Origin of the sequence: Embleya sp. NPDC020630 (genome assembly GCF_044334985.1) — a bacterium.
GTDB lineage: Bacteria > Actinomycetota > Actinomycetes > Streptomycetales > Streptomycetaceae > Embleya.
Window position 1 is genome coordinate 78935 of record NZ_JBIRUB010000010.1, and the last position, 57671, is coordinate 136605.

General features: G+C 70.9%; 41 protein-coding genes and 1 pseudogene (2 of these 42 running past the window's edge). 26 read left to right on the forward strand and 16 right to left on the reverse strand.

Annotation, left to right across the window (positions count from 1 at the left end):
• From ACH4XV_RS30080 to ACH4XV_RS30090, 3 genes are all read right to left on the reverse strand, one after another.
• Window positions 1-919: the beginning of a hypothetical protein gene (locus tag ACH4XV_RS30080; RefSeq protein ID WP_395795222.1), read on the reverse strand. It extends 2999 nt beyond the left edge of the window; the window shows 919 of its 3918 coding nt (coding positions 1-919); the start codon lies at window positions 917-919; its stop codon lies off the left edge, out of view.
• A 63-nt stretch (window positions 920-982) separates the two neighbouring features.
• Window positions 983-3793: a hypothetical protein gene (locus ACH4XV_RS30085; RefSeq protein WP_395795224.1), complete on the reverse strand. Its 2811-nt coding sequence runs from the start codon at window positions 3791-3793 to the stop codon at window positions 983-985.
• Between the two features lie 252 nt (window positions 3794-4045).
• Window positions 4046-5050: a DUF2278 family protein gene (locus ACH4XV_RS30090; protein WP_395795226.1), complete on the reverse strand. Its 1005-nt coding sequence runs from the start codon at window positions 5048-5050 to the stop codon at window positions 4046-4048.
• 287 nt (window positions 5051-5337) lie between these two features.
• Between ACH4XV_RS30090 and ACH4XV_RS30095 the strand changes: the two genes are divergently transcribed.
• The 3 genes from ACH4XV_RS30095 to ACH4XV_RS30105 all read left to right on the forward strand — a co-directional run bounded on the left by ACH4XV_RS30095 (window position 5338) and on the right by ACH4XV_RS30105 (window position 9767).
• Window positions 5338-7098, forward strand: coding sequence for a S8 family serine peptidase (locus ACH4XV_RS30095; protein WP_395795228.1), 1761 nt, complete (start codon window positions 5338-5340; stop codon window positions 7096-7098).
• A gap of 139 nt (window positions 7099-7237) precedes the next feature.
• Window positions 7238-8278 carry a hypothetical protein gene (locus ACH4XV_RS30100; RefSeq protein WP_395795230.1) on the forward strand — a complete coding sequence of 347 codons (1041 nt, stop codon included), beginning with the start codon at window positions 7238-7240 and terminating at the stop codon, window positions 8276-8278.
• Window positions 8279-8471: 193 nt separating this feature from the next.
• Entirely contained in the window at window positions 8472-9767 is a 1296-nt protein-coding gene (locus ACH4XV_RS30105; protein ID WP_395795232.1) for an MFS transporter, read from the forward strand.
• 54 nt (window positions 9768-9821) lie between these two features.
• Here the strand turns inward: ACH4XV_RS30105 and ACH4XV_RS30110 are convergent, their stop codons facing one another.
• The 6 genes from ACH4XV_RS30110 to ACH4XV_RS30135 are packed head-to-tail and all read right to left on the reverse strand — an operon-like array spanning window position 9822 to window position 15864.
• On the reverse strand, window positions 9822-11618 hold the full coding sequence (locus tag ACH4XV_RS30110) for a gamma-glutamyltransferase family protein (RefSeq protein WP_395795234.1): 1797 nt from the start codon (window positions 11616-11618) through the stop codon (window positions 9822-9824).
• Between the two features lie 23 nt (window positions 11619-11641).
• A complete protein-coding gene (locus tag ACH4XV_RS30115) occupies window positions 11642-12520 on the reverse strand; it encodes a PhzF family phenazine biosynthesis protein (protein WP_395795236.1) in 879 nt (292 codons plus the stop codon).
• Window positions 12517-13410 (reverse strand): LLM class flavin-dependent oxidoreductase, encoded by an 894-nt coding sequence (locus ACH4XV_RS30120; RefSeq protein WP_395795616.1) that lies wholly within the window; start codon window positions 13408-13410, stop codon window positions 12517-12519. Before ACH4XV_RS30120 ends, ACH4XV_RS30115 begins: the two co-directional genes overlap by 4 nt.
• Before the next feature lie 5 nt (window positions 13411-13415).
• A complete protein-coding gene (locus tag ACH4XV_RS30125) occupies window positions 13416-14381 on the reverse strand; it encodes a hypothetical protein (protein WP_395795238.1) in 966 nt (321 codons plus the stop codon).
• A complete protein-coding gene (locus ACH4XV_RS30130; RefSeq protein ID WP_395795240.1) occupies window positions 14378-14857 on the reverse strand; it encodes a VOC family protein in 480 nt (159 codons plus the stop codon). The genes ACH4XV_RS30125 and ACH4XV_RS30130 overlap by 4 nt, the downstream gene beginning before the upstream one ends.
• 59 nt (window positions 14858-14916) lie before the next feature.
• Complete coding sequence (locus ACH4XV_RS30135; protein ID WP_395795242.1) at window positions 14917-15864, reverse strand: methyltransferase domain-containing protein; 948 nt, start codon at window positions 15862-15864, stop codon at window positions 14917-14919.
• Between the two features lie 428 nt (window positions 15865-16292).
• Here ACH4XV_RS30135 and ACH4XV_RS30140 point away from each other — a divergent pair, with 428 nt between their 5' ends.
• The 10 genes and pseudogenes from ACH4XV_RS30140 (at window position 16293) to ACH4XV_RS30185 (ending at window position 36523) form a co-directional block, all read left to right on the forward strand.
• Complete coding sequence (locus ACH4XV_RS30140; RefSeq protein WP_395795244.1) at window positions 16293-17318, forward strand: amidinotransferase; 1026 nt, start codon at window positions 16293-16295, stop codon at window positions 17316-17318.
• A 50-nt stretch (window positions 17319-17368) separates the two neighbouring features.
• Window positions 17369-23788: an amino acid adenylation domain-containing protein gene (locus ACH4XV_RS30145; RefSeq protein ID WP_395795246.1), complete on the forward strand. Its 6420-nt coding sequence runs from the start codon at window positions 17369-17371 to the stop codon at window positions 23786-23788.
• Between the two features lie 34 nt (window positions 23789-23822).
• A complete protein-coding gene (locus tag ACH4XV_RS30150) occupies window positions 23823-27704 on the forward strand; it encodes an amino acid adenylation domain-containing protein (RefSeq protein ID WP_395795248.1) in 3882 nt (1293 codons plus the stop codon).
• Window position 27705: 1 nt separating this feature from the next.
• Entirely contained in the window at window positions 27706-29565 is a 1860-nt protein-coding gene (gene asnB / locus ACH4XV_RS30155) for an asparagine synthase (glutamine-hydrolyzing) (protein WP_395795250.1), read from the forward strand.
• Window positions 29566-29591: 26 nt separating this feature from the next.
• A pseudogene (locus ACH4XV_RS30160) lies at window positions 29592-31082 on the forward strand (amino acid adenylation domain-containing protein); the annotation flags it as partial.
• 39 nt (window positions 31083-31121) lie between these two features.
• On the forward strand, window positions 31122-31424 hold the full coding sequence (locus ACH4XV_RS30165; RefSeq protein ID WP_395795618.1) for a phosphopantetheine-binding protein: 303 nt from the start codon (window positions 31122-31124) through the stop codon (window positions 31422-31424).
• A gap of 1 nt (window position 31425) precedes the next feature.
• Window positions 31426-33885 carry a condensation domain-containing protein gene (locus ACH4XV_RS30170; protein ID WP_395795252.1) on the forward strand — a complete coding sequence of 820 codons (2460 nt, stop codon included), beginning with the start codon at window positions 31426-31428 and terminating at the stop codon, window positions 33883-33885.
• A 1-nt stretch (window position 33886) separates the two neighbouring features.
• Window positions 33887-34678 carry an aspartate/glutamate racemase family protein gene (locus tag ACH4XV_RS30175; RefSeq protein WP_395795254.1) on the forward strand — a complete coding sequence of 264 codons (792 nt, stop codon included), beginning with the start codon at window positions 33887-33889 and terminating at the stop codon, window positions 34676-34678.
• The gene (locus tag ACH4XV_RS30180; RefSeq protein WP_395795256.1) at window positions 34675-35829 is read left to right on the forward strand and encodes an acyl-CoA dehydrogenase family protein; all 1155 of its coding nucleotides are present in this window, start codon (window positions 34675-34677) and stop codon (window positions 35827-35829) included. Before ACH4XV_RS30175 ends, ACH4XV_RS30180 begins: the two co-directional genes overlap by 4 nt.
• 220 nt (window positions 35830-36049) lie before the next feature.
• Window positions 36050-36523: an ATP-binding protein gene (locus tag ACH4XV_RS30185; RefSeq protein WP_395795258.1), complete on the forward strand. Its 474-nt coding sequence runs from the start codon at window positions 36050-36052 to the stop codon at window positions 36521-36523.
• Window positions 36524-36594: 71 nt separating this feature from the next.
• On the opposite strand, the gene ACH4XV_RS30190 is transcribed toward ACH4XV_RS30185, so the two are convergent.
• From ACH4XV_RS30190 to ACH4XV_RS30205, 4 genes are all read right to left on the reverse strand, one after another.
• Window positions 36595-37392 (reverse strand): alpha/beta fold hydrolase, encoded by a 798-nt coding sequence (locus ACH4XV_RS30190; protein ID WP_395795260.1) that lies wholly within the window; start codon window positions 37390-37392, stop codon window positions 36595-36597.
• Window positions 37393-37518: 126 nt separating this feature from the next.
• Entirely contained in the window at window positions 37519-39231 is a 1713-nt protein-coding gene (locus ACH4XV_RS30195; protein ID WP_395795262.1) for an FAD-binding oxidoreductase, read from the reverse strand.
• Window positions 39232-39499: 268 nt separating this feature from the next.
• Window positions 39500-40672 carry a hypothetical protein gene (locus ACH4XV_RS30200; protein ID WP_395795264.1) on the reverse strand — a complete coding sequence of 391 codons (1173 nt, stop codon included), beginning with the start codon at window positions 40670-40672 and terminating at the stop codon, window positions 39500-39502.
• A gap of 399 nt (window positions 40673-41071) precedes the next feature.
• Window positions 41072-41635: a TetR/AcrR family transcriptional regulator gene (locus ACH4XV_RS30205; RefSeq protein ID WP_395795266.1), complete on the reverse strand. Its 564-nt coding sequence runs from the start codon at window positions 41633-41635 to the stop codon at window positions 41072-41074.
• 106 nt (window positions 41636-41741) lie between these two features.
• Between ACH4XV_RS30205 and ACH4XV_RS30210 the strand changes: the two genes are divergently transcribed.
• Window positions 41742-42647: an NmrA family NAD(P)-binding protein gene (locus tag ACH4XV_RS30210; protein ID WP_395795268.1), complete on the forward strand. Its 906-nt coding sequence runs from the start codon at window positions 41742-41744 to the stop codon at window positions 42645-42647.
• 230 nt (window positions 42648-42877) lie between these two features.
• Window positions 42878-43864, forward strand: a complete 987-nt coding sequence (locus ACH4XV_RS30215; protein WP_395795270.1) for an L-threonylcarbamoyladenylate synthase — start codon at window positions 42878-42880, stop codon at window positions 43862-43864.
• Between the two features lie 162 nt (window positions 43865-44026).
• Here ACH4XV_RS30215 and ACH4XV_RS30220 read toward each other — a convergent pair whose 3' ends face one another.
• Window positions 44027-44674 carry a carbonic anhydrase gene (locus ACH4XV_RS30220; RefSeq protein WP_395795272.1) on the reverse strand — a complete coding sequence of 216 codons (648 nt, stop codon included), beginning with the start codon at window positions 44672-44674 and terminating at the stop codon, window positions 44027-44029.
• 409 nt (window positions 44675-45083) lie between these two features.
• On the opposite strand from ACH4XV_RS30220, the gene ACH4XV_RS30225 reads away from it, so the two are divergent.
• From ACH4XV_RS30225 to ACH4XV_RS30270, 10 genes are all read left to right on the forward strand, one after another.
• On the forward strand, window positions 45084-46355 hold the full coding sequence (locus ACH4XV_RS30225; RefSeq protein ID WP_395795274.1) for an NAD(P)/FAD-dependent oxidoreductase: 1272 nt from the start codon (window positions 45084-45086) through the stop codon (window positions 46353-46355).
• Window positions 46352-47134: a DUF1365 domain-containing protein gene (locus tag ACH4XV_RS30230; protein ID WP_395795276.1), complete on the forward strand. Its 783-nt coding sequence runs from the start codon at window positions 46352-46354 to the stop codon at window positions 47132-47134. Before ACH4XV_RS30225 ends, ACH4XV_RS30230 begins: the two co-directional genes overlap by 4 nt.
• Complete coding sequence (locus ACH4XV_RS30235; RefSeq protein ID WP_395795278.1) at window positions 47131-48405, forward strand: class I SAM-dependent methyltransferase; 1275 nt, start codon at window positions 47131-47133, stop codon at window positions 48403-48405. Before ACH4XV_RS30230 ends, ACH4XV_RS30235 begins: the two co-directional genes overlap by 4 nt.
• Window positions 48406-48508: 103 nt before the next feature.
• Entirely contained in the window at window positions 48509-49342 is an 834-nt protein-coding gene (locus ACH4XV_RS30240) for a DUF1295 domain-containing protein (RefSeq protein ID WP_395795280.1), read from the forward strand.
• Between the two features lie 144 nt (window positions 49343-49486).
• Entirely contained in the window at window positions 49487-50371 is an 885-nt protein-coding gene (locus tag ACH4XV_RS30245; RefSeq protein ID WP_395795282.1) for an STAS domain-containing protein, read from the forward strand.
• Complete coding sequence (locus tag ACH4XV_RS30250; RefSeq protein ID WP_395795284.1) at window positions 50368-50766, forward strand: STAS domain-containing protein; 399 nt, start codon at window positions 50368-50370, stop codon at window positions 50764-50766. Before ACH4XV_RS30245 ends, ACH4XV_RS30250 begins: the two co-directional genes overlap by 4 nt.
• Window positions 50763-51197, forward strand: a complete 435-nt coding sequence (locus tag ACH4XV_RS30255; RefSeq protein WP_395795286.1) for an anti-sigma regulatory factor — start codon at window positions 50763-50765, stop codon at window positions 51195-51197. The genes ACH4XV_RS30250 and ACH4XV_RS30255 overlap by 4 nt, the downstream gene beginning before the upstream one ends.
• The gene (locus ACH4XV_RS30260; RefSeq protein WP_395795288.1) at window positions 51194-52264 is read left to right on the forward strand and encodes an ATP-binding protein; all 1071 of its coding nucleotides are present in this window, start codon (window positions 51194-51196) and stop codon (window positions 52262-52264) included. Before ACH4XV_RS30255 ends, ACH4XV_RS30260 begins: the two co-directional genes overlap by 4 nt.
• A gap of 2 nt (window positions 52265-52266) precedes the next feature.
• Window positions 52267-54042, forward strand: coding sequence for an ATP-binding protein (locus ACH4XV_RS30265; RefSeq protein ID WP_395795620.1), 1776 nt, complete (start codon window positions 52267-52269; stop codon window positions 54040-54042).
• Complete coding sequence (locus ACH4XV_RS30270; protein ID WP_395795290.1) at window positions 54042-55688, forward strand: SpoIIE family protein phosphatase; 1647 nt, start codon at window positions 54042-54044, stop codon at window positions 55686-55688. The genes ACH4XV_RS30265 and ACH4XV_RS30270 overlap by 1 nt, the downstream gene beginning before the upstream one ends.
• Window positions 55689-55787: 99 nt before the next feature.
• On the opposite strand, the gene ACH4XV_RS30275 is transcribed toward ACH4XV_RS30270, so the two are convergent.
• Entirely contained in the window at window positions 55788-56150 is a 363-nt protein-coding gene (locus ACH4XV_RS30275; RefSeq protein ID WP_395795292.1) for a hypothetical protein, read from the reverse strand.
• Window positions 56151-56831: 681 nt separating this feature from the next.
• The gene (locus ACH4XV_RS30280) at window positions 56832-57005 is read right to left on the reverse strand and encodes a CsbD family protein (RefSeq protein WP_380005935.1); all 174 of its coding nucleotides are present in this window, start codon (window positions 57003-57005) and stop codon (window positions 56832-56834) included.
• Between the two features lie 232 nt (window positions 57006-57237).
• Here ACH4XV_RS30280 and ACH4XV_RS30285 point away from each other — a divergent pair, with 232 nt between their 5' ends.
• Window positions 57238-57671 carry the beginning of a VWA domain-containing protein gene (locus ACH4XV_RS30285; protein ID WP_395795294.1) on the forward strand. The gene runs 943 nt beyond the window's last position, so the window shows 434 of its 1377 coding nt (coding positions 1-434); its start codon is at window positions 57238-57240; the stop codon falls past the right edge of the window.

The following is a 57671-nucleotide window of genomic DNA, read 5'->3' on the forward strand; positions in this document are numbered from 1 at the left end:
CCGCGGCGGCGCAGAAGCCCTGGCCCGGAGCGAGGGCGTAGCGCGTCGCGGCGGGGTGGTCGTGCGACGCGTCCCGGCCCAGCAGCGGCTCCCAGGTGGGCACCAGGACGATGGTCCGCTCCCCGCTCGCGCCCGGCAGCTTGTCGACCGGAAGCACGAAGTCCAGCACCAGCCCCAGGCGTCGGAGCAGCTTGGGGTGGTCGCCGAGCGAGGACAACAACTGGTGGAAGTCGACCCGCGGCACCTCCGGTGGCGGTGCGATGTGCGGGCCGCCGTCCGCGACCAGGCCGGCGACCTGCGGTTGCGGTTCGTGGAAGGCGAGGAACGCCTCCTGCGGGCTCAGTTCGGGCCGGACCAGTTCGCCCGGCCGGTCGGCGACGCGTGCGTCGGCGGCGGCGAGTTGCGCGACGATGTTCTCGCGCATGCCCTGCATGGTGCCCTGCATGTCGGTGGCCGCGGCGAACCCGGCGAGGGTGCTCATGGCCTGGCTCGGGGGCATGTTGTCGGGTGACTCGGCCGCGGTGCTCGCGAAGGATTGGCGGGTGGTGTCGGCGAGGTCGCGGGCCGGGTAGCTCACCATGGTGTTCTGCCGGTGGTCGTCGAACTCGAACACCTCCACCGGGGTGCCCTCGGGGAAGAACAGCTGCCACAGCGCGGAATCGCTCGGCTGCCCGGTGCGGGTCAGCGGCACGACCGCGGCTCCGCCGTCGAGGACACCGGACTCGTTCCCGAGGGCGAGTGCGAACGTCGCGCCGGCCACCCGGGCCGGCCAGTCCCGGAAGTCCGGGAACGCCGCGAGGGTGCCGGGGCCGTCGCTCGTCAGTCGAGGTGCCACGAACACGGACAGGCGCGCCTGCGTCCCGTCGGGGGACAGACCGGCCGGCAGGGCGATCCACTGGATGTTCTGTGCGGTCGTCATGGGCGTGCCTTCCAGGCGGGGTCACCCGGGATGGGCCTCGGATCGGGGTGGCCGTGGCGCGGTTCACTCGGCGAAGTCCCGGCAGTATTCGTGCCAGTGCTCGAGTTTCATGGTGTCCGTCAACGACGGGTCGGCTGCCGAGCCGGTGAACCGGCGCTCCAGCGCGAGGGTCACGGATTTGCTGAAGAAGGCGACGCGGACGCTGACGGTGACGCTGCCCTGGCCGATCACCTCGGAGATGCCGTTGTCCTTGTGGTAGGTGAGGGCCAGGTAGAACTCGACGGTGATGCCGACGATGCCCAGCACGGACAGGTAGCCGCCGCAGCGCAGGTATCCGGTCAGCGTGACCGAGTCGCCGGCCATCTGGAACGCGATGCCCGCCATCAGGTGCACGCCGCCGCTGGCCACGCCCAGGTCGAGCGATGCGTTGCCGCCGAACTCCAAGGATCCTTCGATCTGTTCGATGCCGCGGGTGCTCACTTCGAGAGCGAAGAAGCCACCGCCGCCGAACAGCGACACGCTGACGCAGAACGGGTTATGCCGTTCGGAGACGGCGAAACGGAACCGTGCCGGCTTGTCGTCGAAGGGGATGGTCAGGCGCGCGGCCAGGGCGACGTTGCTCAGGTTGAACATGCCCAGGGAGAGCGTCGGCAGGGTCAGCGAGTAGCCGGCGGTGATCCCGGAGGTGTTCACGTCGACGAACGAGCCGGGTCCGAACACGTCCGAGGGCAGTGCCTCGCGGAGCTGGTTGACGAACTCGAGGCTCTCCTCGAAGGTGAGCGCGACACCCGCGGCGCTGACGTCCGGTGCGCTGCCGGGGCGCGCGGTGAACGTCAGGCGTTCGAAGTCGACCCGCACGATGTCCGCGAACACGAATGCGAAGTGCTTGAGTTCGCCGCGCACGCTGGACTTGCTCAGGGCGTCCGGCGAGCGCACGGTGGTCGCTTCGAGGACGAGGGCGGCGCCGTCCAGATCCAGCAGCGGCAGGTCGTTCTTCAGCGCGGGCTTCCACACATACCGCAGTTCGGAGCCGGATCCGTCCAGGAGATCGCCGATCCGCATCAGTGGTACCGGCAGCAGCTCCCGGGAGACACCGTCGAGCCGGCGGCGGATCTCGTCCTCGCCGAGGTCGCGCAACTCCGCGACGGATGTCGCCGGGACGTCCGCGAGCAGGTCGGCCAGATCGATGGGACCCAGCAGTTTCGTACCGCCGAAGATCTGCGCCAGCGACGCGGAGTCGACACCCACCGCGTCGCCCGCCGCGCCGAGGAACTTCGGTGCGAGCAACCCCGCTCGGGTGGTGACGGCCTGGACGGCCATGCTGGGTTTGGCCAGGCCGCCCGCCTTCTCGGCGGACAGGTTCATCGGCAGCGCGTCGACCAGATGCAAGAACGCGCCGGTGGGTTGGCCGTCCAAGCCCTGTTCGAGGTAGGCGTCGTGCAGCCGTACGGCGGTTTCGGTGGCCAGTCCGGTGAGTTGTTCGACCGCGGGCACCCGCGCCACCGCGTCGACCATGGCGGGAAGCACCCCGGCCGGGTTCCCGGAGGCCGGTGCCAGAGTGAAGCGCGCCGAGGTCACCGGCATGCCGGTGCTGCCGTCCCCGCTCGGGTTCTCGGCCAGGGCGACGGTCTGTCCGCCCAGCCCCACGTTCGCGCGGTCGGCGGTGGCGGGGTCGTTGTAGACCGCCGCCATGCGGTCGAGGGCGTCCGAGGAGGCGAACACGAGCGGCAGGTCCAGGCTGACGTGCCGGCCCTCGGCATCGGTCGCGGTGGCGTGGAACCGGTACGGCTCGCCGCCCACCGTCACCCAGAACGCGCCCTCCCCGGGATCGATCACGGGGGTGACCAGGTCGGTGAGCCGCAGCGATCGAAACGGTATCTGCCGTCCCTGATGCCGGTCGTAGCCCGCGTTCGCACCGTAGGCGACCTCGGCCTGGTCCACCACGATGTGCCTTTCCTTGTGCAGGTAGGCGACCGAGGTGAGGTCGCCCGGGTCGTCGTAGGTCCGCCTGGTGATGTCCACGAGGGACGCCCGATGGCCGCTGCTGAGGAAGCCCTGGCGCACGGTGTGCACGAACTCGTCGCGCCCGAGCGACGCGATGTGCTCGTAGCCGGTCAGGCTCAGCCCGAGGAAGTCGGGCGCGGTGGGCCAGGAGCCGCTGATGCGCACTGTCGCGCCCAGGGGCGTGAGCATGAACCGGTCGGCCAGTAGCGGCCGTCGCAGCGAAGTCCCGTCCACGTCGATGAACTGGTCGAGGCTGGTGCGGGCGAGCAGCTCGCCGGGCACGAACCGGTCCAGCGGCATTCCGGTGCGCTCGGGGCCGGCCTTGACGGAGAACACCTTCAGGTGCACGGGCGCGCCGTTCTCGCCCGACAGTTCGGCGTGCCACAGTTCGGCCCGACCGTCGAGCACGACTGGTTCGGCCAGGTGCGCCGACCACTCGAACGCCGAACCGTCGTGGTCGTGGCCCAGCAGCACGCGGGTGGGGAACTCGATGGCGGTGCGCGGGAGTCCGCCGACTACGGTCGGTTCGTCCGGGTCGTCCAGTGGCTGGTTGGCCGGGGCGATCGTGGGAGTCAGTCCGTTCCAGTCCATCAGCGCGTCGACGGTCAGGTCGATGCCGTCCTGCCCGTCCGGGAGCAGGAACACCAGCGTGCTCGACCCCGCCGCGAAGGCGGGTACGGTCTCCGGGAACTGCCCGCCGGGCAGCACGCTTTCGTTCACGTGTTGGGAGGGCAGCTGGAGCAGCACCAGCGCCGGTGCGGCGGGATCCTCCCGAACCAGACGCGCCCCCTCGCGTCGGAGGTTGACCACCTCGACGCGCAGGAAGAGCATGTCCTCGACGCGGAGGATGCTGAACGGGTCGGCAGTCATGGCTGCCCGCCTTCCGATCGACCGGCCGCGGGGCGCACCTCGCCGACCGTCGGGCCACGGCGGGGCACGCGACCTGTCTCCAGCGTGACAAACGCGGCCCCGGCACGCACCTTTTGGCCGGACGGCCGGCGGTGTCCGCCGGGACCGCGGCGGAGGGGCGACGCGCATCGCGCCACCCCTCCGCACGTGCCGATCGCATCCGCACGTGCATCCGCGCGTACGGATCACCCGTACCTCCAAGACGCGTACCGCTCAGAAGACGATCGTCCAACCCTCGCGACGCCCCTGGTCCGCGGTGTACGTGACACCGTGCACCTTGAGCCCGGCCGGGTCGAGCAGGGTGATCGCGCCGCCGCGGTTCCCGAGTTGGAACGAGGGGCTTCCGGGCACCTGCAGGACGGCGCCGGGCGCCAGCGTCGTCGCGGGGAGCAGCAGCGCGGTCTTGTTGCGGTCCACAAGCCGCCAGCCGTCGAGCACGATCGGTGCGGGGGAGGCGTTGAGCAGGGTGACGGTCTCCGCCTCGGGTGCCGGTCCGGGCGGGTTGACCAGCGCCCCGACGATCCGCATTCGCTCCTCGCCGGTGCCCGGCAGGGGCGGCGCGGTGTCGAGGGCGTGACCGGTGGTGTCGTCGGTGTGCCAGGACTGGGACTGGAAGGCCAGGAAGACGGCCACCCAGCGGCCGTCCGGCAGGCGGATGAGCAGGCCGCCGTCCTGCCAGACCCCGTCGTCCCGGCGGAAATCCTCGCTGTTGCCCTGGTTCATGTGCACGTCGTGCACGCCGTTGCCGGGCAGGAAGCCGAACACCTTGTCCGGCTTGTCGGGTTCGGGGCCGAAGCGCTCGCCGAACACGTAGACCGCGGCCGCCGCGTCGCCGATCGCGCGCTGTACGTAGTGGTCGAGCAGATCGGCCAGGTCGTTGTCCTCCCCGGGCAGGTCCGGGGGCAGCGGCCGTACGGTCGTCGGGTCGAACAGGTTGGCACGGATGTAGTCGAGCGCGGCGTGGCCGGGCTGCGACGCGAGCGGCGTCCACCCGCTGCCCGCGGCGGGCAGCGAGTCGGTCAGCGGGTGGCGGAAGTCCTCCACCACCACGAACAGCAGCTCGGACGGCGCTTCCTTGGACAGCACGTTGATCGCCGCACGGTACGCGGTGCCCGCGTCGTCGGCCAGATGGATCTGGTAGTGCGGCGTGCCGGAGGCGCCTTCGCGTACGCGCGCCACCGCCCGCGCGGCCAGAACTCCGTAGCTCCTCAGCGGCATGGCATCCCTTCCCACCGGGCCCGGACCCGCGCCGGGCGGACCTGGCCATCGTGGCGGGCGTACCCCCCGGTATCGGGCGCGACACACCGGGCGACGGCGACCCGCATCCGATCGCCGGGCCGAAATCCCTCGACGGTGCACGACAGTTGCCGGCAGCGGGCCGGCGGCGGGCCGGCGCCGACCGGTCCGACGCGACCGCGCCGGCACCCTGGCCTAGGCTGGAAGAGCGGCACCCCGTCCCAGGGTCGAGCGCGGGGATCCGCTCACGCATTCATTCTGGAGGGGCCATGTCGCCCATCGACGAAAAACACGATTCCCTCATCTCCGCCGGCATCCTGAACCTGGGCGATCCGGTCGGGGAAGAGGAAGAGCTCTACGACGGCGGCTCCTGCCGGGCCTATACATTCGGACGCATCTACTTCCATCCGCGCGTGGGCGAGGCGTTCGAGCTGCACGGACTGATCATGGACACCTATCTCGGGATGGGCGCGGAGACCGGCGGACTGGGCTATCCGATCACCGACGAGGTGGACAACCCGGACGTCCTCGGCGGGCGGATGAACCGCTTCGAACTCGGCGACATCACCTTCGACCCGGCCTTCGGCATCAACGTGCGGACGACCGATCCCGAGATCGCCCCGCAGGTGATCGTCAAGATCGCCGACAGTGTCTTCGTACCACTCGGCCAGGGCGGCAGTCTCGACCTGGACCGGTTCGCCGCCGATGTCCTGGGCCCGGGCAGCGAGTTCGCCGTCGAGGCGGTGCGCGCGCTGCTGCCCGACCTCACGTTGCACCGCGTCTTCGACGGACTGTCCGCAGAGCAGATCCAGGTGCTGGTCGATCAGGCCGCCGAGGAGGAACCCGACTACGAGCGGACGAACTTCGAGAACTACCTCGAGATCGACTGCCCCGCCGGATTCGACACCGAGGCGCTCGCGGCCTCCATGGCCGCGTTCGGGGGGTCCGTGGAATTCGCCTACAGCATGCCGCTCGCCTCGGATCCGGTGGTCGGCACCGGCAACGCGCTGTTCTTCCGACAGGGTTACCTGGACCCGGCACTGGACGGCATCGGCGCGCAAGCGGCGTGGGCCAAGGGCGCGGGCGGCGACGGCACCCAGTTCATCGACCTCGAACAGGGCTGGTTCGTCGGCCACGAAGACCTTCCCCCGGGGCTGCGCCTGATCGACGGCGTCAACACCCCGCTGAGCTTCGCGCACGGCACCGCCGTCGTGGGCTCGATCGTCGGTATCGACAACACCCGGGGCATCTGTGGCATCGCACCGAACGCGTCGGCACGGATGATCTCCTACTTCCACGCGACGCAGGTCTTCAACTCGCCGGCGGACCGGCAACGTGTCGCCAACGCCATCATGCGGGCGCAGTCGGAGCTCTCCGCCGGCGACGTGCTGCTGCTGGAAGTCCAGTTCGCGGCGCAGTTCAACGGCGTGCCGCGCTTCGTGCCGGTGGAGACCGACCCGGGCTGTTTCGCCGCGATCGCGCTGGCCACCGCCCGCGGCGTGATCGTCGTGGAGGCGGCGGGGAACAAGAATGCCAACCTCGACGAATTCCGCGACCCCGTCACGAATCGGCGCGTGCTCAACCGCAACGAGCCGGGCGAGTTCCGTGAGTCGGGGGCCATCATGGTGGGGTCCGGCACGTCCGCGCAGCCGCACGGCCGGATCGCGGTGGAGAACCTGGCCACCGGCTCCTCGCAGAGCAGCTTCGGCAGTCGCGTCGACTGCTTCGCGTGGGGCGAGAACATCGTCACCACCGGCAACCCGAACACGCCCACGAAAGCCGACGCCTACTGGACCGGCCCGTTCTTCGGCGGCACCTCGGGCGCGGCCGCGATCATCGCCGGCGTGTGCCTGCTGGTGCAGGACCTGTTCACCAGGCTGAACCCGGGCGTCGGTGCCCCGGGCAAACTGAGCCCGAAGCGTATGCGCACGGTGTTGACCACCCCCGGCAACAGCACGGCAGGCGCTCCCGGCGCGTCCATCGGGGTGATGCCGGACCTGAAGAAGCTGATCGCGCGGGAATTCGTCTGACTCGTCGTTCATAGTCGAATACATGGAGTCAAAGTCGACACCCTCGGAGCCACCCCCGCCGCCGCCCGCCGACAACTCCCGTCGAAAAGCGCGTTCGCAGGCTCGGAACCTTCGACGGCACGAACGCGGACAGTGGGAGTTGCGCGAAGGACTGCGCTCTCGCGTCGTCGAACTCGAGGCACTCCTCAAGAGCAAGACCGCGCCGGGCCCGCTCACCGCGTGCGATCAGGTCCTGGCCGACCAGGCCCTCGAGTCGCTCGACGAGGCGAAGGAGGCCCTGGGGCACGAACACGGCCGACCGGCCGCGCACATCGCGGTCGCCCAGACGCAACTGGACGTCGCCTACATCTTCCTGCTCCGGCTACTGACGCTGGAGGACATGACCGCACACCTGCCCGGCATCGTGGCCTTCATCAAGGAGCACCTGCCGCTCGGCGACGAACGCCGCGCCCACGTGGACGAAATCGCGCTGTCCGTCCGCGCCGGTGACACGCTGACCGAAAACCAGCGCGAAGTCCTGGTCGACGCCTCGACGGTGGCACACCAGGTGCACCTGAAGGAGAAGCTCAGGGTCCGCAGCTTCGCGCACATCGTCTTCGGCGTCACCGCGGCGCTCGCGATCATCGCAGCCCTGATCGCCATGGCCGGCGCCGCCTCGCCCGGGACGGTGCCGTTGTGCTTCAACCCCACGGGTATCGGCATCGTCTGTGCCACGGCCACCGCCCCCGCCCCCGCCGGTGCCGCGGCGAACGGCGAGCGGGTCGACGGGCGAAGCCTGGACCAGATGTACGCCGACGTCGCCACCCAGTGGGACTACCCGGTGGTCGAACTGGTCGGCCTGGTCGCCGCCGCCGTGGCCGCCGCCGCGTCGCTGCGCCGGATCCACGGCACCTCGACGCCGTACAACGTGCCCGTGGCGCTGGCCCTGCTCAAGCTCCCCACCGGCGCGCTCACCGCACTCCTGGGGCTGTTGCTCATGCGCGGCGACTTCATTCCCGGCCTGAGCGCGCTCGACTCGTCCGCGCAGATCATCGCCTGGGCGGTGATCTTCGGCTACGCGCAGCAGTTGTTCACCCGCTTCGTGGACAACCAGGCCCAGCTGGTCCTCAACTCCGTGGGCGGCCCGACGACGCGCAACCCCGGCAAGACGATGCGCGGTTCACCGGCCCAACCGAGCTGAGCCCGCCGAGGATTCCCGCAGTCGGGCCCAGCGGGTGTGCACCTCGCCCACGGGCAACGTCCTCGCCCGGATCCGGGTGCTCACCACGAAGCGGGCGGACGGGTCGCATGCACCGCCGACGTGTTGGTGCCTGCCGGGCGCCATCCCTCTCGTCTCCCGGTCGTCGGGGCCGGCCGGCTGCCAGACTGGGGCGGTGACTACGGCGAAATCGGCGGCATCGCAGGGGCTTTTGGCGTCGGGGCTGGGCAGGAAGTTCACGCTGCTGTGGTCGGCCTCGTCGATCTCCGCCGTGGGTGACGGCATGCGGGATGCGGCCCTGCCCCTGTTGGTCGCCACGGTGTCATCGTCACCGAGGGCCGTGGCGTTGGTGACGGTGGCCGGAACACTGCCCTGGCTGGTGATGTCCTTGGTGGGGGGCGTCCTGGCCGACCGGTTCGACCGGCGGCGCCTGATGTGGCAGGTCGACCTGGTGCGCGCCGTGGTGGTCCTGGGCTTCGCCGCGTGGGTGCTGGTCGCAAGCCCGCCGTTGCTGGTGCCGGCCCTGCTGGCCTTCGTGCTCGGATGCGGCGAGACGGTCTTCGTCAACGCGTCCACGTCCGCCCTGCCGGATGTGGTGCGGCCCGAGCAACTCGAGGCCGCCAACGGTCGTCTGGAGGGCGGTCTCATCGTCGGCGGACACTTCGTCGGCCCGCTGCTGGGCTCCGCCCTGTTCGTTGTCGGCGCGGGGTACCCGTTCGCCGTGGACGGCGTCTCCTTCGTCCTGGCCGCCGCCCTGGTGGTCGCGTTGGGTCGGTCGAGCGCGAGCACGCCGTCACCTCGTCGCCCGGTGGCGGCGGACATCCGCGAGGGCGTTCGCTGGACCTGGACGCACCGCGGGATCCGGCTGCTGGCCATCGTGGCAGCGGTGGCGTCGATGGCTTTCTACCTGGCGGTCACCATGCTGGTGCTGCTGTTGACGAAGACCCTGGGAGCGTCGCCCGTGGCGTACGGCATGGTGTTGGCCTCGGGTGCCGTCGGCGGAGCGTTGGCCGGCGTCACCTCGGGCCGGCTGCGCAACCGCCTCGGCCTGACGTCCAGAATCGGTCTGTCCTTCTTCCTGATGGGAGCCTCACTGCTGGGTCTGGGGGTCGGCTCCTCCGTGGCCTTGGCGGCCGTCCTGTATGCCGTGGCCAGTTTCGGTGTGGTGACCTGGAACGTGCAGGTGGTCTCCCTCAGGCAACGGGTCGTACCGCGTCGGCTTCTCGGTCGGGTCAACAGCTGCTACCTGTTGCTGAGCCGTCTGGGGATCCTGGTCGGCGCCGGGCTCAGCGGCTGGCTCGGTTCCGCGTTCTCCGTGCGCGCCCCCGCCGTTCTCGGCGGTGTCGTCCTGCTCGCGTCCCTCGTCGTGGTCCCCAGGTTGGCGAGTCTCGAAAGCGTTCGAAGCCGACCCGCCGGACTCGACGGCGCAGCCGATCCGGATCCGGTCGACGATCCGACGCTCCCCCGGTGACCGGGCACCGCTTTCCGCAGGGCCGGGCGCGGCTCCCACCGCGCCCGTCCACGGTCACCGAACGACCGCGTACGCCTGTTGCCCACGCGGACTCGCCGCCGCCAGCACGCCGCCGTGCGAGTCCGGGCCCGTGGCACACACCTTGCCCAGGGTCATCGGCGCGGCCGTCTGCACCTCGTGGCCGCGCCGGCGAAGCTCGGTCAGGACGGCCGGATCGAACCCGTCCTGCTCCACGACCGCGGCCAGTGGCCGCGCTCGGCGGGGCGTGAACGAGCTCGGTACGTGATCGGTATGGAAGGTCGCCGCTTCCACCGCCTGCTGGGGGCTCATGCCGAAGTCGACGTGGTTGACGAAGAAGTTCAGGGTCCACTGGTCCTGTTGGTCGCCCCCGGGCGTACCGAAGGCCAGGTAGGGCGCGCCGTCCCGGAGCGCCAAGGTCGGACTGAGCGTCGTACGGGGCCGTTTGCCGGGAGCGACGGAGTTGTTGTGTCCCTCGTCCAACCAGGCCATCTGGCCTCGGGTGCCCAGCGGAAATCCGAGACCGGGGACCACCGGCGAGCTCTTGAGCCACCCTCCGCTGGGGGTGGCGACCACCATGTTGCCGTCGCGATCGGTCGCACTCACGCAGCACGTGTCGCCCTTCGCCGCCGTCCGCTGCAGGACGGTCGGGATGCCGTCGGCCAACTGCCGCAGCCAGTCCGGGTCGCCGGAGGAGGCGGACACGTCCAGTACCGGGGGAATCCACGGCTTTCGACCGTCGGGGAAGCCGGGGCGCAGGACATCGGACGCCTCGGATCCGATCAGCGTCCGGCGGGCTGCCGCGTAGGCGGGGTCGAGGAGGCCGGCCAGCGGCACGTCGGCGTGCTCGGGGTCGCCGTACCACGCCTCCCGGTCCGCGAAGGCCAACTTGGCGGACTCGATCACGGTGTGCACGTGGTCCGCGCTCCCGAAGCCCATCGCGTTGATGTCGAAGCCCTCCAGCAGGGCCAGTTGCTGGAGGAAGACCGGGCCTTGGGACCAGGGACCCGCCTTGTGCACGCTGTGACCGCGGTAGTCGAGGGCCGCGGTGGCCTCGACGGGTACCCGCCAGCCGGCCAGGTCGTCACCGGTGAGCAAGCCGCCGTTGTGCCGGCCGGTGGAGTCGATCGGCTCCTCGGTCGCCATGAACCGGTCGACGGCCTCGGCGACGAATCCCTCGTAGAAGGCCGAGATCGCGGCGTCCGCCTGTGCCTCGCGCGTTCGTCCGCCCGCCGTGGCCTCGGCGAGGATGCGGCGATACGTCCGGGCCAGCGCCGGATTGCGCATCCGGGCGCCGGGCGCGGGAGCCGCGCCGTGGTGCAGGTAGGTACGGCCGGACTCGGTCCACTCGTCGCGGAAGAGCGGCGCCATCACCTCGATCATCGCGGCGGTTTTGGGCAGCAGCGGATATCCGTCCTCGGCGTAGCCGATCGCGGGCTCCAGCACGTCCTGTACCGTCAGCCGGCCGAAGTCGCGCAGCAGGCGCATCCAGGCGCCGAAGGCCCCGGGCACGGTGGCCGCCAGCAGTCCGGAGCCGGGTATCACCGCCAGCCCGCGCCGGCGAAACGCCTCGGGCGTCGCCTGCCGCGGCATCGGACCCTGTCCGCAGACGACCTGGGTGGACCCGGTCGCCGCGTCGTAGACCATGATCGGCACGTCTCCGCCGGGGCCGTTGAGGTGCGGCTCCACCACCTGGATGACCAGGGCCGCGGCGGTGGCGGCGTCGAACGCGTTCCCGCCGCGGTCGAACATCGCCACGCCCGCCGCCGAAGCGAGCCAGTGCGTGGAGGAGACCGCGCACGCGGTGCCGTGCAGTTCCGGACGATGCAGCACGAGACGTCCTTCCGGGGGGTCGGTCAAGGGGATTCGACGGGGTCCGCGAGGTGTCCGGAGGCGACCGGTGTCACCCGGCCGGTCACGCTGCCTCGCACCACGAGGCCGTTCTCGACCGTCACCGTGCACTCGAGCAGGGCGGGGCGGCCCGCCTCGGCTCCCTGGCGGACCGTGTATCCGTGCTCGCCGTTCGTGGCGGGCAGTCGGCCGGCGACGATCAGCCACCCGCCCAGGGCCATGGCCACCGGTCCGCAGGCGGGGTCCTCGGGGATGCCGAAGCCGGGGGCGAACAGCCGGGCCCGGGCGAGGCGATCGGCCGGATCCCAGGTGAACAGGCACAGAGCCGGCAGAGCGATGTCGCGCATGTGCGCGTAGTCGGGTCGGGCCCGGGCGATCGCGCCGGCGCGGACCGGGAGCACCGCGAAGCCCCCGCCGAAGCCCGCCAGTCGCGGCCCGCCGTCGCCGTCCGCATCGGCGAGGTCTGCCTCGGTCAGCCCCACCGCGTCGAGCAGTGGTTGCCGATCCAGCGGCTCGCCGCGCACCGGCCCGGTCGCGTGCAGGGTGGCGCGGTCGGCCCGCGCCGCGAGCACTTGGCGTCCGGCGCCACATTCCTGCACCAGCCGGCCGGTGGGAACGCGGCCCAACCGAGCCAGCGTGGCGGCGGTCCCCACGCCGGAATGCGCGCCGTGCGGTGATTCGGCGTCCGGACCGAAGACGCGCACCCGGTACGACGCGTGGGGCGAGGTCGCGGGGAGGACGAAGGCGGTTTCCGCGGCGCCGAGTTCCGCCGCGACGCACTGCATCACGGCGGACGACAGTCCCGTCGCGTCGGGGACCACGGCCAGGGCACTGCCCGTGAAGGGACGGTCGGTGAACATGTTGACGAGCTCGTAGCCGATCATCGTGTGCCCGTCGACGTGAAGAGCTTGCCGGCGATCCGCTCCACGACCTCGGGGCTGCCCTGGTAGGGGAAGTCGGCTCGGGGCCAGTGGACGACCAGGTCGGTGAAGCCGACGTCCGCGAACAGTCCGCAGGCGTCCTCGTAGGCGTCCACCGAATCGATCACGCCGGTGATCATCGCGCCGGTGACGACCAGTCGGCGCACCGTCGAGGGGTCGCGGCCGATGTCCGCGCACGCCGCGTCGAGGGCGTGCGCCTGTGCGCGAAGCTTCGCGATCGCCGGTGCGTAGCCGCTCGGTTCACCCCAGCCGGGGTCGCCGGCCGTCACCCAGATGTCGGCGTGGCGAGCCGCCAGCCGGATGCCTCGGGGGCCGGTCGCGGCGATGGCCAGGGGCAGGCGCGGGCGCTGGACGCAGCCCGGCACCATGAAGGCGCCGTGGGCCTCGAACCAGGCGCCCCGGTGGTCGGTCACCCGTCGGCGCAGCAGCAGGTCGGTCATTTCGACGAACTCCGCGAAACGGTCGTGGCGTTCGGCCGGGGACGGCGGTGTGTGGCCCAGCACCCGGTCGTCGTGGCCTCCGGCGCCGGCGCCGAGTCCGCAGATCATCCGGCCGTCCGAGATGTCGTCGAGGGTCATCAATTCCTTGGCGAAGGTCACCGGGTGCCGGTAGGACGCGCCGGCGACCATCGTCCCGAGTCCGATCCGGGATGTGGCCTCGGCCGCGGCCGCCAGCGTCGGGACGGCGCCGAACCAAGGCTTTTCGCGCAACCATCGCCACATCAGGTGGTCGTAGGTCCACGCGTGGTCGAAGCCGAGTTCCTCGGCGCGCGTCCACAGTCGCCGCGCGTGCGACCAGCGCTGCTCGGGCAGCAGGATCACCCCGTGCCGCATGGCGCTCACGAGGCGGTCATCTCCTTGGCCACCCGGGCCGCGGAGAAGCCGGCGGCCAGACCGGCGACGCGAAAGAGCGAGGGAGTCAGATCCTCCTCGCACTCCACGATGTCGGGGTGTCGCATCTCCGCCAATGTCTCGTCCCGGCTCTCCGGCGACCCCGGGTACAGGCCGTTCGTGGCGAGGTCCATCACGATGGCCTTGTTGCGCCGCAACAATTGCGCCAGGATCTCCTGCCGCGTGGTCGGCGCCCGCAGGGTCAGGAAGTAGCAGTCGAAGATCCCCTCCCACATGCGGGGCTGGTTGGCGTCGCGTTGCGCGACCGACTGCTGGAGCAGCGACCTGCCGCCCTCCACCAGCTTGGCCGCGACCCCCAGGTGGATGCGGTGGCTCAACTCGACCTGTCGGACCAGCCGTTCCCGCTCGGAGTCGACCACGGGCGGCAGTTTCCGGCCTCGGAACAGGCTTCGTACCGGCGGGTAGTCCGGCGCCCAGGTACCGCTGAAGGTGCTGTGCAGCCGATGCATGCTCGGTCGGATGTCCGCGTTGTAGATGGCGCTGTTGCACGAGCCCGTGTACAGCAGCATCCCGCAGTACGCCCGCACGTATTCCGTCACGGCGACCGAGGCGGCCTCGCGGTCCTTCGGGTTCGAGGACAGCCGCGACAGTTCGTCCGCCAGCAGGCGCCAGATCACGAAGGAGACGTGATGGCCGATGATCCAGCGGAACCAGAACAGTTGCCCCAGGCGGCTGTCGTCGACGGGCGCGGTGATCCCGAAACCCTCCTCGGCCCGGGCCAGAAAGCCCAGGCACGCGTCGTCGAGGTCGGCTTCGTCGCGACCGCCGCCGTCGGGCGCGGCGTTGTTCGGCGCCGGCATCGTCAGCGGTTCCAGGCCGTAGGGGTAGTCGCCGAAGTCCCAGCCGTTGGTGCCGGGCAGGGAGAGTGCGGCGACGGCCGACGGGCGCCTCATGCGTTTTCCCCCACTGCTCCCGCGATGCAGGTGAACTCGAATTCCAGGCCGTTCACGTCGAGACAGTAGAAGCTTTGGGTGCCCTGCGCGTCGGTCACGATCTCGGTGGGTTGCTCCGGGTCGGCGAACGTGTAGCGGTGCGAACCGGAGAGTTCCAACCAACGGCTGCGCCAGGTACGCAGTTCGGCGGGCGTTTCGACGCTCAGGCACACGTGTTGGAAACGAGGTGCGTCCGGCGCGGCCCGGCCCTCGGCGGGAGTGCCGCGTTCGAAGAGATGGAAGTGCGCGGTCCCGACGGCCAGTTCGGCCATCCGCACGACGCCGGGCAGGCGGGAGACGGTCAGGTCCGAGAATATGTCCGTCGCCCAGGTCAGCCGGCCGCCGAAGAAGTCCTCGTACCATGAAATCGAGTTGTCGAGGTTGTCCGTCTGCACCGCGATGTGGTGCAGGACGGGCACCGATTCGAGATCGGGCATACGAATCCTCTCCGGTGGCCGGCGGCCTGCGTCGGCCCGTCTCCGACATCCTGCGGGGCTCAGAGCCTTTCGAGTTCGAAGATGACCTCACCGACGGCGATGTCGATCGAATTCTTACTCCTGAGCCGCCAACCGCCTTCCTCGAAAACGGATTCCCAGTCCCGCACGGTCGGAAGGAAGGTGCCCATCATGTCGTGCGCGACCTCGAATCCCAGCGCGAAGATCGGCAGGTCACGGTCGGCGACCCCCTCGCTGCGGGTGGCGTCACCCAGCAGGAATCTGCGCGCCCGCGGGAACAGGGTGCGCAGCCGCCGAAGGTTCTCGATGCACCTTTGCCGGGGCCAGAAGTCGTGCCCCATCATGAAACAGGTCAGGAGTTCGACCTCTTCGAACGCCGGAACCGGGGCCATCGTCAGCACGTCGGCCTGCACGAACGTCGTCCGGTCGGCAAGGCCGGCCGCGGCCGCCGCGGCGGTTGCCATGCGTACGGCCGGCTGGGCGATGTCGATGCCCACGGCCCGGGTACCGGGATGGCGGTCGAGGAGTTGCATGAGCCGCTCGCCGCTGCCGCAGCCCAGGTCGGCGACGACGTGAAAGTCGAAGTCCAGTCCCTGCACCGTCTGCCAGAACCAGGGGTCGTAGCAGAACGTGCTGATCTCCCGGCACGCGAAGGCGATGGCGGCGCTGTCGCGCGGGCAGAAATTTCCCACCCGGTTCTCGGTGCGCACGACCTCGGGCGCCCGCCGGAACAGATCGGCACTCCCCCTGGTGAGCCAGTGAAAGAACGATTTGTTTCGGTATGCCTCGGGGAAGTGGACGCCCGGTAATATCTTGAAATCTTCGCGCTCGACGATCTCGACCGCCGCCAGTGCCCGAAAGAGGGCGAGAACGGAAACGGTGTCGAGTCCTCGTTCGGCCGCGAAACTCTGCACGTCGAGCATTCCCTGCGTGTGTAACTCGTCAAACATACCGAGTTCCCAGGCGGCACCGATCGCCGAAGCCGCCACCGCAGAATTGTATATGTGGATTATCGCTCTTTCGCTGTCCCCCGGCGTCACATCCACCCCTCTCACGCAAAATGGTGAGAAACAAAAATTTACGACAGGCGACATTTAATATCCATGATCACGATCGGATAACGCAAGTGACGTGCGTCACATCGGCGCCGTGTTGACAGGGCGACCGCACCGACGGCAGGTTCACCATGACCCACCTGGACGACCAGGGCCGCCGACCACTCGGCACGCCGGGACGGCGGCTTGAACTCATGTCACCCCGCGTGCCTTGCGGCCTCCCTGGATAGGGCTTGGCGCGACCGTCGGACCGGAATGCGGCAGAGTGACTGGAGTTCACGTTGTCCGATTCGTCAACAGACATACCCTTATCGCGAAATTCTTCCGTCTCGTCATATACCGAGTGGGATCCACTCGAAGAAGTGATTGTCGGGATAGTTGACGACGCCACGTTTCCCCCGTGGCACGCATCACTGGAACCGGTCATTCCGGCGCACCAGCACGAGACCTTCCGCCGCCGCGGCGGGCAACCGTTTCCCGCCGAGTTGATCGCCGCGGCCCGCAAGGAACTCGACGAGTTCGTGCACATCCTCGAAGCCGAGGGGGTGACGGTCCGACGCCCCGAGCCGGTCGCGCAGCGCACGCCCTACGCCACGCGCGACTGGACCAGCACCGGTCTGTACGCGGCCATGCCGCGCGACTGCCTCCTGGTGGTGGGCGAGGACGTCATCGAGTGCCCGATGGCCTGGCGCTCCCGGTACTACGAAACCCTCGCCTACCGGCCGCTCCTGAAGGAGTACTTCCGGTCCGGCGCCCGGTGGAGCGCCGGACCCAAGCCCGAACTCACCGACGAACAATACGACTTGACCTGGACCGAGCCGGCCGAGGGGATGCCGACCCGGCTGATCGTGACCGAGTTCGAGCCGACCTTCGACGCGGCCGACTTCCTGCGGCTCGGGCGCGACATCGTCGCTCAGAAGAGCAACGTCACGAACGAGTTCGGCATCGACTGGCTGCGCCGCCATCTCGGTGATCGATACCGGATCCACGTCCTCGAGTTCGACGACACGCACCCCATGCACATCGACGCCACGCTGGCCCCGCTGGCTCCCGGGAAGCTGCTCGTGCACCCCGAGCGAGTCTCGAGGGTACCCGCGATCTTCAAGGGCTGGGACGTGATGCGCGCCCCCCGGCCGGTGATTCCCGACAGTCACCCGCTCTACCTGACCAGCAAGTGGATCAACATGAACGTCCTGATGCTGGACGAGAACCGCGTCGTGGTCGAACGCGACGACGAACCGATGATCTCCGCGATGAAGGAGTGGGGCTTCACCCCCATTCCGTGCAGCTTCCGCAACTTCAACAGTTTCGGTGGCTCCTTCCACTGCGCCACCCTCGACGTGCGACGCAGCGGCGGACTCGACTCCTATCTCGACCACCCCGGCTGACCCACCGCAGGGAGCACCTCGCCAAGCGTCGTCTCGATCTGGAGTGTGAGATGTCGGACCGCAGCGCCGGACGTATCGAGCTCATGGCAGGGCAGCGGGGCCTGTGGTACGCCCATCGATTCGACCCCGAGAGCCCGATCCTCAACGAGGGCGAGTATCTCGACATCGACGGCACCCTCGACATCGGCCTGTTCGAGGAGGCGTTGCGGCAGACCGTGTCCGAGGCGGAGACCCTGCGGCTGAGATTCATCGAGGACGAGGACGGGCTCCGCCAGGAGGTCGACCCGGACCTCGAACATCGCCTGCACGTCGTCGACGTGAGCGCGGACCGGGACCCGCACCGGTCCGCGCTGGAGTGGATGAACGCCGATCTGGCCCGCCCGCGCGACCTCGAACGCGGGCCGCTCGTCACGTTCGCGCTCTTCAAGCTGCACGATCGGCGTTTCCACTGGTACCAGGGCTGCCACCACATCGTGAACGACGGATTCGGCTTTCCCCTGGTGGTCGCCCGCGTAGCCGAGCTCTACACCGCCCTGTTCGAGGGCGGCTCGGCCGACGGCGAACCCTTCGAGTCCGTGCAGGCCCTCGTCGACGCCGATGCGGCGTACCGCGCCTCCCCCGCGTTCGACGAGGACCGGCGGTACTGGCTCGACCTGCTGGCGGACCGGCCCCGCCCGGTGTCCCTGGCCGGCGGGGCGGTGCGGGGACCGGCCCGCGCGCGCCGGCGCGAGACGAGGAACCTGGACCCCGCGGCGGCCGACCGACTCCGGTCCGCCTGCCGCGGCTTCGGAACCAACCTGGCCGGCCTCGCGGTCGCGGCCACCGCGCTGTTCGCCGCGCGGGCCACGGGCGAGACGGACGTGGTCATCGGCTTCGCCGTACCCGGCCGCGGCCCCGGCATCGAGCGGACGATTCCCGGCGTCGTGGCCAACGTGGTCCCCATCCGCCTGTCGGTGCGTCCCGAGACGACCCTGGCGGACCTGGTCGACCGAAGCGTCGTCCAGGTCCTGGAGGCGATGCGCCACCAGCGATACCGCTACGAGGACATCCGCCACGACCTCGGCCTCGCCCCGGGGGAGGTGCCCTGGGCGGTCTCCCTGAACGTCATGCCGTTCGACTACCGAGTCACCCTCGCCGGCCGGCCCTTCGTCGCCCACAACCTCGCCACCGGTCCCTTCGAGGAGATCTCCCTGAACCTGTGGGACATCTCGCGCGACGGCAGCCTGCAACTGGCCGTCGACACCGACCCCGACCGGTTCGACGAGCGCACGCACGCGGGCTGCGCGCGCCTGCTCGACGAAGCGCTCGACCGCGTCCTCGACACGCCGGGCAACACCCCGATGGGCCGAATCGACGTGCTGCCGGCCGCCGTTCGACGGCTGCTCCTGACCCGGTGGAACCCGCCGTCCGCACCGCTCCCCCCGCGCACCCTGTCCGAGCTGCTCGCCGAGCAGGTCCTGCGCACCCCGGAGCGGACCGCGCTGGTGTACGGGGAAACCTCCTTGACGTATGCCGAACTCCGGGCCCGGGCGAGGCGGCTGGCCCGCGTGCTCACCGAGCGGAGCATCGGACCCGAGCGGTTCGTGGCCGTACTGCTGCCCCGCTCCCCCGCGGGCGTGGTGGCCTTCCTGGCCACGCTCACCGCCGGCGGCGCCTACGTGCCGATCGATCCCGGGTACCCGCCGGAGCGCATCGCGTACATGCTCGACGACGCGCGACCGGCTCTGGTGGTGACGACGGCGGACCTGGCGCGGGGACTTCCACCCGGCTGGACCGGGCCACGGTGTCTGGTGGTGGACGAGGTCACCGGCGCCGCCGACCGGACGCCCCTCGCCGAGTCCCGCGACGCACCCGCCCCCGACCTCCTCCCGGCTCATCCGGCGTACGTGATCTACACCTCGGGGTCGACCGGACGTCCCAAGGGGGTGGTGATCGAACACCGGTCGATCGCCCGGTACGTGGCGCACGCCGTCCAGGCGTACGGCGTGGGCGAGCAGGACCGTGTCCTGGCGGCGTACGCCTTCACCTTCGACGGTTCCATGCTCGAACTGTGGGTCTCCCTGGCCGCCGGGGCACAGATCGTGCTGGCCGACGACGACCAACGGCTCGACGCCGAAGCCCTGCAACGGCTGATGGCCGCCCACCGGGTCACCGTCGCGCATCTGTCCCCGGCCCTGATGCATCTGCTGCGGCCCGACGAACTGCCCGCGCTGCGTACGGTATCCGCCGGTGGCGAGCGCGTGCCGGCAACGCTCGTGGACCAGTGGGCCGCGGACGGACGAGAGTTCTGGAACGGATACGGACCCACCGAGACCACCGTCGACGCCGCGCAGAAACTGTGTGTCGCGCCCTCCGACGGCCGATCGCCGCCGATCGGCCCACCGGTCACCCACGCCACGGCGTACGTGCTGGACGCCGGTCTGCACCTGCTGCCCCCGGGCGCCGTCGGCGAGCTCTACGTCGCCGGACCCGGCCTGGCCCGGGGCTATCTGCGGCGCCCCGGCCTCACCGCCGAGCGCTTCGTCCCGAACCCCTTCGGTGCGCCCGGATCGCGGATGTACCGTACCGGGGACCTGGTGCGCTGGACGTGGGACGGCGATCTGGACTTCGTCGGACGGGCGGACCACCAGGTCAAGATCCGCGGCTTCCGGATCGAGCCGGGCGAGGTGCAGGCCGCCCTGGCCCGGTGCGCCGGCGTCGCCGCCGCGATCGCCGTGGTGCGCGAGGACCCCGGCACCGACAAGCGCCTGGTCGGCTACCTGGTGCCCGCGGCGGGAGCGCGGCCGGACATCGCCGCGATCCGTGCGCAGGTGGCCGGCTTCCTGCCCGACTACATGGTGCCCGCCGCCTTCGTCGTGCTGGACGCGCTGCCGTTGACCACCGCGGGGAAGGTGGACGAGCGCGCCCTGCCCGCACCTTCCCGCCAGGCCCCGAGCGGCGGACGCGAGCCCGGGACACCCGCGGAGAAGGCGCTGTGCGCGATCTTCGCCGAGGTGCTGGGCCTGACCTCGATCGGCGTCGACGACAGCTTCTTCGCGCTGGGCGGCCACTCCCTGTCGGCGACGCGCCTGCTCACCCGGATCCGGACCGTGCTGGGCCGGGAGACGGGTATTCGGACCGTGTACGAGGCACCGACCGTCGCGGCGCTGGCCGTCCGGCTCGGCACGGCCGGCCCCGCCCGGCCCGCACTGGTCCCGGCGGTGCGGCCCGACCGGATCCCGCTGTCGTTCGCCCAGTCCCGACTGTGGTTCCTTCGACAATTCCAGGGGCCGATCGCCACGTACAACGAGGGCATGGGGCTGCGTCTGCTCGGTGCCTTGGACGTCGCCGTCCTGCGCGCCGCGCTGCGCGACCTGGTAGGCCGGCACGAGGTACTGCGCACCGTGTTCCCGGCCGACGACGGCCATCCGTATCAGCGCGTGCTCCCCGCCGACTCGGTCGACCTCGACCTGCCCGTGGTGCCGGTCGACCCGGCCGACCTGGCACAGGACCTGGCCCGGGCCACCCGGCGGGCGTTCGACCTGGAGTCGGAGATCCCGCTGCGCGCGCGGTTGGTCGCCCTGTCGCCCAGGGAACACGTCCTGTTGCTGGTGATGCACCACATCGCCGGCGACGCCTGGTCGTTGCGTCCGCTGTTGGCCGATCTGGGCCGGGCATACACCGAGCGCGCCGCCGGACGGGAACCCGGCTGGGCGCCGCTCCCGGTCCAGTACGCCGACTACACCCTGTGGCAGCGGGACCGGCTCGGCTCGGCGGCGGATCCGGACAGTGTCCACGCCGAACAACTGGCCTACTGGCGGCGGGCCCTGGCCGAGCTGCCGCAGGAGATCAGTCTCCCGTCGGACCGGCCCAGGCCCGCCCTGCCCTCCTACGCGGGCGACTCGGTTCCGCTGGAGATCCCGGCGCACGTGCACCTGGGGCTGGTGAACCTGGCCCGGGCGCACGACGCGAGCACGTTCATGGTGCTCCAGGCCGTGCTGGCCGTGCTGCTGTCCAAGCTCGGAGCCGGCGACGACGTCCCCATCGGTGCGCCGGTGGCCGGACGCCTGGACGACGCGCTGGAGGAACTGGTGGGGTTCTTCACCAACACCCTCGTGGTGCGTACGGACCTGTCGGGAGATCCGACCTTCACCGAGTTGCTCGCCCGGGTGCGGGAAACCTGCCTGGACGCCTATGCCCACCAGGACGTCCCCTTCGAACTGCTGGTCGGCGACCTGGCGGTGGAGCGTTCCCTGGCCCGGCATCCCCTGTTCCAGGTGGCGCTCGTGCTGCGCAACACCCGCCCGGGCGAACTGGTGCTGCCCGGCATCGAGGTGCACCCCGAGTCGGTATGGACCGGTATGTCACCGTTCGACCTGGTGGTGGAGTTCGACGACGAGTCCGCCGGGTCGCAGGGCCCCACCGGACTGAGCGGCGCCCTGCTCTTCGGCACCGACCTGTTCGACCGGAGCACGGCGTTGTCCATCGCGGACCGGCTGCGGCGCCTGCTCGCGCAGGTGGTGAGCGAGCCCACGCGCCGGATCGGCGCGTTCGAACTGTGGGCGCCCGGCGAGCGCGAGCGGGTGGTGCGGGACTGGAACGACACGGATCACCCGGTCGTCGAGACCACGCTGCCGGCCCTGTTCGAGTCCCGGGTCGCGCAGGGCCCCGAGCGCACGGCGGTCACCGCGCCCGACGGGAGCATGACGTACCGCGAGTTCAACGCCCGGGTGAACCGGCTGGCGAGGCTGTTGGTGGCCGCCGGGGTGGGGCCCGAATCCGTGGTCGCCCTGGCCGTGCCGCGCTCACTCGACCTGGTGGCGGCGGTGTGGGCGGTGCTCAAGGCGGGTGCGGCGTACCTGCCGCTGGATCCGCAGTATCCGCCCGAGCGGATCGCCTTCCTCCTCGACGACGTCCGGCCGGCCCTGCTGCTGACCACCGTGCGCACGAGTGCGGAACTGCCGCCCGGTGTCCCGCGCCTGCTCCTGGACGAGCCGCGGACCGGCGCCGCGGCGGCCGCCGAGTCGGCCGACGACCTGCGCGACGACGAACGGACCGGGCCGTTGTCGGCGCTGCACCCGGCGTATGTGATCCACACGTCCGGCTCGACCGGCAGGCCCAAGGGCGTCACCATGGGTACGGGCGCGATGGTGAACCTGGTGCAGGCGCACGCCCGGTGGGTCCGGCGGGAGCGGACGGGCATCGGCGGCCCGGTGGCGCAGTTCGCGGCGATCAGCTTCGACGTCTCGGCCTGGGAGATCATCGAGACCCTCACCTCCGGCAGGCACCTGGTCGTCCCCGACGACGAGGTCCGGCGCGACCCGGCGGCGTTCACCAGATGGCTGGACAAGCACGAGGTGGAGCAGTTCTGCGCGCCGAACGTGATGGTGGAGGCGGTGTGCGAGGCGGCCCTGGCCCAGGGGTTGGCGCTGCCGGCACTGCGCGACATCGGACAGGGCGGCGAGGTGCTGCGACTGACCCCCGGGGTCCGGGAGTTCCTGTCCGCGCGGCCGAAGGTGCGGCTGCACAATCTCTACGGCCCCACCGAGACGCATCTGGTGACCGCCTTCTCGCTGCCGGCGGACCTGACGCACTGGCAGTCCTCGACCGCGCCGTTGGGCACGCCGATCTGGAACGCCCGGATGTACGTGCTGGATCGGACCCTGCGGCCGGTTCCGCCGGGGGTGACCGGTGAGTTGTACATCGCCGGCGCGGCCCTGGCCCGCGGCTACTGGAATCGTCCCGGCCTGACCGCCGACCGGTTCGTGCCGAACCCCTTCGACGGCCCCGGCGAGCGCATGTACCGCACCGGCGATCTGGTGCGCTGGTCCGGCGACGGCCGGTTGGACTATGTGGGCCGCGTCGACGATCAGGTCAAGGTGCGCGGGTTTCGGATCGAGCCCGGAGAGGTGGAGGTGGTGCTCGCCCGGCACCCGGACGTCGACCGGGTCGCGGTCGTCGTGCGCGAGGACCAGGCGGGAGAGAAGCGGCTGGTCGCCTACGTCGTGCCGGCCGCGGGCACCCGTCCGGACCCGGTCGCGCTGCGCCGCTTCGTGGCCGAGTCGGTGCCGGACTTCCTGGTGCCCACCGCGGTGCTGATCCTGGCCGACCTGCCACTGACCGTGAGCGGCAAGGTCCATCGCCGGGCGCTGCCCGCCCCGGACTTCGCGCAGTTCGCCTCGACCCGGGCACCGGCTACGCCGGAAGAGGAGGCCCTGTGTGCGCTGTTCGCGGACGTACTGCGACTGGAGCGGGTCGGACCGGACGACTCCTTCTTCGACTTCGGCGGTCATTCGCTCCTGGCCACCCGACTGACGAGCCGGATCAGGACCGTGCTGGGCGTCGACGTCGAGGTGGGCGCGGTGTTCGAGGCCCCGACGCCGGCGGCGCTGGCCGCCCGGATCAAGGGCACGAAACGTTCGCGCCGGCCGGCGTTGCGGCGGATGCCCCGCCCGGGGCCCGCGGCCGAAGCACGGAGCGACGGCTCGTGATCCACTCGGACCGCACCCACCTGGGGTACCGCTGATGATTCCGCTGTCGTACGCGCAACACCGGATCTGGTTCCTCAACAAGCTGGACGACGGGACGGGCTACCGCATCCCGTTGGTGTACCGACTCGTCGGGGAGCCGGACGTGGCGGCGCTGCGGGCCGCGTTCACCGATGTCCTGGCCAGACACGAGAGCCTGCGCACGGTCTTTCCCGAGTCCGACGGCACCCCCCGCCAGGTGGTCCTGGAGGACTCCGCGGCCTGGCCCGTCCTGGCGGTCGAACGAATTCGGCCGCCGGAACTGCCCGCGGTCCTTCGAGCCGCGGGAGCGCACGTCTTCGACCTCACCACCGAAGCGCCCGTGCGGTTCACCCTGTTCTCGCTCGGACCGGACGAGCACGTCCTGCTGATCCTCCTGCACCACATAGCGGCGGACGGCTGGTCACGAGAACCACTCCTGCGCGACCTGGCGACCGCCTATGGGGCGCGGTGCGCGGGGCGGGCGCCGGGCTGGGATCCGCTGCCTGTCCAGTACATCGACTACACCCTGTGGCAGCGTGAACTGCTCGGCGACGAGGCTGATCCGAACAGTCTGATCAGCGAGCAACTGGCCTACTGGCGCGGCGCCTTGGCCGGCATCCCGGAGAATCTGTCGCTGCCCGTGGACCGGCCGCGGCCGGCCGCGGCCTCCCATCGCGGCGAGACGATCCCGATGCTGATCGCACCGCGAACGCACCTGGCCCTGATCGAGCTGGCCAAAAAGGAGCGGGTCAGTCTCTTCATGGTGTTGCAGGCCGGGCTCGCCGCCCTGTTGACCCGGCTGGGCGCCGGCACCGACATCCCCATCGGCTCGGCCGTCGCCGGCCGGTCCGACGAGGCGATGGACGATCTGGTGGGGATGTGCGTCAACACGCTGGTGCTGCGCACCGACACCGGCGGTAATCCGTCCTTCCGGCAACTCCTGGCCCGGGTACGGGAGACGGACCTGGCGGCGTACGCACATCAGGACGTGCCGTTCGAACGGCTCGTCGACGTGCTCGCCCCCTCCCGTTCGGCGGCGTGGAACCCGCTGTTCCAGGTCATGCTCGTCCTGGAGGACCGCACCACGAACCTCCCCTACCTCCCGGGCCTGCCGGCCACCGAGGAAGAGATCGACAACCCGGACTCGAAAGTCGACCTGTCGCTCCATCTCCGGGAGCGACAGACCGACGACGGCAGCCCCGACGGCCTGGAAGGCGGCCTGGAGTTCGCCCGCGATCTGTTCGACTCGATCACCGCCGAACACATGGTCGAACGGCTGGAGTCGGTGCTCGCGGCCATGGCCGCGGACCCGGACCGCTCCATCGGCGACGTGGAGATTCTCCGGCCCGGTGAGCGCGGCGCCCTCCTCGGCGCGTGCCGCCCGGCCCCGGCTCGAACCCGGGAGCAGTTGCTCCCCGGGCTCTTCGAGGCGCAGGTGGCGCGTACTCCGGAGGCGACGGCACTGATTGCCGGACAGGCACGCACGACCTACCGGGAACTGAACGCGCGGGCCGACCGGCTGGCCCGATGGCTGACCGGCCGGGGTATCGGCGCCGAGGACATCGTGGCGCTGCTGCTGCCCCGCTCCATCGACGCGGTCGTCGCCATGCTCGGCGTGCTCAAGGCCGGCGCCGCGTACCTGCCCGTGGATCCGGATTACCCGGCCGCCCGGATCGCCTTCATGCTCACGGACTCGGCGCCCGCGCTGCTCGTCACCACGGGGAGCACGGCCGGCCCCGCCGGGGCGGGCGCCGTCCCCGTTCTGGACATCGCCGCCTGGCAGCACGAGGCGGCGGACATGCCGCGGGAAACGGGACCGACCCGCAGTGCGCGGGCCGATGTGCCGCACGAGGCGAACGCCGCCTATGTGATCTACACCTCCGGTTCCACCGGCCGCCCCAAAGGGGTGGTGGTGGAACACCGTTCCCTGGCCGCCTATCTGGAACAGGCACGGGCGGCGTATCCGGGCGCGGCCGGGTCGAGCCTGGTCCATACCTCGCTGTCCTTCGACCTGACGGTGACCGCCCTGTACACCCCGCTGGTGAGCGGCGGGCACGCGCGGTTGGACGAGTTGGCCGGGTCCCACACCGGCCCGCTCCGCCATTCCCTCTTGGACGTCACGCCGAGCCATCTCGACCTGATGGCGGCGATGCCGGTGGATCCGTCGCCGACCCGATGCCTGCTGATCGGCGGTGAGGCGTTGCGCGGGGAGTCGCTGGCCGGGTGGCGGGAGCAACACCCGGACGTCGTGGTCCACAACCTCTACGGCCCCACCGAGGCGACCGTGGACTGTGCCCGGTTCCGGCTCGACCCGGGCGAGCCCACACCGCCCGGACCGGTTCCCATCGGCCGCCCCCACGACGGCCTGGGCATGTACGTCCTGGACGAGCGGCTGCGCCCGGTGCCGAGCGGCGTCGCGGGCGAACTGTACGTGGCGGGTCCGGCCCTCGCGCGAGGCTATCTGGGCCGGTTCACGCTGACGGCCGAGCGTTTCGTGGCGGATCCGTTCGGCCGGGCCGGTACCCGGATGTATCGCACCGGTGACCTGGTCCGCCTGCGCTCCGACGGCGAACTCGAATACGTCGGGCGGGCGGACCATCAGATCAAATTGCGCGGCCACCGCATCGAGCCGGGCGAAGTGGAGGCCGCGCTGCTGGCCCTGCCCGGGATCTCCCGGTGCGCGGTCGTGGTCCACGAGCGTTCTTCCGACGACAGACGCCTGATCGGGTATGTCGTCCCGACCGGTCCGGTGGCGAGCGTGAGCCCGGCAGCCGTCCGGGCGGCCCTCGCCGACGCACTGCCCGCGCCGATGATCCCCTCGGCCGTCGTGGTCCTTGCCCAACTGCCGCTCACGCCACACGGCAAGCTCGACCGCGCCGCTCTTCCGCCGCCGCAGACCGACGCACCGGTCGGTGACCGGCGAGCGCCGCGCACCCCGGCGGAGGCGTCGCTGTGCCAGGTGTTCGCCGAGGTGATCGGCGTCGACACGGTCGGCATCGACGACGGATTCTTCGAGTTGGGCGGCCACTCGCTGCTCATGCCGCGATTGCTCGCCCGGGCCAAGGAGGCCCTGGGGCTGGAACTGACCCTGAAGCAGGTATTCGTGCGACCCACCGTGGCGCAGCTGCTCCGGGACCGGCCCGCGACGGCGGACCTGCTCGGCCCGCTGATCCGCCTACGCGGCGGAACGGGTCGGCCGCTGTGGTGCATCCATCCGGGGAGTGGCCTGGGCTGGAGTTACGCGGGCCTGCTGCCGTACATTCCGGCTCGACACCCGGTGTACGCCCTCCAGGCGCGCGGCCTCGACGGCTCCACCGCCCTGGCCGGCAGTTTCCCCGAGCTCGTCCGGGACTACTGCGCGCGGATCGTCGACATCCAACCGAACGGGCCGTATCTGCTTGCCGGTTGGTCCTTCGGCGGAGCCGCGGCCCATGCCGTCGCGGTCCGACTGCGCGCAGCGGGGCATGCGGTCGCTCTGCTCGCCGCCATCGACGCCTGGCCGGCGGGCGTCGATACCGATCGCGACACCGAAAAGCCCTCCGACGTCCGGCTGGTGGCCTTCGACGGTGGGGAGGCGATGGCGGCCCTGGACGAGGAGTCGGTGGCCGCGCTGCTGCGGGCCACCGCCAACAACATCCGCCTCCTGCGGGATCCGGGGATCGTCCCGGAGTTCTTCGACGGCTCGCTGCTGCTCTTCGAGGCCGCGCCCGGCGGCCGAGGAACGCGGGCCGGGCAGCGGTGGCGGTCCTGCATCGGCGGGGACATCGCGGTGGTGCCGGTGGACAGCGAGCACCTGCGGATGATGCGCCCCGCGGCGCTGCGCGTGATCGGACCGGTCCTCGCCCGGGCGTTGCGATCGACGATGCCCCTGTCGCCGGCGATCAAGGAGCGGATCTGACATGTGCGGCATCACCGGGTCCATGGTCCTGCACAACGCTCGACCGACGACGGCCGAGGTACTGGAGCGGATGAGCGATACGTTGACGCACCGCGGCCCGGACGCGGCGGGCGCCCTGATCCAGGACGGCGTGGCGCTGGCCTGCCGCCGGCTGAGTCTGGTCGACCTCGCAGGCGGCGGGCAGCCGATGTCCAACGAGGACGGCAGCGTCACGATGGTGTGCAACGGCGAGATCTTCAACCATGTCGAGCTGCGCGCCCTGTTGCTCGCCCGGGGCCACCGATTCGGGTCGTCCTGCGACGTCGAGGTGATCCTGCACCTCTACGAGGACGAGGGGCCCGAGCTGTTGGCGCGACTCAACGGCCAGTTCGCGTTCGCGATCCACGACCGGCGCAGGCGACAGCTCTTCCTCGCGCGCGACCACGCCGGGATCGCTCCCCTGTACTACACGGACACCGGCGGGCACTTCGTCTTCGGATCGGAGATCAAGGCGATCCTGGAACACCCCGGCGTACCGCGCGATGTGGACCTCACCGGTCTGGACCAGGTCCTCACCTTCCCCGGGCTGGTGAGTCCGCGCACCATGTTCCGCGGCATCGAGAGCGTGCGCAACGGCCACTACCTGATCGTGCGGGACGGTGTCGTCACCGACCGGTGCTACTGGGCCCTGGACTACCCCCGCGACGACGTAGCGCACCGGCCCGACGAGTTCTACCCGGAACACCTGCGTGAACTGCTCACCCGGGCCGTTCGGCTCCGGATGCGGGCCGACGTCGAGGTCGGTTTCTATCTCAGCGGCGGCCTGGACTCCTCGCTGATCGGCGCGCTGGCGTCGCAATCGGGGCCCCCCGCCCACTCCTTCTCCATCACCTTCCCCGACGCGGCCATCGACGAGTCCGGGTATCAGCGCCTGATGGCGACCAAGGTGGGGTCCGTGCACCACGAGGCGGTCTTCACGGAGCAGGACACCGTCGCCGAACTCCAGCGCATGGTGCGCCATGCCGAGTGCCCGGTGAAGGAGACCTACAACACCTGCTCGCTGGTCCTGTCGGCGCTCGCGCGAGAACACGGCGTCAAGGCGATCCTGACCGGCGAGGGGGCCGACGAACTCTTCGGCGGGTATCCCGGGTACCGGTTCGACGCGGGTGGGCGCGGCCCGGTGGTGTCGGGCGACCCGTTGGAGGACGCCTTCGAGGACGACCTTCGCGCCCGGCTGTGGGGCGACCCGGAGCTCTTCTACGAGCGCCGCTACCACGCGTGGCGGGACGCGAAGTTCGAGCTCTACTCCGAGCAGGCCAGGGCCGCCTTCGAGGAGTTCGACTGTCTGCGCCACCCGGTCGTCGACCACGAGCGCCTGGTGGGCAGGCCGCGGCTCAGTCAGCGCTCCTATCTGGACTTCACCCTGCGGCTGTCGGACCACCTGTTGACCGACCACGGGGACCGGATGGCCCTGGCCAATTCCGTGGAGGCCCGCTACCCGTTCCTCGACCGCGACGTGCTCGATTTCGCCACGCAGGTTCCCAACCGGCTCAAGGTGGGCGCGCGGGGCGAGAAGCTCGTGTTGAAACAGGCCGCGGAGGCACTGGTGCCGCCGGAGATCATCCGCCGGGAGAAGTACGGGTTCCGCGCGCCCGCGAGCCCTCGGCTGCTGCGGCGCAACGTCGAATGGGTCGACGACCTGCTGTCCCCGGCGCGCATCGCCCGGCAGGGCTACTTCGATCCGGCGGTCGTGGAGCAGTTGCGCTCGCGCAGCCTGGACGCGGGCTTCGACCTGCATCCGCACCTGGACGACGATCTGTTGCTCGTCGTCCTGACGTTCGGAATTCTGCTGGACACCTTCAACCTTCCCGGTCACGTGTGAACGCGGGTCGAGCAAAGGAAACCGCAATGGCGTTCGAACCGATCCAGTCGCTTGTCGCCCGCGCGATCGACCGCTTCCCCGACCGAGTCGCCGTACAGACCGCGCACGGCTCGCTGCGCTATCGCGAACTGGATCAACGCGTGGACGCCGTCGCGGCCGAGCTGTACCGGTGCGGAGCCCGGGCCGGCTCCGTTGTCGCGGTCCTCGCCGGCGATCGGGCCGAGCTGACCGCGGCCCTGCTCGCCGTCCTGCGGCTGGGCGGTGTGGTGGTCCCCTTCGACGTGGGCACCCGGCCGGATCGGCTGGGCTGAATGCTGCGCGAGGCGGACCCTGATCTCCTGGTCGTCGGCGCCGACGACGGCGATCTCGCGGAGGACGTGCGCGACACGTGCGACCGGGCCGGCCTGGTCGATCTCGGCACGGTCAAGGACCGACCCGGGAACGACTACCCGCCCCACGTGCCGGCGCCAAACGATCCCTGCTACCTGTTCTTCACCTCCGGCTCCACCGGCCGGCCCAAGGGGATTCTCGGCCGGCTGAGCGCGGTGGACCACTACATCCGCTGGGAGGCGGAGCTGCTCGGCGCCGGTCCCCAGTGGCGGGTGGGCCAGCTGATCTCGCCCGCGTTCGACGCCGTGCTGCGCGACCTGCTCCTGCCGTTGAGCGTGGGCGCGACGGTATGCGTGCCGCCCGACGACGTCCGGCTCGACCCGGTCGCCCTGTGCCGGTGGCTGGACCGGGAACGGATCGATCTGATCCACTGCGTGCCCTCGGTCCTTCGCGCCCTGGCGGGCGCGATCGACGCGGTCCGGCCGGGGTTCGAGGCGCTGAAGTGCGTGGCCCTGTCCGGCGAGCGCGTGCTGCCCGCCGACGCCGCCGGCTGGTTCGACCGCTTCGGCGAGCGGATCCGGCTGCTGAACCTCTACGGGCCCTCGGAAACCACCATGACGAAGACCTTCCACTTCGTCACCGCCGCCGATGCCCGGGGCAGGTCCGTCCCGATCGGGCGCCCGATGCCCGACACCGTCGTCCTGCTGCTCGACGAACGCGGCCGGGAGGTACCGCCGGGGCGGGTCGGCGAGATATACCTGCGTACGGCCTACCGCAGCCTCGGGTATCACCGCAGGCCGCAGGAGACCGAACGCGCCTTCATCGCCGACCCCACCCGGCCCGGCGACGACGAAGTCGTCTACCGGACCGGGGACTTCGCCCGCCTGCTGCCCGACGGCACGCTCGACTTCCTCGGCCGCAGGGACCGACAGGTCAAGGTCGGCGGCGTGCGGGTGGAGCTGGACGGGGTGGAGCAACTCCTGCGTGAGGACCCGTCGGTCGCCGAGGCGGCGGTCGTGTCGGTCGAGCCGGACGACGCCCCGCCGTACCTGTGCGCGTTCGTCGAGACCGGCTCCGGAACGGAACCCGAGGAGCTTCGCTCCCGGCTGAGCGAACATCTGCGCGAGCACCTGCCGGACGGCGCGATCCCGGCGGTGATCGTGCCGCTGGAGCTCATCCCGCGCACCATCAGCGGCAAGATCGACCGCAAGGCGCTCACCGTGCCCGTGCGGCCCCCCGCCCGACCCGACCCGGACGCCGTCGCTCCGCGCACCGCCACCGAACGCACGATCGCCGGGATCTGGGCGCGTACGCTGCCGGCCCCGGTCGACGACATACGCACCCGGTTCTTCGACGTCGGCACCTCGCTGGCCGTGATCTCGGTACTGGCGCGACTCACCGAGGAGTTCGGGGTGTCCGTCCCGCTGGCGGACTTCCTGGCGAACCAGACGATCGAGGGCCTGTCGAACCTGGTCGAGCGCTTGCTGCTCGCCGACGACGACGCCGACGACGACCTCTTCGGGAGCTGACATGACCGACCAGCCACTGGACGCCGAGCAGGCCGATTCCGTCGAACGCCGGGTGCGGACGGCCGTGTTGGACCAGGACGGCGTCCTCGACTGCGCCGTCGTGTTCAACGAGGCCGACCCCGCGGCGGCCGGCGCCCGCGCCTGTGTCCGGTGCGGGATCAGCGCGGCGTACCCGGGACTGCGCTTCGACCCGGACGGGGTCTGTTCGCTGTGCGCGCGCTACGCCGCCCATCGATCGGCGATGCACGCCTACTTCCGTGACCCGCGGGAGTTGGCGCCGCGGCTGCGCGAGGCCGCGCGGGGGCGCGGATCGGACTACGACTGCCTGCTGCTGTTCAGTGGCGGCAAGGACAGCACGTATGTGCTCTACCAGCTCGTCGAACTGGGTCTGCGGGTGATGACCTTCACCTTCGACAACGGGTTCATCTCGCGGACCGCGCTGCGCAACGTCGAGACCGTCACCGCCGAACTGGGCATCGAACACGTCACCGCCACCCACGCCGACCAGAAGCGGATCTTCCTGAACTCGCTCCAGGAGCACAAGAGCGTGTGCAACGGCTGCTTCCGCTCCCTCCTGGACCTGAGCACCGAACTCGCGCACCGGCGCGACATCCCCACGGTGGTCACAGGGCTCTCCCGCGGCCAGATCATGGACGAGCGGCTGTCCTGGTTCCACGAGCGGGGCATCTTCGACGTGGCCGAGATCGAGGAGAAGCTGCGGCTGGGCCGGGAGGTGTACCACCGGGCCGCGGGCACGGTCGACGCCGCCGCGGTGAACGCGGTCCAGGTCGTCGACTACTTCCGCTACTCGGCGGTGACGAAGGAGGACGTGCGAACCTTCCTGCGCGAGCGCTCGTCGTTGTGGGCGCAACCCACCGATACCGGGTTCTGCAGCTCGAACTGCATGATCAACGATGTGGGCACCTACGTTCACGCCGCGGAGCGCGGTTTCCACAACTACGAGGCGCCGACCCGCTGGGAGGTACGGCTCGGGCATCTGGACGTCGCCGAGGCGGACGCGGAGCTGCGCGCCCCGGTGGAGACCGCGCAGGTGAAACGGATGCTGGCCAGGATCGGCTATCCGGACCCGGCCGACGCCGACCGGACGGGCGCCCGGCTGGCGGTCTACTACGTCGCCGACCCAAGCGCGTCGGACGACCGGCTCGCGGCCGCGGTGGCCGATGCCCTGCCGCCCGCGCTGGTACCGGCGCAGTGGGTGCGGGTGGCGCAGATCCCCAGGGTCGCGGGCGCCGTGGATCAGTGGGCTCTGCGCGGGATGCACCGCCCGAAGGCCCCGGGCTCGAGGGGCGGGGGCGTCAGCGCGGACGCCGATTCCGATCGCTCGGTCGCGGTTCGTCCGGTACAGCGTCGGATTCTCGATCGGGATCCGGCCCGGGCGGCGCACCGGGCCCGAGCCCTGTTCCTGACCTCGGAGTCCGGTTTCCCGGTCACCGACCTGAAGCGGGTGTGGCTGCAACTGCTGTTGCACCACGAGGCGTTGCGGCTGCGGTTCGACCACGGGGATCAGGGCTGGCGGCAGTCCCGGGGCGGCCTCGGCGGTGCGGTCCACGTCTCGCGGGTGGACCTCACCGGCCAGGACCCGGGCGCGCAGGGGCAGGTGTTGCGTCGGCTCACCGACCGGATGCGGGCCCGGCTGCACGTCGATCGGGGTCCGCTGCTGCGGGCCGCGGTGGTCGACCGGGGCACCCGGCCGGCGGGTCTGTTGATCGTGGTGCACGAACTGGCCGCGGATGTCGAGTCCTGGCGGGTGCTGTTGGCGGACCTGGCCTTGGGGCTGGGACAGCTCCAGGCGGGCTCGGACGTCCGGTTGCCGCCTGCCGCGTCGTTCCTGGACCACCCGGCCGAGCCCGCCGGCGTCGAGGGCGAGGCGGGCCCGGAGGTCGCCGGGGCGGGCTGTGTCCTCCCGGGTTCGCCCGCACCCGAGCCGATCGCCGAGGAGCCGCTCGAAGCGCGCTGCCCGGTGCGCGCGGCGACGGCCCGCGACGTCGCCGCCGCGATCGCGCATGTGCTGGTCGAGGAGTTCGGCGGCGGGCGACTGGTCGCGGACGTCCTCGATCACACCACGCGCAGGCCCGCGGCACGGGTGATCGGTCCGCTGGCCGAAGCGGACCGCTGGGTGGTGACCCCGCTCGCGCGGGGAGCGAGCGTCGTACGGGCCGCGGGAGCGGCCGAGCCGGCTCGGGTGCGCTACGAACACTTCGGCGATCCGGCCGCCGCGCTGCTTCCGTCGGGGGTGGCCTGGACGCTGCGCGACACGGTGTGGCGGGACTTCGCCGGGCCGGGGCACCCGGGCGACACCGATGCGACGATCACCGGTGTCGTCGACGCCGGCGAGCTTGTGCTCACCTGGTGGTGTCCCGCCTCCGTGGGCACGCGGCTGGCGGCGGCCCACATCCCCGAGCGCGTGGCGCGGCGGCTGATCGGGGAGCAGGCCGGCTGAGGTGGCGCGCTCACGCACCCTCGGTGTGCTCGGTGGGATGGGACCGGCGGCGACGGCGGAGTTCCTGCGGCTGCTGGCCGTGCGCGTCGCGGCCGGCAGCGACCAGGAGCACCCCCGGATCCTGATGCTGTCCGAGCCGGGCATCCCGGACCGGACCGCCGCGCTGCTCAGGGGCGACGACGCACCGCTCCTGCCGATCCGGCAGGCGTTGTTCACCCTTGCCGGCTGGGGCGCGGAGCTGCTCGCGGTGCCCTGCAACACCGCGCACGTCTACATCGACCGATTCCGCAGCCGACTGCCGGTGCCCCTGGTGCACATCGTGGAGGCGAGCGTGCGGGCCGCCGAGGTCGCCAGTCCCGACGGAGCCTGGTTGACGGCGACCGCGGGTACCGTCGCCGGCGGCATCTATCAGCGCTATGCGCGGCACCGGGGATATCGACTCCTGCTCCCCGACGAGGCGCTCCAGCAGCGCATCCACGCCGCCACCGTGCTGGTGAAGGCGAACCGGCTGCCGGCTGCCGGCGCGACCCTGGGTTCGGCGGTCCACGAGCTGCTGCGCATCCGGTGCCTGCCGGTGATCAGCGCCTGTACCGAACTCCCGCTCGCCTACGCGCACAGCGGGCTGCCGGCGCAATTCCAGGTGTCCAGCGTCGACGCGCTGGCGTCGGCCTGCGCGCACGCCCTGTACCCCCACCGCGGACCGGTACCGGGCCTGCTCTCGTCGACGGCCCGACGGGCGGTCGCCGGGTCCGGCTCCGGGTCCACGTCCGATCCCCCCGAAGGAGCACGATGACACGCTCACGCCTGTCGAAGGAACGCCGGCTGCTGCGCGAGACGGTCGCCGACTTCGCCCGCGCCAAGGTGGCTCCGGTGATCGCCGATATCTACCGACGCGAGGAGTTTCCCTACGAACTGGTCGCCGCCATGGGCCGCATGGGCTTGTTCGGACTGCCCTTCGAGGAACGCTACGGCGGCATGGGCGGGGATGTGTTCACCCTGTGTCTGGCCATCGAGGAACTGGCCAGAGTGGACTGCTCGGTGGCCGTCGCACTGTCCGCGGGCGTGACGCTCGGCGCGATCCCCATCCATCGGTTCGGCACCGCGGCACAAAAGGAACGCTGGCTCCCCGCCCTGTGCACCGGCGAGCGGATCGCCGGCTTCGGGCTCACCGAACCCGGCGGCGGGACCGACACGGCGGCGGCCCGCACCAAGGCGGAACTCGACGGCGACGAATGGGTGATCAACGGCAGCAAGGCGTTCATCACCAACTCCGGCACCGACATCACCAGCCTGGTCACGGTGACGGCGGTGACCGGTACCCGCGCCGACGGCGCCAAGGAGATCTCCGCGCTCGTCGTGCCGTCGGGCACACCGGGCTTCACGGTGGCGCCGTCGTACTCCAAGGTGGGCTGGTGCGCCTCGGACACCCACGAACTCGGTTTCGCCGACTGCCGGGTGCCGGCCGAGCACCTGCTCGGCGAACGCGGCCTGGGCATCGCGCAGTTCATGTCGGTGCTGGACGAGAGCAGGATCGCGATCTCGGCCGTCGGAGCGGGGATGGCCCAGGGCTGCGTGGACGAGTGTGTGCGCCATGCCAAGGAGCGGACGGCGTTCGGGCAGCGCATCGGCGCGTACCAGTCGATCCGGTTCAAGATCGCCGACATGGAGACGCGCGCCCACACCGCACGCCTGGCCTACTACTCGGCTGCGGCCTCGATGCTGCGCGGCGAATCCTTCTCGAAGGAGGCGGCGATGGCCAAGCTGGTCTCCTCCAGGGCGGCGATGGACAACGCCAGGGACGCGACCCAGATCTTCGGTGGCTCCGGCGTGATGAACGACAGCCCCGTGGGCCGCTTCTACCGCGACGCCAAGATCCTGGAAATCGGCGAAGGCACCACCGAGGTACAACAGATGATGATCGCCGGACACCTCGGCCTGTCCTGACCCCACCGCCGAGCAGGCCCGGGCATGGCGACGGACGTTCGCGCGGCCCGACCCGGGCGCAGTGGACGCCGGCGCCGACGACTCGGGGCGCGAGGAATCCGTTCCCCGGGCTCCGATCACATCTTCACTCCGCCGTGGGCCGGGCAGGCATGGAGCGAGGATTCGAGGGCATACATGATTTCTTCGGATGCACGCGACGGGGAATGCGGGGTGGGCCGTCATGGTTCGGGTCGTCGACGAAGGGAACCGGCGGGTGCCGGTCGGGGCCCCCGTCGTGGTCACCGCGATGTTCGAGGGCGGCGAGGAGATTGCCGCCGCCCGCGCACTGACCCGCGACTTCCTGACGGACCTGCAGGCCGTGCACGGCCTTCCCGTCTCGAACCGCGTCATGGGCGTGGTGCAACTCGTCGTCAGCGAACTGGTGACCAACGCCCGCAGACACGCCCCCGGCCCGTGCACGCTGACCCTGGAGGCATCGGACGGCACGATCGACGTCACGGTGTGGGACGGCGATCCCACGCTGCCGATCGCCCGCGCCGCCGACCCGGGCAGGGTCGGCCAACACGGACTCGAGATCGTCCTGGCCCTCGCGCGGGGCTTCACCGCCCGCCGCGAACCCGTCGGCAAACACATCACCGCCACCATCGCGTTGGCCGACGACCCCGCGGGAGACCCCGCCGGCCGCCCACCGTGACGGACCGCACCCGCCCCGGATCTGCTTGAGGTCCACCCCCCGATTCTTCGGGTGCCCGTAGCCGACCCGGATCACAGCGACTCCAAGAATTCGCGGACGACGTCGATGAACCCGGCTGGGTCGGTCGCATGGACGGTGTGGCCGGTCGGGAGCTCGGCCAAGCGTGTTCCGGGGCGGCGTTGCACCATCGCCTTGGCCTCCACGGATCCGAGGAGGTCGCTTGTGGTGCCGTGGATGAGCAGGGCCGGACAATCGGTGGCCAGCCATTGGCTCCAATAGTCGCCGACCTGTTGGCGCCCGGAGCGGACCATGTCCTCCGGGCTGAACGCCAGGCCCCACCCGTCGGGGAACTCACGCACGGCACCCGTGAGGTAGCGAGCCGAGTCCCCGAGCCCTTCGATCAGACCGGATCGAGTCGCCGCCCGACGCGGCCAGGCAAGAGCGAACGAGAGGTCGTGATCCAGTTCGACCCCGATGTCCTCGATGATCAAGGCCTCGACGCGGTGCGGCTCGCGAGCGGCGAGTTGGTAGGCGTTGACCCCGCCCAGTGAGTGGCCGAGCACGACGGCCCGGCCGACGCCGAGGTGGTCCAGCAACCTCACCGCATCGTCGACGTACCCTGCCCGGGAGTAGTCGGCCGTACGGTCCGAGAAACCGTGCCCTCGCTGATCCAGTGCGATCACCCGCCAGTCGGGCGTCAGTTCCTCGGCCAGGCGGGTGAACGTGCGACCTTCGTCGAAGTGGCCGTGCAGAGCGAGGAGGACACGCCCCGACCCGCCGAAGTCGAGGAACGACAACCTCCTCCCGTCCACGTCCAGACAGGCTCTCGACGGTTCGGCGGGGATCTCGCCCGATATCCGTAGTGTCATGGGAACAGCATGCCTGGGGTCACCGACAGCGAAGCTCACGCCGGGAGCAGAAGCGACGCGAAGTCGAGGAGGCGCGGCCGCACGCCCCGGGTACGTCCCTGGTGAGCCCGGCCCGGAATCCGACCATCAGCTCGGCGGGCGGATCGACAGGGTGTGACGAAAGACGTCCCGGGGGTCCCACTTGGCCTTGACGCGTTGCAGGCGTGGGTAGTTGGCCCCGTAATAGAGGATGTACCAGGGGACGCCGGAGGTGTTCCGGGCCGGATCCGCCAGGTCGTTGTCGGGGTAGTTGATGTAGGTGCCGTCGCTGACCTCGCCGGGCACCGGGGCGCCGCCGGTCTCGGCGTAGACGTCGCGGTAGAAGGCGCGGACCCACGCCAGATTGTCGGCGTCGTCGTCCTCGCTCAGCCAGAGCGTCTGGTAGACCGCCTTCATGATCGCGCCGCGTTGGGCGATCGCGGTGGCGTCCGGGGCCACCGCGCCGACCCGGCCGCCGTAGCCGATGAGCAGCATGCCGCCGTGCTCGGTGCCGGTGTCGTCCGTCAGGTAGCGGTGGACGGTGTCGAGTTGGGTATCGGTGAGGGAACGGCGCAGATAGCCGGCCTTGAGCTTGTACCGACGGGTGAACACGTCGCCGGGTTCGCCCAGGCCGGGCCAGGTGGTGAGGTGCATCCAGGGCATGGTCAGCCCCTGGTTCACGATCGGTTCCACGTCGGTGTCGCCGCGGATCGCCGTCACGAAGTCGGCCACCATCGCGGCCGCGTTCGGGATGTCCGCGTCGATCTGCACGATCATCTCGAAGGACGCGGCCTTGCGGTGTCTGGGCAGCATGATCGCGTACAGGCCGGCGTACGGCGAGTCCGGTGCGCTCCAACGCTCGTGCCAGCGGCCGAAGTTGCGCAGAAGGGACGTGAACACGTGCGCGGTCATCCGGTCGTCCCATGCCCACACGACCAGGTATTCCAACATGTCGCGCGGCGCGGGCGGCAGCACGTGGGACGGATCGTGGCCCTCGGCGTCCGGCGAGCGCAGCCAATACCGGGTGACCACACCGAAGTTGCCGCCGCCCGCCCCGGTGTGTGCCCACCACAGGTCGCGATGGGGGTCACCCTCCTCGCGGGTCGCGACCACCGCCCGCGCGGTGCCGTCCCTGCCGACCACGACCACTTCCACGCCGTACAGATGGTCGACCACCGAGCCGTAGCGGCGCGACAGCGGCCCGTATCCACCGCCGACGAAATGGCCACCGGCGCCCACCTCGGGGCATCCGCCGGCCGGGATGGTCACGCCCCAACCCTTGGCCAGGGTCCGGTACACGTGTCCGAGCGTGGCCCCGGGCTGCACCGCGAACGCGCCGCGTCCGGCGTCGTATCCGACCGCGTCCATCGGTGACAGGTCGAGCAGCATCCGTACGGCCGGGTCCGCGGTGAAGTCCTCGAAGCAGTGGCCGCCGCTGCGAACCGCGATGCGCCGACCGGTGCGTACCGCGTCGGAGACGGCGCGCACCACCTGCTCGGTCGAGCCGAGCACCCGGATCTCGCCCGGACGACCCACGAACCGGAAGTTGTTGCCGCGTACCAACGCGCCGTAGCGAGCGTCGTTCGGCCGCACCGTCACGGGCCCGAACGCGGTGGCCTCCGGCGGTGCGGCTGCCTGTGGCGGCGCGGGAGTCTCGGGCGGCGCCGGGGCCGCCGGCGCCTCGGGCGTCGGATCGGCGGGCGCGGCGGCGGCTTCAGGGCCGAGCGCGCCGGCCAGTCCGCCCGCGGCCAACACACCGGCGGCGCCGGCGAGCAATCCTCGACGATCGATCGAGGAGGGCTTCGGATCGGGTGGATTCATCACGATCTCCCTCTGTCCGGACCCGCGTCGCCGACCGAACTCCCGCCCGCCGGCGCCCCATACGGCGATCCTCCCGCACCCGGAAGGACCGGGACATCCGCCGAATCCCACGACTCGACAAAAACCCCGACGGAGCCAACGGCCACCCCGCCCTCGATGTGCGCCTTGCTCCCGTTCTCGCCTCCGTAGGCGTCGATCCGGACGGGCTCCCCGTCCGCCCCCTGGGCGGGGACAGGCCGGATGGCTGAGCCGACCGCGCCGACTGCCGTCACGCGCCGTGGGTCTCGCGCCAGGCTGTCCGGCGGGCGCGGTCCGTATCGCGCAGACGCGCGGCGAGGGCGACGAACTCCTTCCGGGCCTTGTCAGGGTCGCGGTCCTCGAGGAGGAAGCCGGCGTAGGAGTCGAGGTTCCAGCTGAAGAGCACACCGTGCCGGGCGAAATACACGGCCAGGGCGCGGATGCGGAAGGTGTCGGCGGTGTCGAGCCAGGCGCCGGTCAGCATCTTCCACAGGCGACGGCGGCCCCGGGTGTGCGCGTCGTCGGCCCTTACCAGCGACACCACTTCCAGCAATGTCGCGCCGTTGGGGCCGTTGAGCAGGAAGACGTTGTCGTCCCAGTGCTCGAAGATCACCGGGTTGGTGATGCCCCACGGTCTGCCGACCGGTGGATCGCCGGCCAGGCGACGCATCCGCGACAGCGCGCCGGAGGCGTTGAGCCGCTGTGTCAGGGCCAGCGGGTCGGCGATCACCTCGTCGTCGGCGGTGCGGTGCAGTTGCGTCACGGTCGGTGCGTCGTCGCGAAAGATCCGGAACAGCGGGTGCTCGACGCTGTCGTTGCGGTAGGCGTACTGGAACGACCCGAGGAGCCAGCACAACCGGGTCAGGCCCTTCTCCGCTCCGGGCCCGCCGAAGTGGCCCGGTAAAGCGTGCGCGGCGAAATAGGCCCGTATTCGCTCGAACAGCTCGGCCAACGGCGCCTCGTCGGGCAGACCGGGACGCGAGAAGCGGCGGTGGTCGCGCTCGTGCGAGGAGAAGTCGTCGCCGACCGTCGCTCCGGCATCCCGCATGGTTTGCAGGTCGAGCCAGCCGTCCGGCGTCGGGCGCATGTCCAGCGCCCGACGCCGGAAGTGTGCCGGGAGCGGGGCGTGGGTCGGATACCGTGCCGCCTGGGCGTCGGCCCAAGACCGCGTGACCAGCCCCGCCCGGGCCAGGCCCAGCAGCGCGGAATAGGGCGGGGCGGGCTGGATCAGTGCGCCGAGCCGCAGAGCCAGGGTCCGGTCGGCCTGGCTCCAGTGATGCCTCTCGACCTTGCCTTCGGGCCGGATGATCGCGTGCTCGCGCAGGTGCTCGGTCACGCGCCTTGCTGCCTCTTCCGAGCCGGTCAGCCTCGACTGGCACCATTCGCCCAACTCACCGTGGTAGAGATGCGAGATGATCGACACACGGTGATCGTATGTTCGCCGGCCGGCGTTCGGGACCCTCCACGCGCCTTCGTTCGGCGGGCGCCGCTCGTCGCACGCTCGGCCCGGTCCGCGGCGGGTGGGCAGGGTCGAAGATCGTCCGACACCCGCCGGCACGCACCGTGGCAGGCTCCTCGCGGAACCCGCCATCCGATGGTCGACGAGCGAGTCGGAACGATCCTTCCGGCGCCGGGTGTCGGTTGCGGAGGTCGAACACGCCCCGCGCGACGAACGGTCAACCCGGTCGACGGCTGAGTGTGCCCCGAACGAGGAGTCCGGCGCCGCCGAAACCGCCCGGCCCGGTGACGGCTCGGTGCTCAGGTCCTCGAGTCGGCTCGCGCCCTCGGGTTCGACGCCTTCGCATGGATGGCCTGCGCTGCCTCAGGTGCCGTCGGCGCCGAAGCCTGCGACGGCCAGCCGGAAGGCGCGGTCCGCCTGCGTCGCCGGGTCGGCGTGATTCTCGGTGGCCAGGGCGATTCCGACGATCAGTACGAGCAGATCGTCGATGGTGATGTCCGGCCGGACGGTCCGGTCGTCGATGGCCTTGCGCAGCAGCACGGCTCCGGCCGCACCGATGGCCGGCGCACAGGAGTCCGGGGTGGCCTCCTTCCCGAGGGGCTCGTAGGAGAGGACGTCTGCCAGACCGCGTGCGGCGAGCGAGTAGGCGAGCAGTTCGCGCAGCCATTGCACCAGCGCGGAGCGGCTGTCGTGCTCGCCGCTGAGCGTATGAGCGCGGTCACACAGGTCGTGGACGCGCTGTTTGAAGACGGCTTCGAGTAGGGCTTTGCGGGTGGGGAAGTGGCGCCGCACGGTGGCTGATCCGACTCCCGCGATACGGGCGATTCGTTCCAGGGATGCCTGGGCTCCCTGGGCCGCCACCTCGGCCTCGGCCACGGCCAGGATGTGCGTGTGGTTGCGGCGGGCGTCCGAACGCCGGCCGGTCATGATCTCCCCAACATTGATAAACGGCGGGCCCCGCCGTATCGTAGCGAACACGAAACGGCGGGCCCCGCCGTTTATGCCGCGCGGCCGACGAGGAGAAGACGTGCACATGACCGATACCGCGATACCGGTTCTGGTCACCGGCGCCACCGGCCGTCAAGGCGGTGCCACCGCCCGGGTCCTGCTCGCGCAAGGAACACCGGTGCGCGCCCTGGTGCGCGACCCGAGTACGCCGCGAGCACGAGCCGTCGAAGCACTCGGCGCCCACCTGTTCGTGGGCGATCTCACCGAACCGGCGACGCTTGAGGCGGCCGTGGACGGCGTGCGGGCCGTCTTCTCCGTGCAGATGCCCGCATACACCGAGCAGGGGTTCGACTTCGCCGGCGAGGTCCGCCAGGCGGACAACCTCATGACGACTGCGCGGGCCGCCGGCGTGGAGCAGTTCGTCCAGTCCTCCACCAGCGGCGTGGGACAGCACGTCGAGGCCCCGGGCTGGGCCGAAGGACGCTGGGCGGCACTGGAAGCCCCGCTCGGCACGAAGGCCGCGATCCAGGACCGGCTGCGCGAACTCGACTTTCCGTATTGGACGTTGCTCAAACCGTCGTTCTTCATGGAGAACTTCGAGCCGTCCATGCGGTTCTACTTCCCCCGCGGCATCGAGGGAGGACTGGTCACCATCGTGGCACTCGTGGCAGCCAAGGACGTGGGCCGAGCGGCGGCGGCTGCCCTGTCCGCTCCCGCCGAGTTTCATCGAGTGGAACTGGAGCTCGCCGGCGACTACCTGACCATGGCCGAAATCGCCGAGATCCTCTCCCGCGCCGTCGGAGTCCCGCTGAGCGCCCCGGACATGACCGAGGAACAGGCACGTGCGGCGGGCATGGGAGACATGGGTGCCACGCACGAGTTCATACAGGTGGTCGGCCAGCCGGCCCGGCCGCGGTTCGCTCGTGCGCTGGGCATCGAGCCGACCGGCTTCGAAGAGTGGGCGCACGAGCATCTGCGAACCGCCGCCTGAGCGGGAGCGCGATCCATCGCGGTGGTGATCACAAAAGTGCGGCCGGCGGTGTCGCACGCGCCGACCGGGCCGCTGTCGCCGGCGCCTGCCTGAATCACTCGCGCACCCGACTCCCCGGAACATCCGAGCCGTTGGACCCGAGGGACGACACACCGGACGAGGTGTTCGGCCGCGCACACGACGGGATCCGGCAGCGGCCCGCTTCGTTGCGATCGCGAAACCGTGATTGGATGACGAGGGTGACGGCAAGCACCGATGACATCGAGAAGGCGGCGGCCGTGCTGCGCGCCGGCGGCCTGGTGGCCCTGCCCACCGAAACCGTCTACGGACTGGGCGCCGACGCCGAGGACCCCGCCGCCGTCGCGCGCATCTTCCAGGTCAAGGGGCGTCCGCCCTCTCATCCTCTCATCGTCCACATCGGCGGGGCGGAGCACCTGGACGACTGGGTGCAGGACGTGCCCGCGACGGCGCGTCTGCTGGCGGAACACTTCTGGCCGGGGCCGCTCACGCTGGTTCTGCGGCGCGGCAGCCGGGTGCCCCTCGAAGCGACCGGTGGCCTGGAGACGGTCGCCGTGCGCGTGCCCGACCATCCCGTGGCGCTCGCGCTGCTGGCGGCCTTCGGCGGGGGTGTGACGGCTCCGTCCGCCAACCGGTTCGGCCGGGTCAGTCCCACCGCGGCGAACGACGTGCGTGCCGAGTTCGGGGATGCCGTCGACTTCGTCCTGGACGGCGGCCCCTGCGAGGTCGGCGTCGAATCCACCATCGTCGACGTCACGGGGGATGTCCCGAGCATCCTGCGGCCCGGCGGGGTGACGCGCGAGGACCTCGAAGCGGTTCTGGGGTTCCCGCTCCCGGTCCCGTCGACCAGCCCCATTCGAGTACCGGGCCGGCATCCTTCCCACTACGCGCCGCAGGCGCGCGTCGTCCTCGTCGAGCCCGGGAAGATCGTCGCCGAAGCGGAACTCGCTCGGGATCTGGGACACCGGGTGGGTGTCTTCCTGCCGGCATCCCTCACCGGCACGCCGGTGAAGGCCCACGCCGTGGTGGCGGTGCCTGCTTCGACAGCCGCCTACGCGCGCGGGCTGTACGGGTTCCTGCGCCAACTCGACCGGCAGGGGTGCGACCTCATCATCGCGTCCTTGCCGGAGGAGGAGGGACTGGGACTGGCGATCGCCAACCGGCTCCGCCGCGCCGCGGGACCGCGACCCACCCCGTAACCGCTGATCGCGATGGGCTGGGCGCGCTGCGGCACCCGCGTCACGCGGCGATGGCCGAAGTGTTCACGTTCGGCTCGGTCGGCGCGTACGCAGCGGTGCGTCGCGCCGACGCGGAACTCCTCGAAGTATCGCCCTCGTTGCCGGGCGGCGACGCCGAAGCGTTCAGGAAGCCGGGGGACCGGGACGTGCCTCGTCGAGTCCGCGGGAGGCGACGAGGCGGGCGCTGCCGTCGGCCAGCCGGTAGGACAGGCCCACCACGCCGACGCGGCCTGCGGCCAATCGCTCGGCCAGGACGTGGGAGCGTTCCAGCAGGAGGTCGACGGTGTGCTCGATGTGCTCGGCCAGGATCTCGTCGGCCGTGTCGCGTCCGGCGGCGCGGGCCGCGAGCACGCTCGGGGTCACCCGTTCGACGACGTCGCGCAGGAAGCCGCCAGGCGTCTGCCCGTCCGCCAGGGCGGAGTTGGCCGCGGCGATGGCGCCGCACGAGTCGTGGCCCAGGACGACGACCAGTGGCGCGTCGAGGACGCTCACACCGAACTCGACGGAGCCGAGCACCTCCGCACCGACGACATGCCCCGCGGTGCGGACCACGAACAGGTCGCCCAGCCCCCGATCGAAGATGATCTCGGCGGCCAGTCGGGAGTCGGAGCACCCGAACAGCACGGCGAAGGGCTGCTGGGAGGGAGCGGTCTCGGCGCGGCGCGTCGCGTCCTGGTTCGGATGCTCGGGAGAACCCGAGACAAAGCGTTGATTACCGGCCAACAGCAGTTCGAAGGCTTCGCGGGGCGTCGGGATCCGTGGGTCGGTCATGACCGCAGCCTATGCATTGACCAGTGAGGTTGCCGAGGCGGCCGGCGGGTGGGCGGCCTCCGGGTTCGCCAATCGGCGGCGGCGGGCCATGCGGACGATCGGACCGGCCACGGGGTCCGGCCGCAGCGCTCGCGGAGGAGACTCCCGTCGGGTCGGGTCGTGGTCGGTACCCGCCACCTGGTTCGGCGCCGAGTGGGTGGTGCGCCCAGCCGATGGGGCCGACGGTCGCCGTCCGCTCGGTTGACATTCGTCACCACGACGGACCAATCCGCGCGTCGATCCGCTCCGAAGATCCCATAAAGGAGACCGAGGCGACCGCGCCGCGGTCCCGACGTGAGGGGCGATCGCATCGATGTTCGACACCGTTTCCACCTCCGCGGGCCATCCATCCGCACGCCGTGGCGCACGCATGGGCCGGGTGGCGGTGGTGGGTTCGGGGGTGGCCGGCCTTACCGCCGCGTACGAGTTGTCCCGGGCGGGCGTCGACGTCGAACTGTTCGAGGCCGACGGGCGCCTGGGCGGCCACGCACACACCCGGACGGTCGTGGAGCCCGACGGCCGGGTATCGGCGCTCGACACCGGCTTCCTGGTGCACAACGAGCGCACCTACCCGCACCTGGTGCGACTGTTCGCGGAACTCGGAGTGCGTACCCGGGACAGCGACATGAGCATGTCCGTGCGCTGCGACGGGTGCGGCCTGGAATACGCGGGCGCCCGAGGGCTGCTCGGGCTGCTCGGCCGGCCCGATGTCGTGCTGCGTGGCAGATATCTGCGGCTTCTCACCGAAGTACCACGCTTCCACCGGGCGGCCCGCCGCCTGCTCGCCGACCCTGCGGCAGGTGATCCCACCCTCCGCGAGTTCCTCGCGTCCGAGCGGTTCTCGACCTACTTCGTGCACCACTTCATCACCCCGGTGGTCGCGGCCGTGTGGTCCTGCGCCCCCGATCTGGCCGGCGACTACCCCGCGCGCTACCTCTTCGTCTTTCTCGCCAACCACGGCATGCTCGGCGTGAGCGGCTCACCGACCTGGCGCACGGTCGTCGGAGGCTCCCGAACCTACGTCGACAAGATCGCCGAACGCCTCACCACCGTGCATCGCTCTGCCCCGGTCCGGGCGGTACGCCGCCACAGTGACGGCGTCACCGTGATCACCGACGACGGACGCGGCACCCCGGCCGACGCCGTCGTCGTCGCCACCCACGCCGACCAGGCCCTACGGCTCCTCGCGGACCCCACCACGGGCGAGCGCGAGATCCTCGGCGCCTTCACCTACTCACGCAATCCCACGGTGCTGCACCGCGATTCCACCGTCCTGCCGCGCGCGCGATCGGCCCGCGGCTCCTGGAACTACCGCATGCCGCACTGCACCACCCCCTCCGATCGGGTGCGGGTCAGCTACCACCTCAACCGGCTATTGCACCTGGAAGGCGTCGGAGACTACCTGGTCACCCTCAACGAGGACCCGCGGCACCCGATCCCCGAACACCTGGTGCTCTCGCGCACCGTCTACGAGCATCCCGTCTACACCGCACGCACCCTCGCCGCCCAGCGCCGCCTGTCCGAACTGGCCGGCGGGCGTACCGCGTTCGCCGGCGCGTACCACGGCTGGGGATTCCACGAGGACGGCTGCCGCTCCGGCGTCGAGGCGGCCGGATCCCTGCTGGGGGTGAGCGCACCGTGAACATCCCGCCCGGCCCCTGGGGCGCCGTCCTCTACGACACCCGCATCACCCACGTGCGCACCACACCCCACCGGTACGCCTTCCACCACCGTGGATACCTGTGGCTGATCGACCCGGACCGACCTCCGGTCGTGCCCCGACCGCTGCGGCCCCTGGCGCGATTTCGGCCGAGCGACCACATCCAGGACGCCGCCCACCCGGGACTGACGATCCGTCAGGACCTGGCGCGCTACCTGGCCGCGCGAGGCGTGCGGCTCGGCACCGGCCGGGTGCTGATGCTCACCCAGGCGCGGTCCCTCGGATACGTCTTCAACCCGCTGACCGTGTACTGGTGCCGCGACGACCAGGGCCGTCCGCTGTGCACCGTCGCCGAGGTGCACAACACCCACGGCGGCCGGCACCGCTACCTCCTGCGCCCGGATCCCGCGGGTCGGGCCCGAACCGCCAAGGAGTTTCCCGTCTCGCCGTTCTTCCCGGTCGACGGGCACTACCGGTTGGTCCTGCCGGAGCCCGGCGAGCACCTGGACCTGACCGTCCACTTCGAGCGCGCGGGCGGTCGGGCCTTCACCGCCACCGTGCACGGCACCGGTCGACCCGCGAGCCCCATCGCCCTGCTGCGTGCCGCGCTCACCCACCCCTTCGCCACGTGGGCCGTGAGCCTGCACATCCGCTACCGGGGCGTGCGTCTGTGGCTGCGCGGCCTTACCGTCCATCCCCGACCCGGCTCCGATCCATCGTCCGTGAACCCCACGCCCCCCGAAGAGGTGCCCGTCCCGTGACCACACAGGCCTCGCCGACGCCTGTCGTCCACCCCGACCGCTGGCCCGACGTCGCCCGCGTACCGCACGCCCCGCTGCGCGCGGCCGTCGTCGAACGCCTCCTGGACCGCGTCGCCACCCGCCGCGCCCTGCGCGTCGAAGGCCCCGGTGGCCGCGTCCTGCACCCGGCCCCGCCCGGCGCACCGGTCCTGCGTCTGCACCGACCGCGCGCGTTCGCGCACCGCGTAGGCGTGAGCGGCCTGATCGGCTTCGGCGAGGCCTATCAGGCCGGCGACTGGGACAGTCCCGACCTCGTCGCCCTCCTCACCGCGCTCGCCACCGACCCGCAGACCCTCGTACCGGGATTCGCGCAGCGGCTGAGGCGACTGCACGTTCGACGGCCGCCGCGCGAGGACCTGCCCACCGCCGCGAACGCCAGACGCAACATCCGCCGCCACTACGACCTCTCCAACGAACTGTTCGCCTTGTTTCTCGACCCGACGATGACCTACTCCTCGGCGCTTTTCCCGACCGGGCCCGACGGCAGGCCGATGGCCTGCTTCGCGGGATTGCCGGCCGCGCAACACCGCAAGATCGACCGGTTGCTCGACCTCGCGCACGTCGGCCGCGACACCCGGGTGCTGGAGATCGGCACCGGCTGGGGCGAACTCGCGATGCGCGCCGCGGCCCGCGGCGCCCGGGTGGTCAGCCTGACCCTCTCCGAAGAGCAACTCGTCCTGGCCCGGCGGCGGATCGCCGACGCCGGACAGGAACACCGGGTCGAGGTCCGGCTCTGCGACTACCGCGAGGCCGAGGGCACCTACGACGCCGTGGTCAGCGTCGAGATGATCGAGGCCGTCGGCCGGCCGTTCTGGCCCGACTACTTCACCACCCTCGACCGTCGACTGGCACCCGGCGGGCGGGTGGCCCTCCAGGCCATCACGATGTCGCATCAGCGGATGCTCGCCGCCGCGGATACCCGGACGTGGATCCTCAAGTACATCTTCCCGGGGGGCCTCATCCCGTCCGTGCGGGCGATCGTCGAGAACGCCGCCCAGCACACCCGGCTGCGGGTGGTGAGCGTTCAGGCGTACGGTCCGCACTACGCCGAGACCCTGCGGTTGTGGCGCGAGCGCTTCGCCGCACACGCGCGCGACGTCGCCGCCCTCGGCTTCGACGAGGTCTTCCGCCGCACCTGGGAGCTGTACCTCGCCTACTCGGAGGCCGGATTCCGCAGCGGCTACCTGGACGTGCACCAACTCGTTCTGACCCGCGAGGAATCGACGCCGTGAACCCGGCGACAGCGACCGGCGATGTGCCGACGCCTCGACCGGGCGAATCGTCCACGCCGTCCGGGCATCGAGTCCTCGCCACCCGTCGATATGAGGAGCCATCGTGAACGGGGCCGCCTTCTCCGCCAACCTCGTCATCACCGCCGCGGTCGCCCTCGGCGTGTTCCTCGCCGCGTTCGTCGTCGGTGCGCGCACCGGGCGACACCGCGGCGTGGATGTCGCCTGGGGGTTGGCGTTCGTCGCCGTGGCGGCCACCGGGTACGTCCTGTCAGACGGGCACGGGGACCCGACGCGTCGAGGACTGGCCACCGTGCTGGTCGTGCTGTGGGGGACTCGATTGTCCGCGCACATCTGGTGGCGAGCCAGGGGCGCACCGGAGGACCGCCGCTACGCCCGCATGCTCTCGCGGGCCCCCGAGGGCCCGGCCCGTACCCGATACGCGCTGCGGATGGTCTACCTGCTCCAAGCGGGCATCGTGTGGTTCGTGTCGCTGCCGGTCCAGGCGGCGCAGTACGTCTCGTCCGCACCCGGCGCGCTCGCCTGGGCGGGTGGGGGCCTGTGGGCGGTCGGCCTGTTCTTCGAGGCGGTGGGAGACCGGCAGCTCGCGCGGTTCAAGTCCGACCCGGCCAATCGGGATCACATCATGGATCGCGGCCTGTGGCGCTATACGCGCCACCCGAATTATTTCGGCGACGCCTGTGTGTGGTGGGGTCTGTTCCTGCTCGTCGCCGACACGGCCGTCGGTTGGGCTTTCGTCCTCAGTCCGCTGTTGATGACCTATCTGCTCGCTTTCGGCAGCGGGAAGCCGATGCTCGAGCGGCAACTGGCCGTCGAGCGACCCGGTTGGACCGAGTACGCCGACCGCACCAGCGGCTTCCTGCCGCTGCCGCCCCGCCGCGCTCCGGTCACCACGACCCCCCCGAAGCCGCGGCGGTGATCTTCGACGGCCCGCTCCCACCGCGTGCCCGCCGGCCGGTCGGCGGGCCTGGGCGATGGTCGGTCCCGGGTACCTTCGGGCCGCCTCATCCGATGCCCTAAGCTTCATTGTCGTCTGACAATGAATCTTTAAGGGGAGCGCGTCGTGGCTGAACAGGGCGACATCGGGGTTCGCCTCAGGGTCTTGGACCTGTTGAAGTCGAACCAGAACGCGCTGACGGAACGCTGGTCGGCGAAGGTGGCCGGGAGCCTGCGCGGGCGTGTGTCCGGGGCCGAGGTCACCGGCGAGTTGCGCGACCTGTTCTCGGCGCTGCTCGCCGGGCTCGAGGCTGGGACCCGCGACGACGAGTTGGAGGGTTCCGGGAGCGAGTCGTTCGGCGAGCTGCGAGCCCTGTTGTCGGAATTGTCCCGCAATCGGGCCCGGCAGGGCTTCACGCCGTCCGAGACCGCCATTGGCGTGTTCGGGCTGAAGGAAGTGGTCTTCGACCTCGTCGCGAGCGAGCAGCCGTCGCTGGCGAACTACCAGACCGCGGAAAGGCTCGCGCGGCTGCTGGACGCGTTCGGCCTGTTCACGTTCGAGACGTACTCCAGGGCACGCGAGGAGGTCATCTCCGACCAGACGGAACAATTGCTGGAGTTGTCCACCCCGGTGGTGAAGCTGTGGGACGGAGTCGTGGCGGTGCCATTGGTGGGCACCCTCGATTCGGCCCGCACCCAGGTGGTGATGGAGAAACTGCTCCAAGCCTTGGTGGACACGGGCTCGGAACAGGCGATCATCGACATCACCGGCGTCCCGGCCGTCGACACCCAGGTCGCCCAGCACCTGTTGAAGACCGTCGTGGCCGCGCGCCTGATGGGCGCCGAGTGCACCATCTCCGGGATCAGCCCACAGATCGCGCAGACCATCGTCGCGCTGGGCATCGAGTTCGGGGACATCGCCACGAAGGCCTCGCTCGCCGACGCGCTGTCCCACGCCCTGCGCCGCAGCGGGGTGGAGGCACCCCGCTCCTCGCCTGCCCGGAGGTCGTGATGGAACGTGTGCCGATCCTGAAGATCGGTGACGTCCTGCTGGTGTCGATCCAGGTCGACCTCCAGGACGAGAGCGTGCTCGCGTTGCAGGAGGACCTGTCCGAACGCATCGTGCGGACGGGTGCGCACGGCGTCGCCATCGACATCTCCGCCGTCGAGATCGTCGATTCCTTCATCGGCCGTATGTTCGCCACGATCGCAGCCGTCTCGCGCATGCTCGACGCGGAGACCGTGGTGGTGGGCATGCGGCCCGCGGTGGCGATCACGCTGGTGGAACTGGGGCTGTCGATGGGTGGGGTGCACACGGCGCTCGACCTGGAGAAGGGACTGGCATTGTTGGCACGCCGGCGGGCGAACCTGTTCGGTGACGCCCCGATCGACGTGTCCGGCGGATGACCACGCCGAGCGCCGGCCCCACGGACGGGGATACCGAGGCCCAGATCCAACCGATCCGCGGCAATGACGATGTGGTGCGCACCCGTCAGGCGGTGCGGGAGTCGGCGCAGCGCATCGGCCTGTCCCTGGTCGATCAGACCAAACTGGTCACGGCGGCCAGCGAACTCGCCCGCAACACACTCATCCACGGCGGCGGGGGCACGGCCTACCTCTGGGTCGCGGAAAAGGGTCGGCGGCGCGGGGTGCGGGTGCGGTTCGTCGACGAGGGCCCGGGCATCCCGGACCTCGACCAGGCCCTGACCGACGGCTGGACCAGTGGCAACGGCATGGGTCTGGGACTGAGCGGGGCACGTCGACTCGTCGACGACTTTCACATCGACACCGAGGTCGGGGGCGGCACGCGCGTGGAGATCGTGAAGTGGTCGCGATGAGCACCGGTACGAACGGACCCGCGAACCGCGAGGCAAGCATGTCGCCAGGGCCCCCACGCGCGACGGACGTGTCCTGGTTTCGCCACGGCGATCCGAGCATGCCGGCCGCGGTGCGGCGCGCCGCGACCGCGCTCGCGCACCGTCTGGGCTTCGACGCCGTGCGTTCCGAGGAGATCGGGATCGTGGTCTTGGAGGCCGCCACGAACCTGCACCGGCATGCGGACGACGGCGCCGTCCTGCTGCGGTCGGTGTATTCGGGCGCGCGCGTCGCGATCGAGGTGGTGGCCGTCGACAGCGGCCCCGGGATCTCCGACGTCGCGTGGGCGAGTACCGACGGCAACTCGAGCCGCGGCACGCTCGGAATCGGCCTGGGCGGCATCCTGCGCCTGGCGGACGACGCCGACCTGTTCTCGCTCCCCGGTCGTGGAGTCACGTTGGCCCTGCGCTTTCGGAGCCGGGCGCCGGGCGACGGGGCATGGGACGAGGTGGCCGGACTGACGCGGCCGATCAGCGGCGAGACGGTGTGTGGCGACGCGTACGCCGTGCGTGTCGACGAGGGGACGACCACCGTCATGGTGTGCGACGGTCTGGGGCACGGTCCGATGGCCGCACGCGCCTCCGACGTCGCGGTGCAGGCTTTCGAGGCCGCTCCCCCGGGACGACCCGACGCCTACGCCGATCACCTGCATCGGGCGATGAGCGGCACCCGCGGCGGCGCGCTCTCCATCGCACAACTCGACACGGCCGGCGGCGTCGTACGCTTTTGCGGCATCGGTAACGTCTCCGGCACGATCCTGAGCGACGGGCCCCGCCGGGGCATGGTCTCCCTGCCCGGCATCGCCGGCCAGCACGCACGCACCCGGCGCGTGTTCGAGTACGACCTGCCTGCCGGAGCGATGGTCGTGCTGCACTCCGACGGACTGACCGAACGCGGACGCGCCGCCGACGCTCCCGGTCTGACGTCGCACACACCGCTCGTGGTCGCGGCGACGCTGCTGCGCGACGCGGGCACTCGCTCCGACGACGCGTGTGTCGTGGCGGTCAGGGCGCCCCGGAAGACCGGTTGATCGTGGACGACCGACGCTCGCGATGGCAGGCCACGATCACACCCCTGACCAGGTGCCCCCTGCGCGGCGCCCATGACGTCTTCGTCGTGCGGCAACTCGCGCGCAACGTCGCCGAGGCCGTCGGCCTCGGCCGCCAGGACCGCGTGCGGGTGGCCACCGCCCTGAGCGAGATCGGCCGCGAACTCATCGACGTCGTCGGCCCGGCCGTCGTCGAGTTCGGCGTCGAACTCGACGGTGTCGGACCCTCTCTCGTTGTGGAGATCGCCTGGGATACACCGGGACCGAACGGCGCGGGCGTCATGCCGCCCACGGTCGGCGCCGCGGAACGCCTGATGGAAGACGTCGAGCGGCTCGAGGGCCGCATCGTGGTCCGCAAACGGCTGGTGAACTTCCGACCCGGCGACGTGGAGCCGGCCAGAGCGGCCTTGGCCGCCTCGAGTCCGCGCAGCGCGCTGGAAGAACTCCGCTCCCAGAACCAGGAACTGCTCAACGCGCTCGACGACCTCCAGGCCCGCCAGGACGACCTGCTGCGCCTCAATGACGAACTCCAGGAAACCAATCAGGGTGTCCTGGCGCTGTACGCGGAACTGTCCCAGGAACTCGCGGACACCAACACCGGCGTGGTCGCGCTCTACGCCGAACTGGAGGAGAAGACCCGGCAATTGCACGTGATCGCCGAGACCCGCACCCGGTTCTGGGCCAATGTCAGCCATGAACTGCGCACGCCGGTCAACTCCGTCATCGGCCTCGCCCGCCTGCTCCTGGATCCCGCCGCCGACCCGCTCACCGAGGAGCAGCGCCGCCAGACGACTCTGATCGAGTCGTCCGGCGCCACGCTCTCGACCCTGGTGAACGAACTCCTCGACATCGCCAAGGCCGAGTCGGGACGCATGGAGGCGCACCTGACCCCGGTCGACCTCGTCGAACTGCTCACCCACATACACGGCGTGATGCACCCGGTCGCGGCCCCGGACGTCGCGTTCCGCCTGGACGTCGGCGATCATCCGCCCACGGTGGTCACCGACGAGGTCGTCCTCACCCGGGTCCTGCGCAATCTGTTGTCCAACGCTCTGAAGTTCACCGAACACGGCGAGGTCGTGCTCGTCGCGGGCCACGACCCGCTCGCCCAGCAGTTGGTGCTGACCGTCCGCGACACCGGCATCGGCATCACGGCCGACCATCTCGCGCAGGTCTTCGAGGAGTTCTACCAGATTCCCGGCCCCTTGCAGGCGCGGTCGGCCGGCACCGGCCTCGGGTTGCCCTACGCCCGCAGCCTCACCCGCCTGCTCGGAGGCACGCTCACTCTGGAGAGCACCCCGGGCGTCGGAACCACCGCCACCGTCCGGCTCCCCCTGCCCACCGCGACCTCCGCGCCCTCGGGGGAGCACGCGCTCCGGGTCGACCACGCGCTCGTGATCGACGACGATCCCGCCTTCCGGGAGGTATTTCGCGCGCTTGCTCGGCCGCTCGTCACCCGACTGGTCGAGGCGGGCGACGGCGCCCTCGGTCTCGCCCTTGCCGCCGAGGACCCGCCCGACGTGATCTTCCTCGACCTCCACATGCCCGATCCCGACGGATTCGAGGTCATGCGGCGGCTCGCGGCGCACCCCACACTCTCGCGCGTACCGGTCGTGGTGGTGACCTCGCTCGATCGATCGATGCTGCTCGAACGCGTCGCGGCGGTGTACAGCCTCCCCAAGACCGGCCTGACCACCGACGACATCGCCCACGCTCTCGACGTGTCGCGAGCCGACCACGCCGACGGAGGCGCCACGTGATGCGAGCCCCCGCGACCGCCGCGGATCACCGTGCCGCGCCCCAGGCCGCCGCCACCGTTTTGGTCGTCGACGACACCGAGACCAAGCGCTACATCCTCGGCAGCTGGCTCCGGCGGGCCGGGCACCGCGTCGTCGAGGCCGCGACCGGCGCGGAGGCATTGGACCTGGCCTTCGCCGCCGCCGACGAGGGCGAACCGCTGGACGCGGCCATCGTCGACGTACGCCTTCCGGACGCCAGCGGCTTCGAGGTGTGCGAGCGCCTGAAGTCCGACGCCCGTACCGCCTCCGTGCCGGTGGTCCACGTCTCCGCGTCCGCCATCACGGTGAGTGAGCGCGCCCAGGGTCTGTACCGGGGCGCGGACGCCTACCTCGTCGACCCCATCGATCCCGACGTACTCCTGGCCACCCTCGAGTCCGCGCTGCGCTACTCGCGTGCGCGCCGTCGCGCCGAACACACCGCGGCGGTGTTGTCCGAACTCGCCCGCGCGACGATGCTCGTGAACGCCGCCTCCACTCTCGAGGAACTCGGCGACGCCATCGCGACGGGAGCCTCCCTGATCAGTCGAGGGCCGGCCGCCTCCTATGTCCAGGGCGAGGGCGGCATCGCCCGCCGCACCGTGATCAGCGAATTCGGCCTCGATCCCCGACAGGGGCACGTTCCGCCGACACTGTTCGACGCCCTCTCGCGTCTGACGAATCTCCACGAGAGCACGGGCTCGACGTCCGTCGTGATCAGTGCCGAGAACTGGCTGCGGACGCTCCCGGACAGCCTCGCCGACGGCAACGTCCGTCTGGCGATCTGCCGGACCAAGGCCAGCCGTCCGCCCACCGCCCTCGCCGTTCCCGCGACCGCCGCCCGCGACCCCGAGGAGGAGCGGGCGCTGCGCGAACTCGCGCGCACCGGAGCCCTCGCCGTCGAGGCGTTCCGCTCCCACGCCCAGGAGCACGCGCTCGCCCTGTCGCTCCAACGCACCTTCCTGCCGTCCCGGTTGCCCTCGTCCGACTCGGTGGACATCGTGGTGCGCTACCGTCCCGCGTCCGACGAGACCGAGATCGGCGGCGACTTCTACGAGGCCGTCCCGATCGGCGACCGCCTGCTCGTCGCCATCGGCGACGTCGCCGGACACTCCCTGCACGCGGCGACCATCATGGGCGAACTACGCCACGGACTGCGGGCCTACGCGAGCGAGGGGCACGAACCGCACACGATCCTCGAACGCCTCAACGCCATGTTGATGCGCTATCACCCATACGAGACCGCGACGGTGTGCGTGCTGATGCTCGACCCCGGCACCGGGACGATCGACATCGCCAACGCCGGCCACCTGCCCCCGCTGATCGTGACCGCGGACGGTGATACGCACTACCTCACGGTCGCCGGCGCACTGCTCGGACTGGAAGTGCCCAGGCCCGAGACCGTACGCCACGAACTGCCCGCGAAGGCGACCATCCTCCTGTACACCGACGGCCTCGTCGAGGAACGCACCAGCGACTTGGACGCGGGCATGGCACGCCTGCGCACCGAGACACTCCGGGACGAGTCCTTCCGCACCGACCTGAACGCCCTCGCCGACCATCTCCTGTCCGCCCTCGAAGGCGACGAACGCGACGACATCGCCCTTCTCCTGCTGCGCAGGACCAGGTAGCCGTCCCGCAGGCGACGGTCGGCGGCCTCGCACGCCCGGTTGCATCCAGGTCGAACAAGACGCACCGACACGGCGGCCCGCGCGATGAACCGGTCGAAACTACAGCGGGAACGGCACTGCGGATTCCTGACGGAGCGAAACCGCGAACGGGAGCGGGACGTCCGACAGGATCCAGAGCTCGACGCCGGGCTCGTCCCAACGCGGGCGGCAGGCGTACGCCTTGTAGTGGGGGTTGTTCAACAGGCCCACGGCGTACTGCTCGCAGGCGTAGGTGGACGAGAACGCCCGCTTGTACCGCCACTGGAAGTCGTCCGGCGCGGCCGGGCTCGTGCCGGTGGATGTGGTGGGCGCCGCAGTAGGCGCCGTGCCGGGCGCGGCGACGGCGGGAGCGACGGCGGAGAGCGCACCGAGGGCCAGGCCGACGGCCAGGACTCCCGACACCCTACGAAGCTTGCGGTTCATGGACCTTCCTTTCGGGGAACGACCGACGGGTGTCGGCCGCCGGATCAAACGACCCGACCATCAGATTGAACGGGGTCCGGCATGATCCATGTGACCTAATCCGCAAGGAAGTACGTTGAATTTTAAGGGAGTTCACGCCCGGAGGGCCCCTCACCGATCGGTGGGAACCGCTGCCCCGACGGCAGGGACCACTACGGCAGTCGGGAGCCGATGCGGAGGAGGGCGTCGCCCGAGCCGTCGGGGGACGTGGGGGCGCGTGAACGCGGCGGGGTGCCGTCGGCGCGACGACGTGGGGTTACAAGCCGATGCAGGCCGCGAATGCCGGGCCGTAGGGCACGGCGTCCTCGCCGATTGCCGCCGACAGGGCGGGAATTGCGGCGCCGGCAGCCGCTTGGCGCCCTCGAGGAGTCCGCTCGCGTCGAGCCCCCGGCGTGCGGGACCGGGTGAATGTCCGTGCCCCGTCCGGCATCTCCGCCGCCTCGTTCCAGCGCGCGACAGCGCCCTCCTGCTCGGGGCCGGCAGCTTCGAGTCCACTTGAGGTCAAGGGCCGGTGAACCGTCATGGAGGAGACCGACCGTGCCGGGTACTTCGCCCGGCCCGCTCCCCCGCCGCCGGCCCGCACGTGCGTGGGGCCGGTACCGATGGGTATCGGCGCCGGCCCCGGGTCGCTCGTGTGCGTCGTCAGTCCTTGAGGGCGTCCTTGACGTGTTCGCCGGCCTGCTTGAGGTCGCCCTTGACCTGGTCCGCACGGCCCTCGGCTTCGAGCCGCTCGTTGCCGACCGCGCGTCCGGCGGTCTCCTTGGCCTTGCCCTTGACCTTGTCGGCCATGTTGTCGGCCTTGTTCGCGGCGCTCATGCGTACTCCTCCGGATCGACGATGACGTCCCACGCCTGCCCCGACCTTCCCGATTCACACCCCGGTCGAGACGCCGGAACACGACCCCCACCCCACGCATGCCGGCGTGTTGTTGGGCAGCCCACGACCTGAGGCGGCCCTCTTGTCCGCTCCTACCGTCCCGCGTCATCCACCATCGAGTTCCGGGGACACCGGTGCCCGCCGCCCACGGTGCGTCGGCCACAATGAGCCGATGCACCGAATACCCATCCCATCCCAGCCCTTGCCCCCGGGCGCCAACACGACCGTGCCCACCGCCGTCATGGACGTCACCCTGGCGTGGACGCCCGGGCCCGGCACGCCCACTCTGGATCCGTGCGCGCTGCTGCTGGGCACCGACGGACGAGTGCGCTCGGACGCCGACTTCGTCTTCTACAACCAGCCGTCGGGCGCCGGTGGCGCGGTGCGCTGCATCGGCGCGTCGGGGGATGAAGGCGAAGGGGCGGGCGTGCGGATTTCGCTCGGCGACCTGCCCTCCGACGTCGAACGCGTGCTGGTGGCGGCGTCGACCGACGGTGGGCGATTCGGCGACGTCGGCGACCTGGTCACGTACGTCGCGTCGGCCGACGAGCAAAAGCCACCCGGCGCGGGCGCGTTCGCGGCGCGGTGCCCGAGCCCCGGCGGCGG

Bases quoted from the DNA above. Each gene is read 5' to 3' on its own strand.
- ACH4XV_RS30185 (WP_395795258.1), top strand. From the start codon at position 36,050: ATGGTTCGGGTCGTCGACGAAGGGAACCGGCGGGTGCCGGTCGGGGCC.
- ACH4XV_RS30220 (WP_395795272.1), bottom strand. From the start codon at position 44,674: ATGACCGACCCACGGATCCCGACGCCCCGCGAAGCCTTCGAACTGCTG.
- ACH4XV_RS30255 (WP_395795286.1), top strand. From the start codon at position 50,763: ATGACCACGCCGAGCGCCGGCCCCACGGACGGGGATACCGAGGCCCAG.
- ACH4XV_RS30215 (WP_395795270.1), top strand. From the start codon at position 42,878: ATGACGAGGGTGACGGCAAGCACCGATGACATCGAGAAGGCGGCGGCC.
- ACH4XV_RS30170 (WP_395795252.1), top strand. From the start codon at position 31,426: ATGACCGACCAGCCACTGGACGCCGAGCAGGCCGATTCCGTCGAACGC.
- ACH4XV_RS30150 (WP_395795248.1), top strand. From the start codon at position 23,823: ATGATTCCGCTGTCGTACGCGCAACACCGGATCTGGTTCCTCAACAAG.
- ACH4XV_RS30260 (WP_395795288.1), top strand. From the start codon at position 51,194: ATGAGCACCGGTACGAACGGACCCGCGAACCGCGAGGCAAGCATGTCG.
- ACH4XV_RS30145 (WP_395795246.1), top strand. From the start codon at position 17,369: ATGTCGGACCGCAGCGCCGGACGTATCGAGCTCATGGCAGGGCAGCGG.
- ACH4XV_RS30120 (WP_395795616.1), bottom strand. From the start codon at position 13,410: ATGCGGCACGGGGTGATCCTGCTGCCCGAGCAGCGCTGGTCGCACGCG.
- ACH4XV_RS30095 (WP_395795228.1), top strand. From the start codon at position 5,338: ATGTCGCCCATCGACGAAAAACACGATTCCCTCATCTCCGCCGGCATC.
- ACH4XV_RS30210 (WP_395795268.1), top strand. From the start codon at position 41,742: ATGACCGATACCGCGATACCGGTTCTGGTCACCGGCGCCACCGGCCGT.
- ACH4XV_RS30085 (WP_395795224.1), bottom strand. From the start codon at position 3,793: ATGACTGCCGACCCGTTCAGCATCCTCCGCGTCGAGGACATGCTCTTC.
- ACH4XV_RS30125 (WP_395795238.1), bottom strand. From the start codon at position 14,381: ATGAGGCGCCCGTCGGCCGTCGCCGCACTCTCCCTGCCCGGCACCAAC.
- asnB (WP_395795250.1), top strand. From the start codon at position 27,706: ATGTGCGGCATCACCGGGTCCATGGTCCTGCACAACGCTCGACCGACG.
- ACH4XV_RS30205 (WP_395795266.1), bottom strand. From the start codon at position 41,635: ATGACCGGCCGGCGTTCGGACGCCCGCCGCAACCACACGCACATCCTG.
- ACH4XV_RS30270 (WP_395795290.1), top strand. From the start codon at position 54,042: ATGCGAGCCCCCGCGACCGCCGCGGATCACCGTGCCGCGCCCCAGGCC.
- ACH4XV_RS30225 (WP_395795274.1), top strand. From the start codon at position 45,084: ATGGGCCGGGTGGCGGTGGTGGGTTCGGGGGTGGCCGGCCTTACCGCC.
- ACH4XV_RS30195 (WP_395795262.1), bottom strand. From the start codon at position 39,231: ATGAATCCACCCGATCCGAAGCCCTCCTCGATCGATCGTCGAGGATTG.
- ACH4XV_RS30190 (WP_395795260.1), bottom strand. From the start codon at position 37,392: ATGACACTACGGATATCGGGCGAGATCCCCGCCGAACCGTCGAGAGCC.
- ACH4XV_RS30130 (WP_395795240.1), bottom strand. From the start codon at position 14,857: ATGCCCGATCTCGAATCGGTGCCCGTCCTGCACCACATCGCGGTGCAG.
- ACH4XV_RS30090 (WP_395795226.1), bottom strand. From the start codon at position 5,050: ATGCCGCTGAGGAGCTACGGAGTTCTGGCCGCGCGGGCGGTGGCGCGC.
- ACH4XV_RS30115 (WP_395795236.1), bottom strand. From the start codon at position 12,520: ATGATCGGCTACGAGCTCGTCAACATGTTCACCGACCGTCCCTTCACG.
- ACH4XV_RS30180 (WP_395795256.1), top strand. From the start codon at position 34,675: ATGACACGCTCACGCCTGTCGAAGGAACGCCGGCTGCTGCGCGAGACG.
- ACH4XV_RS30275 (WP_395795292.1), bottom strand. From the start codon at position 56,150: ATGAACCGCAAGCTTCGTAGGGTGTCGGGAGTCCTGGCCGTCGGCCTG.
- ACH4XV_RS30280 (WP_380005935.1), bottom strand. From the start codon at position 57,005: ATGAGCGCCGCGAACAAGGCCGACAACATGGCCGACAAGGTCAAGGGC.